The organism is Acetobacter sp. DsW_54 (assembly GCF_002153575.1).
GTDB classification, from domain to species: Bacteria; Pseudomonadota; Alphaproteobacteria; order Acetobacterales; family Acetobacteraceae; genus Acetobacter; species Acetobacter fabarum.
In genome coordinates, this window is the sequence record NZ_JOPD01000033.1 from 57,336 (window position 1) to 115,006 (window position 57,671).

Annotated in this window: 47 protein-coding genes (2 of these 47 cut by a window edge); 19 read left to right on the forward strand and 28 right to left on the reverse strand. The window is 60.3% G+C overall.

What is annotated here, in order from left to right; genetic code table 11:
- The 4 genes in view from HK20_RS11315 to HK20_RS11330 are tightly spaced (at most 4 nt apart) and all read right to left on the reverse strand, a layout consistent with a single transcriptional unit that may run on beyond the window.
- On the reverse strand, window positions 1-1,401 hold the 5' portion of the coding sequence (locus HK20_RS11315; protein ID WP_086647151.1) for a hypothetical protein. 750 nt of this gene lie to the left of the window's left edge; only the first 1,401 of its 2,151 coding nucleotides appear in the window; it begins with the start codon at window positions 1,399-1,401; its stop codon lies beyond the left edge, outside the window.
- Entirely contained in the window at window positions 1,398-4,148 is a 2,751-nt protein-coding gene (locus HK20_RS11320) for a DUF4159 domain-containing protein (RefSeq protein ID WP_086647152.1), read from the reverse strand. Before HK20_RS11320 ends, HK20_RS11315 begins: the two co-directional genes overlap by 4 nt.
- Window positions 4,145-5,143: a DUF58 domain-containing protein gene (locus HK20_RS11325; protein ID WP_233129192.1), complete on the reverse strand. Its 999-nt coding sequence runs from the start codon at window positions 5,141-5,143 to the stop codon at window positions 4,145-4,147. The genes HK20_RS11320 and HK20_RS11325 overlap by 4 nt, the downstream gene beginning before the upstream one ends.
- A gap of 4 nt (window positions 5,144-5,147) precedes the next feature.
- Entirely contained in the window at window positions 5,148-6,167 is a 1,020-nt protein-coding gene (locus HK20_RS11330) for a MoxR family ATPase (protein ID WP_086647154.1), read from the reverse strand.
- A gap of 191 nt (window positions 6,168-6,358) precedes the next feature.
- On the opposite strand from HK20_RS11330, the gene HK20_RS11335 reads away from it, so the two are divergent.
- From HK20_RS11335 to HK20_RS11355, 5 genes are all read left to right on the forward strand, one after another.
- Window positions 6,359-6,868 carry a DUF1285 domain-containing protein gene (locus HK20_RS11335; RefSeq protein WP_233129198.1) on the forward strand — a complete coding sequence of 170 codons (510 nt, stop codon included), beginning with the start codon at window positions 6,359-6,361 and terminating at the stop codon, window positions 6,866-6,868.
- A complete protein-coding gene (locus tag HK20_RS11340) occupies window positions 6,855-8,078 on the forward strand; it encodes a CCA tRNA nucleotidyltransferase (RefSeq protein WP_086647156.1) in 1,224 nt (407 codons plus the stop codon). Before HK20_RS11335 ends, HK20_RS11340 begins: the two co-directional genes overlap by 14 nt.
- 46 nt (window positions 8,079-8,124) lie before the next feature.
- Window positions 8,125-9,909, forward strand: coding sequence for an ABC transporter ATP-binding protein (locus HK20_RS11345; protein ID WP_086647157.1), 1,785 nt, complete (start codon window positions 8,125-8,127; stop codon window positions 9,907-9,909).
- 167 nt (window positions 9,910-10,076) lie between these two features.
- Window positions 10,077-11,285: an HlyD family secretion protein gene (locus tag HK20_RS11350; protein WP_086647158.1), complete on the forward strand. Its 1,209-nt coding sequence runs from the start codon at window positions 10,077-10,079 to the stop codon at window positions 11,283-11,285.
- On the forward strand, window positions 11,282-12,859 hold the full coding sequence (locus HK20_RS11355) for a DHA2 family efflux MFS transporter permease subunit (RefSeq protein ID WP_086647159.1): 1,578 nt from the start codon (window positions 11,282-11,284) through the stop codon (window positions 12,857-12,859). Before HK20_RS11350 ends, HK20_RS11355 begins: the two co-directional genes overlap by 4 nt.
- Before the next feature lie 129 nt (window positions 12,860-12,988).
- Here HK20_RS11355 and HK20_RS11360 read toward each other — a convergent pair whose 3' ends face one another.
- The 9 genes from HK20_RS11360 to carA all read right to left on the reverse strand — a co-directional run bounded on the left by HK20_RS11360 (window position 12,989) and on the right by carA (window position 25,915).
- Window positions 12,989-13,495, reverse strand: coding sequence for an RNA pyrophosphohydrolase (locus HK20_RS11360; RefSeq protein WP_086647160.1), 507 nt, complete (start codon window positions 13,493-13,495; stop codon window positions 12,989-12,991).
- Window positions 13,495-14,610, reverse strand: coding sequence for a divergent polysaccharide deacetylase family protein (locus tag HK20_RS11365; protein WP_086647211.1), 1,116 nt, complete (start codon window positions 14,608-14,610; stop codon window positions 13,495-13,497). The genes HK20_RS11360 and HK20_RS11365 overlap by 1 nt, the downstream gene beginning before the upstream one ends.
- A gap of 26 nt (window positions 14,611-14,636) precedes the next feature.
- Window positions 14,637-16,085, reverse strand: coding sequence for a S41 family peptidase (locus HK20_RS11370; RefSeq protein WP_086647161.1), 1,449 nt, complete (start codon window positions 16,083-16,085; stop codon window positions 14,637-14,639).
- 182 nt (window positions 16,086-16,267) lie between these two features.
- Window positions 16,268-17,713, reverse strand: coding sequence for a murein hydrolase activator EnvC (locus tag HK20_RS11375; protein WP_086647162.1), 1,446 nt, complete (start codon window positions 17,711-17,713; stop codon window positions 16,268-16,270).
- The gene (gpmI, locus tag HK20_RS11380; protein WP_198943923.1) at window positions 17,714-19,252 is read right to left on the reverse strand and encodes a 2,3-bisphosphoglycerate-independent phosphoglycerate mutase; all 1,539 of its coding nucleotides are present in this window, start codon (window positions 19,250-19,252) and stop codon (window positions 17,714-17,716) included.
- A 170-nt stretch (window positions 19,253-19,422) separates the two neighbouring features.
- Entirely contained in the window at window positions 19,423-20,619 is a 1,197-nt protein-coding gene (locus tag HK20_RS11385; protein ID WP_086647164.1) for a threonine ammonia-lyase, read from the reverse strand.
- Window position 20,620: 1 nt separating this feature from the next.
- Window positions 20,621-21,094 carry a transcription elongation factor GreA gene (greA, locus tag HK20_RS11390; protein WP_025827198.1) on the reverse strand — a complete coding sequence of 158 codons (474 nt, stop codon included), beginning with the start codon at window positions 21,092-21,094 and terminating at the stop codon, window positions 20,621-20,623.
- Window positions 21,095-21,237: 143 nt separating this feature from the next.
- Entirely contained in the window at window positions 21,238-24,492 is a 3,255-nt protein-coding gene (gene carB / locus HK20_RS11395) for a carbamoyl-phosphate synthase large subunit (RefSeq protein WP_086647165.1), read from the reverse strand.
- 16 nt (window positions 24,493-24,508) lie between these two features.
- Complete coding sequence (gene carA / locus HK20_RS11400; RefSeq protein ID WP_086647166.1) at window positions 24,509-25,915, reverse strand: glutamine-hydrolyzing carbamoyl-phosphate synthase small subunit; 1,407 nt, start codon at window positions 25,913-25,915, stop codon at window positions 24,509-24,511.
- 181 nt (window positions 25,916-26,096) lie between these two features.
- Here carA and HK20_RS11405 point away from each other — a divergent pair, with 181 nt between their 5' ends.
- The 8 genes from HK20_RS11405 (at window position 26,097) to HK20_RS11440 (ending at window position 33,965) form a co-directional block, all read left to right on the forward strand.
- Complete coding sequence (locus tag HK20_RS11405) at window positions 26,097-26,552, forward strand: GatB/YqeY domain-containing protein (RefSeq protein ID WP_086647167.1); 456 nt, start codon at window positions 26,097-26,099, stop codon at window positions 26,550-26,552.
- A 23-nt stretch (window positions 26,553-26,575) separates the two neighbouring features.
- Window positions 26,576-28,411: a DNA primase gene (dnaG, locus tag HK20_RS11410; RefSeq protein WP_086647168.1), complete on the forward strand. Its 1,836-nt coding sequence runs from the start codon at window positions 26,576-26,578 to the stop codon at window positions 28,409-28,411.
- Between the two features lie 155 nt (window positions 28,412-28,566).
- Entirely contained in the window at window positions 28,567-30,552 is a 1,986-nt protein-coding gene (gene rpoD, locus HK20_RS11415) for an RNA polymerase sigma factor RpoD (RefSeq protein ID WP_086647169.1), read from the forward strand.
- Entirely contained in the window at window positions 30,542-31,120 is a 579-nt protein-coding gene (locus HK20_RS11420; protein WP_086647170.1) for a GNAT family N-acetyltransferase, read from the forward strand. The genes rpoD and HK20_RS11420 overlap by 11 nt, the downstream gene beginning before the upstream one ends.
- Window positions 31,121-31,277: 157 nt before the next feature.
- The gene (gene rpsF, locus HK20_RS11425; protein WP_086647171.1) at window positions 31,278-31,733 is read left to right on the forward strand and encodes a 30S ribosomal protein S6; all 456 of its coding nucleotides are present in this window, start codon (window positions 31,278-31,280) and stop codon (window positions 31,731-31,733) included.
- Window positions 31,734-31,738: 5 nt separating this feature from the next.
- Complete coding sequence (gene rpsR, locus HK20_RS11430) at window positions 31,739-32,014, forward strand: 30S ribosomal protein S18 (protein ID WP_025827191.1); 276 nt, start codon at window positions 31,739-31,741, stop codon at window positions 32,012-32,014.
- A gap of 11 nt (window positions 32,015-32,025) precedes the next feature.
- Entirely contained in the window at window positions 32,026-32,616 is a 591-nt protein-coding gene (gene rplI / locus HK20_RS11435) for a 50S ribosomal protein L9 (RefSeq protein ID WP_086647172.1), read from the forward strand.
- Between the two features lie 122 nt (window positions 32,617-32,738).
- Window positions 32,739-33,965 carry a cyclopropane-fatty-acyl-phospholipid synthase family protein gene (locus HK20_RS11440; protein WP_086647173.1) on the forward strand — a complete coding sequence of 409 codons (1,227 nt, stop codon included), beginning with the start codon at window positions 32,739-32,741 and terminating at the stop codon, window positions 33,963-33,965.
- Here HK20_RS11440 and rsmA read toward each other — a convergent pair.
- From rsmA to HK20_RS11470, 6 genes are all read right to left on the reverse strand, one after another.
- Window positions 33,962-34,786, reverse strand: coding sequence for a 16S rRNA (adenine(1518)-N(6)/adenine(1519)-N(6))-dimethyltransferase RsmA (rsmA, locus tag HK20_RS11445; protein WP_086647174.1), 825 nt, complete (start codon window positions 34,784-34,786; stop codon window positions 33,962-33,964). The genes HK20_RS11440 and rsmA overlap by 4 nt on opposite strands.
- Before the next feature lie 2 nt (window positions 34,787-34,788).
- A complete protein-coding gene (locus HK20_RS11450; RefSeq protein ID WP_086647175.1) occupies window positions 34,789-36,159 on the reverse strand; it encodes a peptidylprolyl isomerase in 1,371 nt (456 codons plus the stop codon).
- A gap of 81 nt (window positions 36,160-36,240) precedes the next feature.
- Window positions 36,241-38,568 carry an LPS-assembly protein LptD gene (locus HK20_RS11455; RefSeq protein ID WP_086647212.1) on the reverse strand — a complete coding sequence of 776 codons (2,328 nt, stop codon included), beginning with the start codon at window positions 38,566-38,568 and terminating at the stop codon, window positions 36,241-36,243.
- A 6-nt stretch (window positions 38,569-38,574) separates the two neighbouring features.
- Entirely contained in the window at window positions 38,575-39,687 is a 1,113-nt protein-coding gene (gene lptG / locus HK20_RS11460; RefSeq protein WP_086647176.1) for an LPS export ABC transporter permease LptG, read from the reverse strand.
- A gap of 16 nt (window positions 39,688-39,703) precedes the next feature.
- A complete protein-coding gene (gene lptF / locus HK20_RS11465) occupies window positions 39,704-40,852 on the reverse strand; it encodes an LPS export ABC transporter permease LptF (protein ID WP_086647177.1) in 1,149 nt (382 codons plus the stop codon).
- A gap of 91 nt (window positions 40,853-40,943) precedes the next feature.
- The gene (locus tag HK20_RS11470; protein ID WP_086647178.1) at window positions 40,944-42,653 is read right to left on the reverse strand and encodes a hypothetical protein; all 1,710 of its coding nucleotides are present in this window, start codon (window positions 42,651-42,653) and stop codon (window positions 40,944-40,946) included.
- 492 nt (window positions 42,654-43,145) lie between these two features.
- Here HK20_RS11470 and HK20_RS11475 point away from each other — a divergent pair, with 492 nt between their 5' ends.
- Window positions 43,146-45,068 (forward strand): ABC transporter ATP-binding protein, encoded by a 1,923-nt coding sequence (locus HK20_RS11475; RefSeq protein WP_233129193.1) that lies wholly within the window; start codon window positions 43,146-43,148, stop codon window positions 45,066-45,068.
- Window positions 45,065-45,757, forward strand: coding sequence for a GntR family transcriptional regulator (locus HK20_RS11480; protein WP_086647180.1), 693 nt, complete (start codon window positions 45,065-45,067; stop codon window positions 45,755-45,757). The genes HK20_RS11475 and HK20_RS11480 overlap by 4 nt, the downstream gene beginning before the upstream one ends.
- 133 nt (window positions 45,758-45,890) lie before the next feature.
- Here HK20_RS11480 and minE read toward each other — a convergent pair whose 3' ends face one another.
- The 3 genes from minE to minC all read right to left on the reverse strand — a co-directional run bounded on the left by minE (window position 45,891) and on the right by minC (window position 47,832).
- On the reverse strand, window positions 45,891-46,175 hold the full coding sequence (gene minE / locus HK20_RS11485; RefSeq protein ID WP_086647181.1) for a cell division topological specificity factor MinE: 285 nt from the start codon (window positions 46,173-46,175) through the stop codon (window positions 45,891-45,893).
- Complete coding sequence (gene minD / locus HK20_RS11490; protein ID WP_086647182.1) at window positions 46,172-46,987, reverse strand: septum site-determining protein MinD; 816 nt, start codon at window positions 46,985-46,987, stop codon at window positions 46,172-46,174. Before minD ends, minE begins: the two co-directional genes overlap by 4 nt.
- A gap of 149 nt (window positions 46,988-47,136) precedes the next feature.
- Window positions 47,137-47,832: a septum site-determining protein MinC gene (minC, locus tag HK20_RS11495; RefSeq protein WP_086647183.1), complete on the reverse strand. Its 696-nt coding sequence runs from the start codon at window positions 47,830-47,832 to the stop codon at window positions 47,137-47,139.
- Between the two features lie 185 nt (window positions 47,833-48,017).
- Here minC and HK20_RS11500 point away from each other — a divergent pair, with 185 nt between their 5' ends.
- Both HK20_RS11500 and HK20_RS11505 read left to right on the forward strand, forming a co-directional pair.
- Window positions 48,018-48,686: a glutathione S-transferase family protein gene (locus HK20_RS11500; RefSeq protein ID WP_086647184.1), complete on the forward strand. Its 669-nt coding sequence runs from the start codon at window positions 48,018-48,020 to the stop codon at window positions 48,684-48,686.
- 28 nt (window positions 48,687-48,714) lie between these two features.
- Window positions 48,715-49,893, forward strand: a complete 1,179-nt coding sequence (locus HK20_RS11505) for an NAD(P)/FAD-dependent oxidoreductase (protein WP_086647185.1) — start codon at window positions 48,715-48,717, stop codon at window positions 49,891-49,893.
- A gap of 44 nt (window positions 49,894-49,937) precedes the next feature.
- Here HK20_RS11505 and rsmI read toward each other — a convergent pair whose 3' ends face one another.
- Window positions 49,938-50,903 carry a 16S rRNA (cytidine(1402)-2'-O)-methyltransferase gene (gene rsmI / locus HK20_RS11510; protein WP_086647186.1) on the reverse strand — a complete coding sequence of 322 codons (966 nt, stop codon included), beginning with the start codon at window positions 50,901-50,903 and terminating at the stop codon, window positions 49,938-49,940.
- Here rsmI and HK20_RS11515 point away from each other — a divergent pair.
- Window positions 50,891-52,348 (forward strand): penicillin-binding protein activator, encoded by a 1,458-nt coding sequence (locus HK20_RS11515; protein ID WP_086647187.1) that lies wholly within the window; start codon window positions 50,891-50,893, stop codon window positions 52,346-52,348. The genes rsmI and HK20_RS11515 overlap by 13 nt on opposite strands.
- Before the next feature lie 71 nt (window positions 52,349-52,419).
- Here the strand turns inward: HK20_RS11515 and HK20_RS11520 are convergent, their stop codons facing one another.
- From HK20_RS11520 to HK20_RS11530, 3 genes are all read right to left on the reverse strand, one after another.
- Complete coding sequence (locus HK20_RS11520) at window positions 52,420-54,018, reverse strand: tetratricopeptide repeat protein (RefSeq protein ID WP_086647213.1); 1,599 nt, start codon at window positions 54,016-54,018, stop codon at window positions 52,420-52,422.
- Between the two features lie 139 nt (window positions 54,019-54,157).
- Window positions 54,158-54,748 carry a CarD family transcriptional regulator gene (locus HK20_RS11525; protein ID WP_086647188.1) on the reverse strand — a complete coding sequence of 197 codons (591 nt, stop codon included), beginning with the start codon at window positions 54,746-54,748 and terminating at the stop codon, window positions 54,158-54,160.
- Window positions 54,749-54,814: 66 nt separating this feature from the next.
- Window positions 54,815-55,690 (reverse strand): bestrophin family protein, encoded by an 876-nt coding sequence (locus tag HK20_RS11530; RefSeq protein WP_086647189.1) that lies wholly within the window; start codon window positions 55,688-55,690, stop codon window positions 54,815-54,817.
- Between the two features lie 156 nt (window positions 55,691-55,846).
- Here HK20_RS11530 and fghA point away from each other — a divergent pair, with 156 nt between their 5' ends.
- Window positions 55,847-56,707, forward strand: coding sequence for an S-formylglutathione hydrolase (gene fghA, locus HK20_RS11535; protein ID WP_086647214.1), 861 nt, complete (start codon window positions 55,847-55,849; stop codon window positions 56,705-56,707).
- Window positions 56,708-56,725: 18 nt separating this feature from the next.
- On the opposite strand, the gene HK20_RS11540 is transcribed toward fghA, so the two are convergent.
- Window positions 56,726-57,334, reverse strand: coding sequence for a YdcF family protein (locus HK20_RS11540; protein WP_086647190.1), 609 nt, complete (start codon window positions 57,332-57,334; stop codon window positions 56,726-56,728).
- Window positions 57,334-57,671, reverse strand: the 3' end of a protein-coding gene (locus HK20_RS11545; RefSeq protein WP_086647191.1) for an ABC transporter permease. Its footprint extends 610 nt past the window's final position; the window shows 338 of its 948 coding nt (coding positions 611-948); its start codon lies off the right edge, out of view — the gene reads right to left on this strand; its stop codon occupies window positions 57,334-57,336. Before HK20_RS11545 ends, HK20_RS11540 begins: the two co-directional genes overlap by 1 nt.

Here is a 57,671-nt window from a genome sequence, read left to right on the forward strand (position 1 = left end):
GTACCACGGCCCCCACAGGCCCGGTACGGCTGTAGCACTGTTGACCTGCGCACCTGCTTTTGGCGCGCCGGGAAGTGATGCCGTAACAGGGTGCCTGCGTCCGGTATCGGTCAGGGTGGGGCGGAAGCGGCTGACGAGCATGCTGCTCTGGTCAGGGGTTACGTGGGCGGGCAGCACGTCCCCCACCGGAGTATCCTGCAAGGAGCCGGGGCCAATAAATTCGGGTCCGGCGGTCAGGAGCAGGCCACCCCCGCGGCGGACAAAGCCTGCAATGTTTTCCAGATAACTGTGCGGCAGAATATGCCGGTTTTCAAATCCATCAAGGATGATCAGGTCAAACTGGTTGATCTTGTCCTGAAACAGCTCGCGCACGGGGAATGCAATCAGCGCAAGGTCGGACAGGGGGGTGCCATCGTCCTTTTCGGGGGGGCGCAGAATGGTAAAGTGGATCAGATCAACCGAAGGGTCCGCCTTGAGCAGCCTGCGCCAGACCCGCTCCCCCTGATTGGGTGTGCCCGAGATCAGCAGCACCTTCAGCCGGTCCCGTATGCCGGTAATATGGGCTACGGTCTGGTTGTTCAGTTCCGAGACTTCCCCCGGTAGGGCCGAGGCGGACAGGCTGACCAGCAACGGCCCCGGCTGGGTTACGGGCACGGTAATATCCTGCGGCATCCCGCTCAGGACAGAAATGTGCTGTGGTTCCTCCCCATTCACCCGGACCGTCAGCTCCGCCGGTGTGCCTGCTTGCGTGCCCGGTCCCATGTCATCCACCTGCACGCGCAGTTTGGCGCTCTGGCCTGCAATGGCGTAGGGGGGAGCCTGAAGGATGCTCAGCTTGCGGTCTTTCTGCTCCGTGCTGGCGGTGAGCAGAACGTGCAGGGGCAGGGTTGTGCGGCTGCCATTGTCCTGCATGGGGCGCAGGCGCTCGGGCAGGGTGGCGGGAACATCGCTGACCTCCCCATCAGTAACCATCATGGCCCCGGCAAACTGGGCGGGGGGAATGTCGGCTGCGGCCTGATCCAGCGCGTCAAACAGTTTTGTGCCATCACGTGCTGCACCGCGTACGGTTACGGTGCGGAGGTTCAGCCCCTCCACCTTGGCCTGCGCCAGTGCGTCCGCCACCTGCCGGGCAATGGCGGCACGCTGGTCCAGCGCCATGGAGGGGGACTGGTCCACTACCAGAAGTGCAGTCTGAGGGAGCGCGCGCCGCTGCTCGTGGTAACGTTGTGGCCCGGCCAGCCACAGCAGCACCATACCTATGGCGCACAGGCGCAAAATGGCTCCCCCCGTGCGCTGGAACAGGCTCCACCCGCACAGGCCCAGTGCCGCAACGCCCAGTATGGCCAGCAGCCACAACGGCAGCAAAGGTGCAAACCCAAAGGAGGCCAGAAGAGTGCTCATGGTTTGTCCTCCAGCCGTTTGAGCAGCATGGGAACATGCACCTGATCAGCCTTGTAGCTGCCTGTTAAGGCGTAAATAACGGTGTTCAGCCCAAAGCGGTACGCCTGCAGGCGCTGGTCACTGCCACCGGGGATAACGGCAAACGGGGTATTGCCCGCACTGTCCACCGCCCAAGCGTGCGCCCAGTCTGCCGAGCCGATAATAACCGGGCTGACATCATCGTTCTCGGCGTCTCCTTCCTTGGCGACCCAGATGGGCAGGCCTGCATACCGGCCCGGAAAGTCGTGGAGCAGGTAAAAGGTATGTGCCAGCAGGTGGTGGTCGGTCATGACCACCAGCGGTGGCACCGCAAGGCCGGTTGTAACCCGGCGCAGGGCTGCGGCCGTGCCGGGGGCATCGGCGGTAAAGGTGGTGTCGGCTGTGCTGGAGCCTCCGTCCTGCCCCTGTGTGTCAATCAGAAGAATACCGCCGCGGGCCATAAAGGTGTTCAGCGCTGCCGTCATGGCCGGAGTGGTGGTGGCGTCTGCGGTAATCGGCCAGTAAAGCAGGGGGTAGTAGGTCAGGTCATCCGTGCCGGGGTGGACGGCATCGGGGTGCCCCATAACAGCGGAGGTGCGGGCGTTTACAAAGTCGGACAGGCCCTGCAACCCCTCGCGGGAGGCTGTGTCCACGTCCTCATGCCCGGTTACAATATACCCCAGTCGGGTTTCCAGCGCTGCGGCGGGGACTGCGGGTGGCGTGCTCAACTCCTGTGCATGCAGGGGGGATGTTAGCGCACCAAGGGTGGCCAGCAACGCAAGCAGGGTAAGGGGCCGTGGTGCAAACAGCCTGCCTGTGCGCATAAGGCCTACAACCACGCCATCGAGCAGTAAAAGCAGAATGGCGGCCAGCAGGCAGTAACGCCCAAGTGGCAGGTCCGGCGTCTGGCCCGAAGCATCCGTAATGGTGCCAACAGGGGGAGCTGGTCGCAGGCTTTGCACACCCGCTGCGGTATTGAGTGCCCGGCGTCCATCCGTGGGGCCATACAGGCCGGGCGGGTGGATGGGGGAGGCAGATGTGGTGGCAAACACATTGCCCTGTATGCCCCGTGCGGTTGGCGGTGGCGGGCCTGCAATGCCCTCACCGTCCAGTGTCAGGGCCGGGGCGAGCAGTATATTTTCGGCCGGAATGTTCAGCCCGTTGGCGTGTTCGGTCAGGCGTTGCAGCATGGCTACAAACAGGCCGGACAGCGGCAGGTTGGACCAGTCCGCCGTGCTGCTGACATGGAACAGGATCACCTCACCCTTGCCCAGTTCGGCATGGGTGACCAGCGGCGTGCCATCAGCCAGCCGCGCCCATACATGCGTGCCCAGATCGGCCGAAGGACTGGCCAGCACCTGACGGGAAACCGTTACATCGGCAGGAATATCCAGTCCCCGGAAAGGGGATTCCTGTTCAAAAGGTGCAAGTTTTTGCGGTGTGCCCCATGTCATGGACCCACCGAGCTGGCGGGCTCCATCCAGCAGGGGCACGGGCAGCAGGTTCCGTGCCGTGTCGGCCGGGTTGGAAGGGCTTGTATCCTGCTGGCTACCAGCAAGTGCCGGGCCTGCAAAGCGAATGAGCGTGCCGCCGTTTTTTATCCATTCCTGCACGGTTTTCTGGCTTTGCGCGCCAGCCAGTGTGCCATCGGGCGCGATCAGCACGGACAGGGGGCGGCTGAGCAAGGCGTCCAGTGTTCCTTCATGCAGGTCTGACAGGGGAGCCAGCGCACGGCGGAGGTAAAAGACAGAGCCAATCAGGGGGGTATCTGCCCCACCGCTGGAGAGCAGGCCAACAGGGTGCAGGCGTGTGTTTTCGTCCAGCAGAACGGTTGTGGCGGCACTCGCAATGCCCTGCACACTCAGCGTATCTATCCGGTTGCGTACGGTTATGGGCAGGTTGATGCGTACATCCGCCTGTGTGGCATTGGCCGCTACGGGCACAGGGATTACGGCCAGCGTTCCCCCATCTGTCGCGCGGGCCACAACATGAACAAGCCGGGGCTGCGCCGATGGAAGCATGATCAGGCGCGCCATGGTCCCATCCGACGTGGGGGCAACGGGGGCAAGCACCATGCCTGACTGGGAGGAAAAGCGGATTTCCTGCACGGCACCCCGTGCGCGCAGGGCTTGGGCAAAAGCGTTATCCCAGCTCTGGGCAACGCCATCAGCCAGATAGACAATGCGGGCAAAGGGGAGGGCTGGTAGTTGCCCGATCTGCCGGGCAGCCTGTGTCCGGTCCACACTCCATGGGCTGGGGTGCAGGCTGTTCAGCATCCGCCGCACAGTAGCGGCTGGCTGTGGCGCAGGCGGTATTGCGGAAGCCTCCGCCTGTGGGGCGGTGGTCAGGAGCAGCAGGCTGGATTTTGTGCGCTCCGCATCGTCCACAATGGTTTGTGCGGTGGTCAGGCGGTCGGTCCAGTCTGCGGCACTGAACATACCGTCATCCACCACCAGCAGAACCGGGCCGGGGGTTTGTGTGCTGTCCCTGCTGCCGGGAATAAACGGGCGGGCAAAGCCCGTAATCAGCAGGCCCACAGCCAGCAGACGCAAGAGCAAGACCCACGGGGGTGAGCGCGCGGCTTCGGTTTCCTTCGGGCGCAGGCGGGCGAGGAAAGCAATGGGGGGAAAAACCTGCTGGCGCGCGCGCGGGGGCGTGGCACGCAGCAGCCACCACACCAGCGGCAGGCAGAGCAGGGCAAACAGCAGGGCGGGGAACTGGAAAATCATACGCGTTGGCTCATCTGGGCATGGAGCGCCAGCAGCGTGGGGAGGGGGGACTGATCGGTCTGGTGGTGTGCCAGCGTGTGGCCGCAATGGCTTGTGGTTTGTTCAAGCCACTGGCTGCGCGCTGCGACAAGGGCTGCGTAGTCCGTGCGCAGGCTCTGCACATGGGGCAGCTCCAGCGGGGGTTCGTGCTCAAGTCCGCAAAACTCGGTGCGGCCGGTGTAAGGGAGCGTGCTTTCCGCCGGATCGCTAACATGGAGCACATAGGCCCGCGCCGGGTGTGCGGCCAGCTGGTGCAGGCAGTCATGGATATGGGTGTCAGGGCAGAGCAGGTCACTGGCCAGCAGCAGGCGTGCGCGCCGGGGCACAAGGGCGGGCGGAGGGAGTGCTGCATCCATAGGGCTGCTATTGGCTGCTAGTTCGCACAGCCCGAGTGCCAGCCGCTCCAGCACGTTGGGGGCAGGGGGCAGGGACACAATACCGGAAGGAGAAAGCAGCAGAACCCGCTCGCCATTGCGCAGCAGCAGGGCCGCCATGCTGAGCAGAAGCAGGATGGCGCGGTCCAGCTTGCCGGGCAGGGTATTACCGGAGCGCCATTGCATGGAACCGGAAAAATCGCACCATAGCAGGACTGTCTGCGCCGCTTCGGCTTCGGTTTCACGCACATGGGCGCGGGCTGTGCGGGCGGATTGCCGCCAGTCTATGCGGTTGACCGGTTCGCCGGGCTGTGCCGGACGGTACTGCCAGAATGTGTCCCCCCATCCTGCGCGGCGCTGGGGGTGCCTGCCTGCTGCCAGTGTGGTGGCAATGTGGCTGGCATGGAGCAGCAGGTCCGGCAGGCGGGTGGCCAGTGTTTGGGCTGCACAGGCCATGTCCGCCGTAGCGGAAACCGGGGGGCTGGGCGTGGTCGCCGGGCTGAATGGCGCACCCGCCGCAGGCTGGTCCCGGCCTAGAAACCGGCGCAGCAGGGTGGTTGGGATCGGTCGGAACCGGCTCACAGGGTCAACCCAAGGTCTTGAGCAGTCGGGTTATAATATCATCCGTGGTGACCCCCTCGGCCCGGGCGGCAAAGGTTAGTGCCATGCGGTGTGCCAGCACCGGGCGGGCCAGTGCGGCCACGTCATCCAGACCGGGGGAGAGCCTGCCATCCAGCAGCGCGCGCGCACGGCTGGCCAGCATAAGCGTTTGTGCTGCACGTGGGCCGGGGCCCCAGGCAATCTGCTCGCGCAATGTGGCATCGGACGTGCTCTGGGGGCGGGCTGCGCGGACAAGGTTTACAATGGCATCGAGCACTTTTTCACCCACAGGCATGCGCCGGACCAGTGCCTGCGCCTGCATAAGGCTTTGCGCGTCCATGACCTGCTGGGCCTGTTTGTTCTGTGCGCCGGTTGTGGCCAGCAGCATGGCGCGTTCGGCCGCAGCATCGGGGAAGGTCAGCCCGATCTGGAGCATAAAGCGGTCAAGCTGGGCTTCAGGCAGGGGGTAGGTGCCTTCCTGCTCCATGGGGTTCTGGGTTGCAAGTACATGAAAAGGCTCGGGCAGGGGGTATTCCACCCCGGCCACGCTCACGCGGTGTTCCTGCATGGCCTGCAACAGGGCAGACTGGGTACGTGGGCTGGCACGGTTGATTTCGTCCGCCATCAGCAACTGGGTAAAGACGGGGCCGTGCACAAAACGGAAGCTGCGGTGCCCGGTTGCATCCTCGTCCAGAATCTCACTGCCGGTAATGTCGGAGGGCATCAGGTCGGGGGTAAACTGCACGCGGCGGGCGTTCAGCCCCAGCACGGTGCCAAGGGTCGTAACCAGCAATGTCTTGCCCAGACCCGGTGCCCCGACCAGCAGGGCATGCCCGCCAGCCAGAACGGTGGTCAGTGTCTGGCGGATAATCTGGTCCTGCCCGAAAATGACGGTTGAAATTTCCTGCTGGACGGCGGCAAGCCGTTCACAGATACGATCTGCCTCCCGCACTTCTGGGGGGGAGGAAGGCTGTTGTGCCGGGAACGGTGCGTCTGATGTGGTCATGGATCCAGTCTGAATTACATGCAGGGCTTACATCAAGCGGGGTAAGCTCCCTATATCATTGTGCACAACACAAGGACACGTATTAACAGGATGGTGAGTCAGTGAAAGGTGAACAGGAAAGCGGCGCGCAGGCCCTTTCGTGCCACGATAAGCACGAGACCGATACCCCCGATACGGCGGAAAACAGGCGTTTGCCGTTTTTGGTCAGGCGGGATGGCGTGTGGCTGTACCGTGGGTCCGAGATCAAACGCAAGGCCATGTCCTGCCTGTTTGGCTCCCTGCTCACGCGGAATGCGCAGGGTGCCTACCTGCTGCGCACACCATTCGAAAGCGGGCTGATCGAGGTTGAGGACGTTCCTTTTCTGGCGGTGGAACTGGACTGGACCGGCATGGGCCGCATGCAGCGGCTGAGTTTTCGCACCAATATGGACGAGGTGGTGGTGGCCGATTCCGAACACCCGATTCGGACTGTGTGGGACATCCCGCCCGAAGCCTGCCCGGAGGGGTGCCCCCCGTACCTGAGCGTACGCGCAGGGGAGGGAGCCTACCCGCTGGAAGCCCGCCTGTCCCGCGCAGTGTGGTACGAGCTGGCTGCTCTGGCCGAGCCCGGAGCCTGCCAGGGAGTACCCTGCATGGGCGTGTGGAGCTGCGGCTGCTTTTTTCCTATAGCGCGGATGGCGGTGGACAATGGGGGAGCATGACACGCTCATAAACGGGCTGGACCCATCCCGGCAGGCCGCTCTGGCGCGGTTGTGGCAGGTTCTGCCTGCCATGCGCCTTGTGGGCGGGTGTGTGCGCGACCTGCTGGCGGACCGTCCGATTGCCGATATTGATCTGGCTACCCCCGAACCTCCCGAGCAGGTCATGGAGCGTTTGCGCGCATATGGGGCGCATGTTGTGGCGACCGGCCTGCAACACGGAACCGTAACCGCCGTGCTGGACGGCGCTCCGTACGAAATCACCACCCTCCGGCGTGATATGGAAACAGACGGGCGGCACGCCGTTGTCCGCTGGACGCAGGACTGGCGGGCGGATGCACAGCGGCGGGATTTTACAATAAATGCCATGTCGGTCGATCAGGCCGGGGTCCTGTACGATTATTTTGGCGGGCAGGCTGATCTGGCGGCTGGGCATGTGCGGTTTGTTGGCGCGCCCGCATTGCGGATTAAAGAAGATGCCCTGCGCATCCTGCGGTTTTTCCGGTTTTATGGGCGCTACGGGCACGGCGCGCCAGACCCGCAGGCCGTGCAGGCCATAACCTGCGGCGTTGCCCTGCTTGATGGCCTTTCTGTTGAGCGGATATGGATGGAACTGCGGCGGATTCTGGCTGGCCCCAATGTGGCAGCCATTCTGCGCCTTATGGACAGCACGGGCGTTCTGGCCCGCATTTTGCCAGAAGGGCATACGCTGGACCGGTGCGTACGCATGCTGGATGATGGTGCCCCGGCAAACGCATTGCTGCGGCTGGCAGGGCTGACAACGCACACCGCCGCTGTAGCCCGCCGCCTTAAACTCTCGCGCGCTGAGACCGGGGCACTTGCCGCCTTGAGCAGAGCAGCCCCCCTGCCTGACGTGAGCATGAGCGAGGTAGCACTGCGCCGCCTTGTGGCGGAAGAACCGGCGGATGTGCTGGCTGGGCGCATATGGCTGTATCAGGCCGCCCAGCCGCGTACGGCGGAGGAAAAAGCGGCATTTGCGCAGCTTAGGCACAGGGTGTGCGGGCTGGCTGTTCCGGCTTTTCCCGTTGCGGGGCGGGATGTTCTGGCCATGGGGGGGCAGGCCGGGCCGGAGGTCGGGCGTATTGTGGGCCTTGTCCGCCAATGGTGGCTGGATGGCGGCTGCCATGCGGATGCACAGGCATGCCGGGCACAGATCGCACTGTATCTGGGCACAAAAGCGGCACAAAGCTGAGTTCCGCCCCTTACATGCAGGGCCGGGAGGCTGGTAGAGACAGGGTATGACGTCCCAGCCCCATGCCACCCGGCCCGCACCCCGCCCGCATTTGCGCCCTGATGATACGCGCACCCTGCTCATGCGGCTGTGGCGAACCCAGATCAGCCGTTACCCCGCCCGGATAGTCACCGTTTTTGTATTTACGGTGCTTATGGCGGTGTTAACAGCGCTGTACCCGCTGGTTATCCAGCGTGCGCTGGATATGTTTGCCACGCGCGACCCGCGTATTCTGTCTCAGGTTCCGTTGCTGGTGGTGGCAATTACGCTGGCAAAGGCTCTTGCCCAGTACGGGCAGACACTGGCAACCCATGGGCTGGTGCTGCTGGTGATCCGTGGCCTGCAGGGGCAGATGTTTGACCACCTGATCCAGACCGACATCGCCCATGTGGAGCGGGAGGCCCCGGCCAAGCTGGCTGCACGGTTTACAACGGATGCCGTTATTATCCGCGATGCCATGATCCGCGCCGTAAGCGGCATAGGGGACGTGGTTACGGTTGTGGGGCTGATTATCTCCATGGTGTACATGGACTGGGAGCTCAGCCTGATAGCAGCTGTGCTGTACCCCATAGCGGCTGTTCCCCTCCAGCGGCTGGGTAAACGGGTACGCCGCGCCTCCAGCGGCATGCAGGAACGGGTGGGGGAAACGGCTGCCTTTTTAACCGAAAGTTTTGCGCAGGCGCGCACGGTGCGTGTTTACAGGCTGGAGGAAAGCGAGGGCGCGCGGGCGGCTCTGTCGTTCAACCATCTGTATCAGGCCATGCTGCGGATTACCCGTGGCCGCGCAAGGGTGGAACCCATGCTGGAAACGCTGGGTGGTGTGGCCGTGGCCGCAGTGCTGGGCTTTGCTGGCTGGCGGGCTACCATGGGTGGGGCCACGCTGGGGGATTTTTCCGGCTTTGTGGCGGCTTTGCTGCTGGCCTCGCGCCCGCTGCGTGCCCTTGGTTCGCTTAATGCCGCCTTGCAGGAAGGGCTGGCCGGGCTGGTGCGCATATTTGCCGTGGTGGATGACCCACCAGCCGTGACTGACAGCCCGCAGGCCCGCCCGCTCCCCGCTGGTGGTGGGCACCTTGTGTTTGAGAACGTCCGCTTTGTTTATGCCGATGGCCGCGTGGGCCTTGAGCATTTAAGCTTTGATGCCCGGCCGGGTAGCACGGTTGCGCTGGTCGGCTCCTCTGGGGCGGGTAAGTCCACAGCATTGTCCCTTGTGCCCCGCCTGCATGATGTTTCTGGCGGTCGTATCCTGCTGGATGGAATGGACCTGCGGGATGTGCAGCTGGAAAGCCTGCGGAACAGCATGGCGTATGTTAGCCAGGACCCGCTGCTGTTTGACCTGTCTGTGCGCGATAATATCCTCATTGGTCGGCCGGGAGCTTCTGATGCGGAGGTCGCTGCTGCCGCACAGGCTGCGGCGGCGGAGCAGTTTATTCAGGCTCTGCCCAACGGGTATAATACGGTGGTCGGCCCGGGTGGGCAGCGCCTGTCGGGCGGGCAGCGGCAGCGGGTGGCACTTGCACGGGCCTTGCTGCGCAACCCCCGCCTGCTTTTGCTGGATGAAGCCACGAGTGCTCTGGATAGTGAGAACGAAGCACTGGTGCAGGATGCACTGGCCACGCTGCGCAAGGGGCGGACAACACTTATTGTAGCCCATCGCCTGTCCACCGTGCGCTCGGCGGACATGGTGGTGGTCATGAAGGATGGGTGTGCCGTGGAGTGCGGCACGCATGATGAACTGATGCAGCAGGATGGGCTTTATGCCCGTCTGGTGAGAACGCAGGGGCTGGACCGCTAGAAAACTGCTGGCGGTTTTGCTGGTATAAACGCAAATTATGGGCATGGGGGCCTATGTGGCGCTTGATGCAGGGATATGAACGTGGCACATACTGACCGAACTGGTCGGTCAGAGCATCTGACCGCAAAAATGCCGCGCAGGATGTGTTAGAGAGGGCAAGGAACAGAATGGCCGACGACCATAACGAGCAGTCTTTATCATCCCCCCCTGCGCCGGAGCAGAATAGTGCTGCGGAACAGCCATCGGCCGATAAGCCGCAGGCCAAAAAGAGCAGTCGGGGCAAGGTTATTCTTTCCGGCGTTATTGGCTGTCTGGTTGTGGCAGGCGGGCTATACTGGTTCATGACCCGTAATGAGGTGGAAACGGATGATGCCTTTACCGCAGGGCGCTCCATTACCATTGCACCGCATGTGGGTGGCTACGTAACCGAACTGCTGGTGAACGATAACCAGTTTGTGCGCAAAGGCCAGATTCTGGCCCGCATTGACCCGCGTGACTGGGTGGCGGAAAAAGACAAGGCTGCCGCGCAGCTGGCCAATGCACAGGCCGCCGCACAGGCGAGTGACATGATGCACCGCGTGGCGCTGCTGGAATTCCCCGGTAAGCTGTTGCAGGCGCAGGGCCAACTGGCCGATGCCAAGGCGCAGCTTTTCAAGGCGGAAACAGACTACCGCCGCCAGCATGGTGTGGAACGTGCCGCAACGTCCCAGCAGGATATAGATTATGCCAAGGCTGCGCTGGAAGCAGCACAGGCACGGGTTATGGCATCCGAAGGTGCGGTGCAGATGGCCCAGCCCGTCCAGCCGAATATTGAAAACGCAGCCGTGCAGATTTCACAGCAGGAAGCGCAGGTCAAGGCCGCGCAGGCCAATCTGGTTTCTGCCGCGCTGAACGTGGAATGGACCGTTATCCGCGCCCCGCATGACGGCTGGATTTCCCAGCGTAACATCGAGCAGGGCAACTACGTCCGTCAGGGCCAGAGCCTGTTTGCCATTGTGGAGCCCGAAGTCTGGGTTGTCGCCAACTACAAGGAAACGCAGATCACCAGAATGCGCCCCGGCCAGAAGGTGGACATCCGGGTGGATGCTTACCCCAGCCTTAAGCTGCATGGGCATATTGATTCGCTGCAAAAAGGCACAGGGGCGACTTTTAGCGCCTTCCCGCCCGAAAATGCGACCGGCAACTACGTCAAGATCGTGCAGCGTGTGCCTGTTAAAATCCTGATTGATGATGGCCTGAACCCCGACCAGCCGCTGGCCCTTGGCCTGTCGGTTGAACCAACGGTGCACGTGGATACGCAGGGCCATTCCGATGCCCCTCCGTCCGATGCGCCTTCCAGCGCAGGCGTGGGTAACGGCGGGCAGACCGCTCCATGAGTGCACAGGCAGGGGCTGTGTCGGCCGGGTGGAAGCCAAAGCATAATCCATGGACCGTTGCGTTTGTGGTGACCATGGCAGCGTTCATGGAGATTCTGGACACCACCATTGTCAACGTGTCCCTGCCGCATATCGCGGGTAGTCTTTCCAGCACGTATGATGATTCAACGTGGACGCTCACCGCCTATCTGGTGGCCAATGGCATTGTGCTCACCATTTCGGGCTGGTTGGGAAAAGTGTTTGGCCGCAAACGCTATTTTCTTATCTGTATTGTCATGTTCACGGTCTCCTCCTTCCTGTGTGGTATGGCGACCAGTCTGGGTGAGCTGGTTGTGTTCCGGCTTATGCAAGGGTTTTTTGGTGGCGGGCTACAGCCCAACCAGCAATCCATTATTCTGGACAGCTTCCCCCCCGCCAAACGCGCGGCAGCCTTTGGGCTAACCGCCATTGCCGCGGTTGTGGGGCCGGTTATTGGCCCAACCCTTGGGGGCTGGATTACCGATAACTTCTCATGGCGATGGATCTTTTTCATCAACGTGCCATTCGGGTTTTTGACCACCGTAGGGGTCATGGCCGTGGTGGAAGACCCGCCATGGGCACAAAAGCAGAAAGCCCCGGTGGATGTTATTGGCATCAGCCTGATTACTCTGGGCTTTAGCTGCCTTGAGGTCATGGTGGACCGTGGGGAGGATGCAGACTGGTTTGGCTCCACCTTTATCCGCATTATGGGTGTGCTGGCTTTTCTGGGCCTGACAGGCGCTGTTTTCTGGCTGTTGCGTACCGATAAACCCGCTGTGGACCTGCGTGTTTTCAAGGACCGCAATTTTGCCGTGGGTACGGCCCTTATGGGGGCCATGGGGGCGTTGCTCTATGCTTCGGCCATTGTGGTGCCGCAGTTTGCCCAGCAGGTTATGGGGTACACGGCAACCTTGTCCGGTCTGCTGCTTTCCCCCGGTGGTATTGCCGTTATCGTGCTTATTCCCGTGGTGGGTAAGCTGATGACACTGACCAGCGTGCGCAACGTGATTGCCATAGGCTTTACGCTTATGGGGGTATCGTTGTTCTATTCAGCCCAGTTGCTGCCATTGCTGGATTTCAAACACCTCATGCTGTACCGCATGAGCCAGACGGCATGCCTGGCTTTTCTGTTTGTGCCGCTTTCCACCATTGCATATTCCACTATTCCCGAACGGCTGAACCCGGATGCTTCGGCCCTGTTCAGTATGGCGCGTAACGTGTTGGGGTCTTTGGCTATTTCCGGCGCAACAGCCATGCTGACCGAGCGCAAACAGGCGCATCAGTCCTATATGGTGCATTGGATGACGCCGTTTCATCAGCCGTTCAATGAGTATCAGGAACAGGTGCGGCAGGCCGCCATAGCGCGTGGCGCGCCAGAGGGGCTGGCCGATGCCGCGGCACAACATACCCTGTTTCAGGAATTTTCGCGTCAGGTGGCCATGTTGTCTTATAATGAGGTCTTCATGATTCTGGGTATTGGCGCATTTTTGTGTGTGCCACTCTGCTTTTTGCTTTCCCCCCTTCGGGGCGATGGAAAAGCCAAGGGTGCGCACTAACGCCCATAGCGTGTAAGACCAGCATTAAAAAAGCCATTGTTTGGGAATGTTTTATTCCAGACCAATGGCTTTTTTGTTTTTGGGGCGTTCAGCTCTGCTCAAAGGTGCAGAGAATGCAAAGCTTATGGTTCAGCCTGCCACGGCGTAGCGGGCAAAATCCCTGACCAGTTGTTCGTAAATCGGCTTTTTAAAACCGACTGAACAGTTGGGCAAAGTTTGCAGGTCAATCCACATCCATGCATCAAATTCGGCAGGCAGGTGGCTGTCCAGCTGAATGTCGGCTTCGGTGCCGGTAAAGCGCAGGGCAAACCACTTCTGGGTCTGGCCACGGTAGCGCCCGCCAAGGGTATGGCCAATGAGTGCGGCTGGCAGGTCGTAGGCAATCCATTCCGGGTGTTCGGCCAGAATATGGACGTGGCTTGTGCCTAGCTCTTCCCCGACTTCACGCAGGACAGCGGTGCGGGGGGCTTCCCCTTCATCTATCCCGCCTTGTGGGCATTGCCATGTTCCCTGCGAAAGCGGACCACCTGCACCGGGCATGTCGGTCCTGCGGGCAATAAGCACCTGACCTTCGGCATTAAAAATCAGTGCCCCGACATTGGGGCGGTAGGGCAGGGTGTTTGGGTCAACAGGCATTAGTGGCTGCCTCCCATCATGCGGGGGGCCGGGTTGGTCAGGTTGACGTGCATCTGGCCATTGCTGGCAGGCTGGGGCAGGCTGGCCGGGTCCGGGGGCTGGATCAGCTGGCTGACAGGTACCAGCGTTATGCCCACATCCTTGAGGTGGGGCAGCCATGCCCGCAGGCAGGCCAGAGCAACAGGGCGCAGGGGGCCAAGCACACCAATGGCACGCCCGTTCTGGCGGGCAAGCTGCTGGAGTTTAAGCAACTGGATGTCGATATTCACAATGTCTTCGTCGGTGTTGATGCTTACATCTGCCGTGCCGACTGCATTGCTGCTTTCAATACGGGTATCGGGGCTTGCGTTCAGGTAAAGCAGGCCGCGCTGGTCCAGAGCTGAGAGAATGGATTTGAACCCGCTGGAATTGGGGAACCCACCACCATTCTGCCCGTCAAAGGCATTGGTAACCCCGACATAGCCCGCCAGATGGGACAAAGACCAGTTCAGGTTTTCCATGTTCTGCTGGGCAGAAAGTAGAACACCCAATGCTTTGGGGCCTTCGCTGTCGGCCGCGGCATCCTTGCCTGCATCGGCTGTTTTTGCAGCATCCCCTTGCATGGGGAGCGAGAGCAGCAGTTCATGCTGGTGCTGGCGGGCTGCCTCCATAATGGCATCCGGGTCCGCCACATAAGGGGAGACGGCAAGGGATACCTGACCGGGCAGGGCGGCAATGGCTTCTTTTGTCAGGTCTTCAGACTGGCCAACACCATCTACCAGCAGGGCCACCATTGGGGTGCCGGGGGGCACGTCCACTGTGGGGGCTGCGTAAACCTGCCGTGGCAGGGCACCATGTGGCCCCCGCTTGGGCAGGGGAAAGCCGCCCGGTCCAGCGCTCTTGTCCAGCAGCCCGGCCTGCGGAGGAGGAATGTTGACAAGGTGGGCACCAGTGCCGGTTTTGTTGCTCGGTTCTGCCACGGTATCAATATCGTCCCCACCGGCAATCAGGTGGGGTGGTCCCATCATCTGGAGGGCCAGAGCCAGGACAGCCGTCGTAGCAAAAGCCCCCCCCCAAAAGCGGATGAACAACCGGCCATTGGCCGGCAGTTGCTGCCATAAGGGGGGTGTCTGCATGACCACTGCCTTGTACCTGCTACGCGTTAGTTATGGGCTGAACAGTCGGTTTTGGCCGCTGGCTTGACCGGGGGCAGGGATGCCGTGGGGTCGGGGGCTGGCAGGCCAGCCATGGAGCGTACAACACGCAGGCCTTCCTGTAGCTGGAAGTCTGTGTTGGGCTTGTTGTATTCAAACTCCGGCCAGTTGGCGGGTGGCTGGTCGGGAATGATCTTGGCAATGGCGGGCAGGTCCGTACGGGGCTGCGCCTTGGTCTGGTTGCCACCCTGATTTTTAAGGATATGCTCAAGATCCGCTTCGCGCAGGCTGAAGGCGGGGTCTTCTCGCGTTTCCTTGACCACAATATCAGGCGTAATGCCCAGTGCCTGAATGGAGCGGCCCGAAGGCGTGTAGTAACGCGCGGTGGTCAGGCGCACGGCCCCGTTGCCGGGAATGGGAATAATGGACTGCACGGAGCCCTTGCCAAAGGTGCGTGTGCCAATAAGCACGGCGCGGTGGTGGTCTTGCAGTGCGCCGGACACAATTTCCGATGCGGAGGCCGAGCCACCGTTGATCAACACCACCATGGGCAGGCCGTCCGTAATATCCGTACCATGCGCATCCCAGCGCTGGCTGTCCTTGGCGTGGCGCGCACGGGTGGAAACAATCTCGCCCGAGCGGATAAAGCTGGAGGAAACCTCTACCGCCTGATCAAGCAGGCCGCCGGGGTCGTTCCGCAGGTCCAGCACCAGACCGCCAAGCTTGCCACCGGCCTGCTGCTTGAGGGTGTTGTAGCCCTTGAGCAGCTCTTTTTCCGTGGTTTCATTAAACTGGGCGATGCGCAGGTAGCCAATCCGGTCGTACAGAGCGGATTTAACCACGTCGATATGAATGATCTCGCGCGTCAGGGTAACCGTAATGGGCTTGGGTGTTTTTTCACGCACAAGGGTCAGGGTGATTTTGGTATTGGCCTTGCCGCGCATTTTTTTAACCGCTTCATCCAGCGGTGTGCCGTCTATGGTGTGGCCATCTACGGCAATAATGTAGTCGCCCGGTTTGATCCCGGCGCGAAAGCCCGGTGTGCCATCAATGGGGGATACAACGCGGATGTGGCCGTCCTGCTGCTGGAGTTCCAGCCCAAGGCCGCCAAACTCGCCCTTCATCTGCACCATCATGTCATCATACTGCTTCTGGGTCATGTATGAGCTATGGGGGTCCAGACCGCTGAGCATGCCGTTCAGGGCGTTGGTGATCAGGTCCCGGTCGGAAACAGGCTCAACATAATCCGCCCGCACAAGGTCCAGCACCGTGCCAAACAGGGTCAGCAGGCGGTAGGTTTCCGCATGGTTGGTGGTGGGGGAGGCGTCCGGGGTGGTGCTTTCCGCCTGAGCAGGTGTGCTCAGGAACCCAGCGCCATTGTGGTATCCGGGGTGAAAAGTCAGGGCAAGGCCGGTCATGGCTGCGGCGCCGAGCATCAGACCTGTGCGGAACTTCATGCGATCTTGTCTCCTGTCGCAGGGCTTTGCCCGTGCGCTTGTTCTTCCTGTCTTTTCAAATGCGCGCACCAACCATGGTCGGGTGCGTTGCGCGCCGTGCCGGAGCATGGCGGCATATTGCGCAAGACTAGCGTGTTCCGCAACAGAGGGAAACAGCCTGAGCGTGCAACCCGCCTCTCTCTTTACAGAAACGGAGCGGGGTTGACGGTTTTTTGTCCGTTACGCAGCTGAATGAAAAGTGTGGCGGAACTGCCTGCGGCACTCATGTGTCCCACGGGTGCGCCTTTTGTCAAACTCTGTGCCGTGTCCACACTCAGCTCGGAAAGTCCTGCCAGAACAAAGCGGTAATGCCGTCCGCAGTTTAAAATAACCATCTGCCCGTAGCTGCGGAATGCCCCGGCAAAGTCCACGCTGCCAGAACAGGGGGCCCGTACACTTGCCCCCGGTGGGGTGCGGTACGTCATGCCGGTTGTGGGGCCGGAATCGCTGGCAACCCCCCAGCCCGAAACCAGTTTGCCTGCCACAGGTTGTGAGCCCGTGCCTGTGCTGTGTTCAGCCAGACCCGGCCCCTGGTTCTGGCTGAGTGTAGCCTCCTGCTGGCGGGCGGCCCGTACCCGCTCGGCCTGATGTGCCTGCTCGGCGGCGGCAATTTCGCGCTGTAGGGCGGCGCGGGCGGTATCTTCCAGCGCGTCCAGCCGGGCAATCGCATCCTGCAGGCTGGAGGCGCGCTGGGTTGCAGCAAGCAGTTGCTGTGCGGTGTTTTGCGCCAGTTTGCTGGCCTGTTGCTGGGTGATGCGGGCACGGGCAGCCTGCTGGCGTACGGTATCACGCTGCTGGCGCTGGTTCTGCTTTAGCCCCGCAAGGGTTGCGTACTGGGCGGAAAGGTCCGCATCCACAGCACTCAGGCGCGCCTGCTGGGTGCGCATGCCCTGTGCCTGCACCTCCATCTGACGAGATAACCCCCGCAGGATCAAGAACCCGGTTACGGCCTCCCCCTGTGGTACAGGGGCTGCGAGCAGGGTATCGGATGGGTAAAGGGATAAGCGTTCAGCCAATGGCAGAATGGGGGCAAGGGCCTGTGCGCTGGTGCGCAGGGCGTTTTGCAGGTTCCGTTGTTCATCCCGGATTGCGTTAATGCGCTCGCTCAGGTCGGAGATCTGCTGTTCCGTATCATGCAACTGGCTGGTTGCGGCCACGGTTGCCGCAGACAGGGCGAGTGCCTGATTTCTGGCCTGCATGGCCGCTGCCTGTGCGGCTTCGTTTTTAAGGCGTGACGCCTCTATGGCTTCTGCCTGTCGTTTTTTTTCCTGCTCCATGGCCAGATGCTGCGCGCGGGCGGCTTCTACCGCCGCCTGTGCCTGCAAAACGGAATGTCCCACCTTGCCGTGGGCTGGGGGGCGCGTATTGGGCAGCGTATCCGGGGTTGGTGTGCCCTGTTGGCTGGCATGCTTTTTTTTGTGCGCGCTGGTGGCGCCGGCCTGCCGGGCATGGTGTGTGTGCTCGGCCCCCCAGACTGCCTGTAGGGGGCAGAGCAGGCCCACCCCCAGCAGCAATGCTGCCCCGACCAGTGTACCACCTGTTTTGGTAGAGGGGCCTGTGGCGTAAAAAAATGGCCGGGGGGTGCTCATTCAGTGCGCAAGCAGGGACTGGCCTGTCATTTCGGCGGGTTTGGGCAGGTTGAGGGCATCAAGCAGGGTCGGGGCCAGATCAGCCAGTTTGCCGCCATCATGCAGTTTTGTTGCGCTGGCACCAGCAACAATAAAGGGCACAAGGTTAAGCGTATGGGCTGTGTGCGGGCCGCCTGTCTGCGGGTCTTTCATGGTTTCGCAGTTCCCGTGGTCGGCTGTTACCAGCAGGATTCCGTGTTCTTCCTCCAGCGCGCGGGCAATGCGGCCCAGACCGGTATCCACGGCTTCCACGGCGGTAATGGCCGCGGCCAGCACCCCGGTATGGCCCACCATGTCCGGGTTGGCAAAGTTGAGCACGATCAGGTCGTATTCCCGGCTTTTAATGGCGGCTACGGCCTTGTCGGTCAGTTCTGGTGCTGACATTTCGGGTTGCAGGTCGTAGGTGGCCACTTTGGGGGAAGGCAGCAGAATACGGTCCTCGCCTTCAAACAGTTTTTCGCGGCCACCATTCATGAAGTAGGTGACGTGGGGGTATTTTTCCGTCTCCGCCATACGGAGCTGGCGGAGCCCTGCCTGCGCGACTACTTCGCCCAGCAGGTTGGTCAGTTCTTCCGGCGGGAATAGGACGGTCATGCGCCCCGCCAGTGCATCGCTGTAGTGGGTCATGGCCAGAGCTGCGGCAAAATGCACCGTTTTGCTGCGGGCAAAGCCTGCAAAATCCGGCTCCAGCAACGTATCCATCAACTGGCGGATACGGTCTGCCCGGAAGTTGAAGGACAGAATACCATCCCCATCCTGCATGCCCGCATAGCCAGCCAGCACGGTGGGGAGAATGAATTCGTCCGACACATCCTGCGCATAGGCTGCATCTACAACGTCTTCTGGCGTATTGGCCTGCAGGCCGGTGGCGCTGACCAGAGCGTTGTAGGCTTTTTCCACCCGGTCCCAGCGTTTGTCGCGGTCCATGGCGTAATAGCGGCCCGATATGGTGGCAAGCTGCACACTGGCAGGCAAAGCCGCGCGGAGCTGTTGCAGGTAGGTGTGTGCCGAGCGGGGGGCTGTATCGCGGCCATCGGTAAACAGGTGCAGGGCTACGGGTACGCCTGCGTCACTGACAATACGGGCAAGGGCTGCGGCGTGGTCCTGATGGGAATGGACCCCACCGTTGGAAATCAGCCCCATAAGGTGGCAGGTGCCACCGGTTTTTTTGAGCGTGGCAATAAAATCAGTCAAAACCGGGCTGTGCGCCAAGGACCCGTCTTCAATGGCGGTAAAAATACGCGGCAGTTCCTGCATGACCACCCGGCCTGCGCCAATATTGAGGTGCCCGACTTCCGAATTGCCCATCTGCCCCGCAGGTAGGCCTACGTCCTCCCCGCTTGTGCGCAGGAAGCTGTGCGGGTTGGCCTGCCACAACTGGTCAAAGTTGGGTGTTCTGGCCAGTTGCACCGCATTGTCTGACGAGTCTTCGCGCCAGCCAAATCCGTCAAGAATGACCAGCATGGCAGTGCGCTTGGGGGGCTGCGGGGTGGATGGCATGGTGTGGGACCTCATTTTTATGTTTTTTTTGGTTCTGCATGAATAATGCCACCAAAACGCGGGGAAGATAAAGAGGTCGCGCACAGGGTAGGCGGGTGGATACAAAAACGGGGTGGTGGAACTGCTTCCACCACCCCGTTCAGGCTTTATTCCAAAGTGCAATAAAGCCTTCAGGCCCTGCGTACGATGTAGGTGCGTTCCAGCGCCTTGGTAATAAGGGCTGCGTGTTCGGGATCACGCGCTTCTATCATCACCTCAAGCTGGGCAGCCTGCACAGAGGGGGCGGCAAAAAGCCTCTGGTGCGAGACTTCTATAATATTGCCACCAGCTTCCCCGATGGTTTTGGAAATATCGGCCAGCACGCCCGGGCGGTCGGGAATTTCCATAACCAGCCGCAGGATGCGCCCGTCGCGCAGCATGGCGCGCAGGAGGGTGTTGGCCAGAATGCGGCTGTCAATGTTCCCGCCAGAGATGGGAAGAGCCACCTTTTTACCCCGGAACAGGTCGGGGTAGGTCAGCACGGCGGCAAGAGCAGCGGCTCCGGCCCCTTCGCTCACCTGTTTTGCACCTTCGGCCAGCAGGGTAATGGCGTTTTCAATCGCACATTCGGAAACAACCAGAACCTTGTCCACCTGCTTGCGAATGACCACATCCGTCTGCTTGCCAATCTGGAGTACGGCAATGCCTTCGGCAATGGTGGAACCACCATTGGGGTGTGTGGCCGGGCCGGGGAAAGCCGCAAGGGAATCGTACGATTCAACCTGCACGCCAATCAGCTCCATGTTCGGGCGCAGTGCGCGCGCGGCAATGGAGCAGCCCGCCAGCAGGCCGCCACCCCCAATGGGGGCTACCAGCATGTCCAGCTCGCCCGCATCTTCCAGCAGTTCCAGTGCGCAGGTGCCCTGACCTGCCATAACGGCGGCATCATCATACGGGTGCACAAAGGTCCGGCCTTCGCGCGCCTGCATGTCCTGTGCAAACATCAGGGCTTCGGCAAAGGTTTCACCTTCCAGTATCACGCGCGCACCCCAGTTGCGGGTGCGTACCACTTTGCCGGTGGGCGTGAACTTGGGCATGACAATAACTGCGTCAATGCCCAGCAGGCTGGCATGGCGGGCCACACCCTGTGCGTGGTTGCCAGCAGATACGGCAATAACACCGCGTGCGCGTTCCTCCGGGGTCAGCAGAGCCAGCTTGTTGGCGGCCCCGCGTTCCTTGAAGGAGCCAACGGCCTGAAGGTTTTCCAGCTTGAGCGTAATATCCGCCCCCGTTGCGCGGGAGAGCGCGTGGGAGGGCAGTGTTGGCGTGCGGATAACCTTGCCACGAATGCGCTCGGCCGCGGCGGTGACATCTTCGAGGGAGATCATGTCAGATAAATTTGACGGACAGGATTTCGTAAGTCCGGTCCCCGCCGGGAGCGGGCACGGAAACGGTGTCACCTTCCTGCTTGCCAATCAGGGATTTGGCGAGCGGGGAGGAAATGGAAATCTTGCTCTGTTTGATGTCCGCCTCGTGCAGGCCCACGATCTGGTAGGTGATTTCCTTGTCCGTATCTTCGTCAACAAGGCACACGGTCGCACCGAACTTGATATGACTGCCAGACAGGGAGGAAGGCTCGATCACCTCGGCGGTGGAGATCAGTTCTTCCAGTTCCTGAATACGCCCTTCAATAAAGGACTGGCGCTCGCGCGCGGCATGGTATTCAGCGTTTTCCGAAAGGTCGCCATGGCTGCGGGCTTCCGCAATGGCGCGGATAACAGCTGGGCGTTCTTCTGATCTCAGCTTGCGCAGCTCGTCTTCAAGCTGAAGCAGACCCTTGCCCGTCATTGGAGTTTTCTGCAAGACGTGTCCCCAGAATAAAAGCTGCCGGGCCTGCTGGCCCGGCGCAGTAGTTACACAATAATCGCGTCGGGTGACGCCTCACACTCGTGGGGTTTGGCCCGGCATGGAACGGATGGGGCAGCCCTAAAGGCTACCCCGTGCGCTCAGAACGAACCGCTAAAGTATGACTGAAGTGGCGCAACATCAAGCGGTCCTTCACGCATTGCCGCAATCGCATGGATTGCCGCACGCGCGCCCGCCATGGTGGTGTAGTGCGGAATGCCCAGTACAAGGGCCGAGCGGCGGATGTCAAAGCTGTCTGCCACCGACTGCGCACCCTGTGCGGTGTTGATGACCATCTGCACCTCACCGGAGCGAATGGCATCCACGCAGTGCGGGCGGCCTTCAAGCACCTTGTTGACCACGCTGACCTCGATCCCGGATTCACGCAGCTTGCGTGCCGTGCCCCGTGTGGCCACGATCTTGAAGCCCATGGAAGCCAGCAGGCGGCCAAGTGGCGGCAGCTGGGGCTTGTCGCTTTCCCGCACGGACAGGAACACCGTGCCGCTCATGGGCAGGCGCACGCCAGCCCCAAGCTGGGATTTGGCAAAAGCCCGCTCGAACGAGGTATCCAGCCCCATGACTTCACCCGTGGAGCGCATTTCCGGCCCAAGGATGGTGTCCACTTCCGCAAAGCGGTTGAAGGGGAACACCGCTTCCTTGACGGCCACATGCGGCACCACGGCGCGGTCGTCCAGATTAAAGGTGTTCAGTTTGCTGCCTGCCATAACCCGTGCGCCAATCTTGGCGACCGGCACACCCGTTGCCTTGGCTACAAACGGCACAGTGCGCGATGCGCGAGGATTGACCTCGAGCACAAAGATCTCCTGATCCTTGATGGCGTACTGGACGTTCATCAGCCCCACAATGCCAAGCTCGCGGGCCATGGCTTCGGTCTGGGCCTTGAGCTCGGTCACAATGGCGGGGGAGAGGGTATAGGGCGGCAGGGCGCAGGCACTGTCACCCGAGTGAATGCCCGCTTCTTCAATGTGTTCCATAACGCCGGCCACGTACACATCCGTGCCATCGGCAATGCAGTCCACGTCTGCTTCAATCGCTTCGTTCAGGTAGCGGTCGAGCAGGATCGGGCCGGAGGAAATCTCATGCCCGGCAACCCGCAGCACGTCACGCATGTAACGCTGGAGGGAGGCGCGGTCATACACGATTTCCATCGCCCGGCCGCCTAGCACGTAAGATGGGCGGACAACCACGGGGTAGCCTACGCGCTCGGCTACGCTTTCGGCTTCTTCGGGGCTGCGGGCAATGCCGTTTTCGGGCTGGCGCAGGCCAAGCTTGTGCAGCATGGCCTGGAAGCGCTCGCGGTCTTCCGCACGGTCAATGGCATCTGCCGGTGTGCCCAGCAGCGGAATGCCAGCGGCTTCCAGCGCGCGGGAGAGCTTGAGCGGGGTTTGGCCGCCATACTGCACAATGCAGCCCTTGACCGTGCCGTTACGCTGTTCGCAACGGATCAGGGCAATTACGTCCTCGGCGGTCAGGGGTTCAAAATACAGGCGGTCGGAGGTGTCGTAATCGGTGGAGACCGTCTCGGGGTTGCAGTTGACCATAATGGTCTCATACCCGGCCTCACGCAGGGCGTAGGCGGCATGCACACAGCAGTAGTCGAACTCGATACCCTGACCGATACGGTTGGGGCCACCGCCGAGAATAATGATCTTTTCGCGGTCCGTCGGGTTGGATTCACAGGTCGGGGGGGCAAAATGCCCTTCGTAGCTGGAATACATGTACGGCGTTGCGGAGGCGAACTCACCCGCGCAGGTATCAATCCGGCGGTAAACGGGGGTAACACCCGCTTTTGTGCGGAGCTGGTCCACTTCTTCAGGCTGCGTGCCCGACAGGCGGGAGAGCTGCACATCGGAAAAGCCAAGGGCTTTCAGGCGGCGCAGGCTCTGCGCATCCTTGGGCAGGCCGTGGTGTTCGACTTCCCGTTCCGCGCGGATGATTTTTTCCATCTCACGCAGGAACCACGGTTCAAACTTGCAGGCTTCGTGAATGGCTTCAACCGACAGGCCAGCCCGCAGCGCCTGAGCTGCCATGAGAATACGCTCCGGCCGCGGCTGGGAGAGCGCTGCACGGAAGGCATCTTCCCCACCATCGCCGGGGGCTTCCACGGGGTCCAGCCCATGCAGCCCGGTTTCCATCGAACGCAGGCCCTTCTGGAGCGCTTCGGGGAAGGAGCGGCCAATGGCCATGGCTTCCCCAACCGACTTCATGGAGGTGGAGAGCAGGGCCGGTGCGCCGGGGAATTTTTCAAACGTAAAGCGCGGGATCTTGACCACAACGTAGTCAATGGTCGGCTCGAAGGAGGCCGGGGTTGTGCGCGTGATGTCGTTTTTCAGTTCATCAAGCGTGTAACCCACAGCCAGCTTGGCCGCGACCTTGGCAATGGGGAACCCCGTAGCCTTGGAAGCAAGAGCCGAGGAGCGCGAGACACGGGGGTTCATCTCGATCACCACCATACGGCCGTCGGCGGGGTTTACGCCAAACTGCACGTTGGAGCCGCCCGTTTCCACCCCAATGGCGCGCAGGCAGGCCAGGGAGGCATCGCGCATACGCTGGTATTCCTTGTCGGTCAGCGTAAGGGCGGGGGCTACGGTAATGGAGTCACCCGTGTGGATGCCCATGGGGTCGATGTTTTCGATCGAGCAGATGATAATGCAGTTGTCCGCGGTGTCGCGCACAACTTCCATTTCGTACTCTTTCCAGCCCAGAACGGACTCTTCAACCAGCACTTCCGTGGTGGGGGACGCATCCAGCCCCGAGAGGATGATCCGCTCGAACTCCTCCCGGTTATAGGCGATGCCACCGCCGGAGCCGCCCATGGTAAAGGAAGGGCGGATAATGGTGGGGAAGCCAATCTGCTTGAGCGCTTCGTGCGCTTCGGCCAGCGTATGGGCAATAAAGCTGCGCGGGCTTTCAATGCCAATGGCATCCATGGCTTCGCGGAACTTCTGGCGGTCTTCTGCACGGTCGATCACGTCGGCCTTGGCGCCGATCAGCTCAACATTGTGCTTTTCCAGAAAGCCCGAGGCATGCAGCGCCATGGCCGTGTTCAGGGCCGTCTGCCCGCCCATGGTGGGCAGGACTGCGTCTGGCTTTTCCTTGAGGATAATGCGCTCGACCACTTCTGGCGTAATGGGCTCCACATAGGTGGCATCCGCAAGGCCGGGGTCGGTCATGATGGTGGCGGGGTTGGAGTTGACCAGAATAACCCGGTACCCTTCTTCCCGCAGGGCCTTGCAGGCCTGTGCGCCGGAATAGTCGAATTCGCACGCCTGACCGATAACAATGGGACCGGCGCCGATGATGAGGATGGAGCGGATGTCTGTCCGTTTGGGCATGATGCGTTCGGTCCTGTTAGTGCTTGACGCCGTTGGTGTCGATCAGGGTGACAAACCGTTCAAACAGATAAAAGCTGTCTGACGGGCCGGGGCTTGCCTCGGGGTGATACTGGACGGAAAAAGCTGCGTATTTGTCGGATGCCAGCCCTTCGTTCGAGCCGTCAAACAGGCTGACATGGGTCACATGCGCGTCGTCGGGCAGGGTTTTGGCATCTACGGCAAAGCCGTGGTTCTGGCTGGTAATTTCCACCTTGCCGGTTGCAAGGTCCTGCACGGGCTGGTTGGCGCCCCGGTGGCCGCGTTCCATCTTGTAGGTCTTGGCCCCAAGAGCCTGTGCCAGAAGCTGGTGCCCAAGGCAGATGCCAAACAGCGGTATGCCCGCTTCCAGCACGGTGCGGATGGCAGGAACGGCGTAGGTGGCCGTGGCTGCCGGGTCCCCCGGACCGTTGGACAGGAACACACCTTCGGGCTTGAGGGCGAGGATCTGCTCACCCGTGGTGGTGGCGGGGACTACGGTCACATCACAGCCAGCACTTACAAGGCAGCGCAGAATGTTGCGTTTTGCCCCGTAGTCCACCGCAACAACCTTGCGGCGCTTGCCGGTGGGGGCTGCGGTGTTGTCTGGCCATGACCACACACCTTCGGACCAGTCATAGGGCGCTGCACAGGTGACTTCCTTGGCAAGGTCCATACCTTCCAGCCCCGGCCATGCGGCAACTTCTGCGGCAATGGCGTCCAGATCGAACTTGCCATCGGCAGGGAAGACAAGGGCTGCGGTCTGTGCACCGCCGTCACGGATTTTCAGGGTCAGGCTGCGGGTGTCCACGCCGGCAATGCCGGGGGTGCCGTGCTGCTTGAGCCACGCATCCAGGCTGCTGGTTGCGCGCCAGTTGGCCTGCTCGGTCGGGTCTTCCTTGACCACAAGCCCAAGGGCTGCGGGGCGTACGGCCTCATCATCCAGCGCGTTCGTGCCAACATTGCCGATATGCGGGAAGGTAAAGGTAATGATCTGCCCGGCAAAAGAGGGATCGGTCAGGGTTTCCTGATACCCGGTCATGCTGGTGGAAAAGCAGATTTCCCCAATGGCGGGCTTGGGTGTGAAGGCGCCAAAGCCTTTCCCCCACAATACGCTGCCATCTGCGAGAACAAGAGCGGCGGTCGCGCCATCCGGGCGGGCTTGAGGCATGGATGATCCTGTCTGGCTGCCTCCCGCAAGGGGGGAGGGTCTGTCTGTAACTGCGGGTGTGGGCTGGAGGTCCTGAAGGGAAAGACCCGTGGCCTGCGCAATGGCTGGCCAATGGCGGGAGGGAATGGCCTGCGCCTGCCGCCATTTGCGAATGGCCTCGGTGCCAACGCCGGTCAGCCGCGCTGTGGCATCTGCGCCGCCAATGCGGGCTATAATGGAGTCGATTGACATGGGCATGTGCAAAATGGTTCCTCCCGGAGCGCTCTTCTAGCAGCATGTCAGCGAGGTGGGAAGAAATTTCCCACCCGGAGAAAGCGAACGCGCGGGATGCTGGGAAGTTTTTTCCCGTAAAGCTTTTTCCCGTGCCGGGTGGTATGGTGCGGGGCGATTGTAAACACATATGGAGCGTAGAAGAAGCATGACCCTTCGTGAAAGCCTGATGGCAGACCTGAAAACCGCAATGAAGGCAGGCGAAAGCGCACGCGTTGCAACCATTCGCATGGTTACGGCCAAGCTCAAGGATGTGGAAATCGCAGGCCGTGCAAAGGGGAATGAAGGGCTGAGCGAGGAAGAAGGTATTTCCGCCCTGCGCGGCATGATCAAGTCCCGCACGGAATCCGCTACCCTGTACCGCGAAGCCGGGCGCCCCGAACTGGCAGACAAGGAAGAGGCTGAAATTGCCGTAATCCGTGGCTACCTGCCGCCTGAACTGGATGAAGCAACGCTGAATGCCGCTGTGGCCGAGGCTGTGGCTTCTACCGGTGCCGCGTCCATGAAGGATATGGGCAAGGTCATGGGTGTGCTAAAGGGCAAGTTTGGCGCTGCGCTGGATATGAGCCGCGCAAGTGCCGCCGTAAAGGCCCTGCTGGGCTAAGCACGGAGCAGCATACGCACCCCATGGCCATTGATTCCAACTTTCTGGATGAACTGCGCGCCCGTACGCCCATAACGTCTGTTATCGGGCGTAGGGTCAAACTCGCGCGTTCGGGGCGGAACTGGAAAGGGTGCTGCCCCTTCCATGGGGAAAAAACGCCGTCGTTCTATGTGTATGATGACCACTTCCATTGCTTCGGCTGTGGTGTGCATGGGGATGTCATCTCCTTTGTCATGCAGATGGAGGGCAAAAACTTCCCTGAAGCGGTGGAGGAACTGTCCACCGCCGCAGGGATGGAAGTGCCAAGGGACACCCGCGCCACGCGTGAGGAGGTGGCCCATGTCCGCTCGCTGGAAGATGTTCTGGAGGCCGCTCAGGCCGTGTGGTCTGCCGCCCTGTACAAGCCCGAAGGGCGTGCAGGGCTGGACTACCTGCTCGGCCGTGGCCTGACGCGTGAGACCATAACGGCTTTTGGGCTGGGCTGGGCCAGTGCGGGGCGTGGGCATCTGGTGGAGGCACTTGCCCCACAGGGCATAACCCCCGAGCAGATGGCGCAGGCCGGGCTCATGCGAGTGGATGAGGATGGTCGGCCAAAGGGCGAGCTGTTCTGGGGGCGTGTGACATTCCCCATCCGTGACCGCAAGGGGCGGCTTGTTTCCTTCGGGGGGCGTATTCTGGGGGATGGGCAGCCCAAATACCTGAACGGGCCGGAAACGCCACTTTTTTCCAAGCGCAGGCTGCTGTTCGGGCTGGACCGTGCCCGTGCGGCAGTGCGGGCGCCAAGGCCCAAAGGTGTGGTGGCCCCGGACCTGATTGTGGTGGAAGGGTATATGGATGTCATAGCCCTGCATCAGGCGGGCTTTACCGGGGCTGTGGCCCCCTTGGGCACCGCCCTGACACCTGAGCAGATGGAAGTGCTGTGGCAGGTCGATCGGGCACCCATATTGTGTTTTGATGGCGATGGTGCAGGCAGGCGGGCTGCCGTAAAAGCGGCGGAAACCGGCTTGCCCCTGCTTGCCCCCGAGCACACGCTGCGCATCTGCCTGCTGCCTGATGGGGAGGACCCCGATAGTCTGGTCCGCCAGCGGGGAGCCGCCTTTGTGGCGGAGTTTTTTGCCGGGGCTTCCCCCTTGTCCAGCGTGCTGTTTGATCTGCTGGCCGCCGGGGTTACCAACCCGGGGCCGGAGGAGCGTGCCGCCCTGCGGCGCAGGCTGACCGATGTTGCCGCCCTTATTCCGGACAAGGCTCTGGCGTCGGAATACCGCGCGACATTGCTGGACCGGTTTTTTGCCACTTTCCGCCAGCAGGGGCGGGGGAAGGCAAAGTCCGGGGGAGGGAAGTCTGCTTTTGCCAGCCCCGGTGCCGTGCAGGATTCGCACACGGTCAATCTGGACCAGACGCAGGAGCTGCAACGCCTGATGCTGCTCCTGCTGGTGGAGCACCCCCAACTGGTGGCAGAAATGGAAGAAGCCCTGTGCCGCCTTGACTTACCAGTGGATTTTGCGCCATTGCGTGGTGTGCTGCTGGATCTGTCGGCCGATGGTTGTCTGCCCCAAACGGAGGATGACCTGCGGGCATGGCTGAAGGCACACGGGCAGGAGGCAACTCTGGCGCCGCTCATGCGTGTTGATGGCGCAGGCCTGAGCCATGGCGACGTAGAGATTGTTGCTGCCAGAACACGATGGTGGCATTTTTACGGCTTGTTGTACCGTGACCATTTCATACGCGAGGTTATGGACGACGCGGCCCGTTTTTGTTTGGAAAAAACGGGAGATACCAGCCAATGGCAGAGATTACAGGCGCGGCTGGAGGCCATGGAGCGCCTGCGTCGTGGTGGACTGGATGAGGCAGATATCTGAGTAGTGGCTGAATGTTCCTGAGGGTGTTCCTCTTGACTTCGCGCTCAGTATATCCCACGTCCTGCCCGCCCCGAATAACGTGAACAGTGTAGTGTGGTAAACTGGTCGTTCTGTATCCTGTCCGGGATACAGATGGGGGGAGGAGCAGGTCTGGCATGGCGACAAAAACGGCATCAACGAACGCAGCGCAGGAACAGGATGGTGATTCCAGCCTGTTGGATACTCAGTCATCCGCGGTCAAAAAGCTGATCGCAAAAGGGCGCGAGCGGGGATGCATCACGTTTGATGAGCTGAATGCCGTTCTGCCGCAGGATAAAATGTCCTCCGAACAGATCGAGGACATTATGGCCGTCCTGTCCGAAATGGGCATTCAGGTGGTCGAAAGCGAAGAGAGCGAAGAAGGCGAAGCCCAGAAGCCTGCCGAAGACGATGAAGAATCGGATGAGGAAGAGCCCGAAGCCGAGGCCGATGCAGAAGGCCCGGCGGCCGGGAATGTGAACGAAAGCGCAGGCCGCACGGATGACCCCGTCCGGATGTACCTGCGTGAAATGGGCACGGTTGAACTGCTCTCCCGCGAAGGCGAAATCGCCATCGCAAAGCGGATCGAAGCAGGCCGTGATGAAATGATCGGCGGCCTGTGCGAAAGCCCGCTGACCTTCCGCGCCATTATCTCCTGGCACGAGAAAATCCTGAACAATGAAATGCTGCTGCGTGACATTGTGGATCTTGAAGCCATGCAGAGCGGCGGGCCGATGGAGGAAGGGGCTGAGGGTGCCGAAGGCGGAGCCTTTGCCGAATCCGAGTCCGAAACCGAAGAGGCTGAAGAGTCCGACAGCGAATCCGAAGGCGATATTGAAGGTGAAGGCAGCGGCCTGTCACTTTCCGCGCTGGAAGAAAAACTCAAGCCAGAGATTCTGGCCCATTTTGCTGAAATCGAACCCCTGTACGAGGCCCTGCGCAAATTGCAGGTGCACCGGATTGAAGCCCTGACATCCGGTGAGGATGTGGATGGCGAGTTCGAGGACAACTACATCGCATTGCGCGACCAGCTTGTGAGCAAGGTTGAGCAGGTTCACCTGCACAACAACCGGATTGAAGATCTGGTGGCCCAGCTCAAGCAGATGTTCCAGCGCCTGAACGTGCTGGAAGGGCGCATGCTGCGTCTGGCTGAAAGCTGCCGTGTCTCCCGCGATGATTTCTTGTTGAAATACCGTGGCCGCGAGCTGGATCCGGGCTGGATGGATATGGCCTCCGCCCTGCCGGGCCGCTCATGGAAAAACTTTGTGGCCAAGCACGCAGCAACGGTTATTGACCTGCGGAACAACGTGGCAGGGCTGGCGCAGGAAACCGGTCTGCCAATTGGTGAGTTCCGGCGCGTGTATGCAACGGTCGCCCGTGGCGAGCGTGATTCCGCCCGCGCCAAAAAGGAAATGATCGAAGCCAACCTGCGGCTGGTTATTTCCATTGCTAAAAAATACACCAACCGTGGTCTTCAGTTCCTTGATCTGATTCAGGAAGGCAATATCGGCCTGATGAAGGCGGTGGACAAATTTGAATACCGCCGTGGCTACAAGTTCTCCACCTATGCCACGTGGTGGATCAGGCAGGCGATCACCCGCTCTATTGCGGATCAGGCGCGGACAATCCGTATTCCTGTGCACATGATCGAGACCATCAACAAGCTGGTGCGCACCTCGCGCCAGATGCTGCATGAAATCGGGCGCGAACCCGCCCCCGAAGAGCTGGCCGAAAAGCTGGGTATGCCGCTGGAAAAAGTGCGCAAGGTGCTCAAGATCGCCAAGGAGCCTATCTCCCTCGAAACCCCGATCGGGGATGAGGAAGACAGCCATCTTGGGGACTTCATCGAAGATAAGTCGGCTGTTATTCCGCTTGATGCGGCTATCCAGACCAACCTGCGCGAGGCAACAACCCGCGTTCTGGCCTCCCTCACTCCGCGTGAGGAACGCGTGCTGCGCATGCGCTTTGGTATTGGCATGAACACCGACCATACGCTTGAAGAAGTCGGTCAGCAGTTCAACGTTACACGTGAGCGTATTCGCCAGATTGAAGCCAAGGCGCTGCGCAAGCTCAAACACCCCAGCCGGAGCCGCAAGCTGCGTTCCTTCCTGGATGATAACTGATCTAGGCTTGTTGGAACCGGTCACACGCATGCAGGTGCAGGTCACCTTCATGCGTATGGACCGGCCCCCGGCAACGCCTGCTCTGGCCTTGCCGCCGGGCTGGGTGCTTGATGATGATGTACACCTGTCTGTCAGCCAGTACCGGACCCTGCATTTTGGTGTCGGGCGCAACTGCTGCTGGTGGATGCGGCAGGTTCTGTCAGACAAGGCTTTGGCCCATCTGCTGGCGACAGCTCCCATAAAAGTTGGCCTGCTGCGTGAGCATGAGCATATTCGCGGCTTTTATGAACTCAATCTGGGTGACCCGCAAAACATCAATCTGGCCTATTTCGGGCTGCTGCCCGAAGCCATAGGGCTTGGTGTTGGCCGGGCTTTTCTGGATGGAGTGCTGCGCCGGGCATGGGCTTATGGCCCGCAGAGCGTGCGGGTCAATACCTGCACGGCAGACCACCCCCGCGCCCTGCCGCTCTACCGGCAGATGGGGTTTGAGGTGATCCGCCGTGTGGATGAGGAATGGGACGTGCCAGACCGCCTTGGGCTGGATATTCCTGCGCATCTGCGCTGCTAAATATCTTGCATTTTTGGGCTGGGTGTGGTTGACACTCCCTTTCCCTGCCGGGCTCAGGCATTGGTCCGGCTATACCCTCGCTTTCTGGCCAGTTCAGAGGCTCCGCTGCCGAAAGGGTTCGGCGTGGATGGGTTGATTGTATCCGAAGGGAGCAAACATGCCACTTTACGAAAGCGTGCTTATTGCACGTAATGATATTTCTCAGCAGCAGGTAGACGCTATTCTGGACGGCATTGCCGCTCAGATCGAAGCAGACGGCGGTGCCGTTCGCAAGCGTGAATACTGGGGCCTGCGCAGCCTTGCATACCGCATCAAAAAGAACCGTAAGGGCCATTACGCTCTTCTGGGTCTGGAAGTGCGCTCTGAGCTGCTCAAGGAAATTGAACGCCAGCTGTCCCTCAATGAAGACATCCTGCGTCTGCTGACGCTGCGGGTGGAAGAAATTGACGAAGCACCGTCCCCCGTTCTGTCCCGCAAGGGCGAAGATCGTGGCGAACGCGGCAGCTTCCGTGGCGGCGCCAAGCCGGCCGGTGGTCGTTTTGAAAGCGGCCGTGGTGGCCGTCGCGGTGGCGACGACCGGGTTGCTGACCAGCCTGAAAACGCAGCGGAGTAATTCAGATGTCTGAAACAACAGAAATCAACCCCGCCGCCCGTCGTCCGGCTGTTGGCGCTCGCCGTCCGTTCTACCGTCGTCGCAAGTCCTGCCCGTTCTCCGGCCCCAACGCGCCGAAGATCGACTACAAGGACGTGCGTCTGCTCAGCCGCTTCCTTTCCGAACGTGGAAAGATCGTGCCGAGCCGTATTACGGCGGTTTCCGCAAAAAAGCAGCGTGAGCTGGCACAGGCTATCAAGCGTGCCCGCTTCCTGGCTCTGCTTCCTTACGTTGTGAGCTGAGGGGAACAACCATGGCTGCTACAGAAGTAATCCTGCTCCAGCGCGTAGCGCATCTGGGTCAGATGGGTGATGCGGTAAAGGTTCGTCCGGGTTATGCCCGTAACTACCTGCTGCCGCAGGGCATGGCTATTCGTGCGAACGAAGCCAACCGCGCCCGTTTTGACCGTGAACGTGCACAGCTTGAAGCACAGAACATCAAAAACCGCGAAGAAGCAGAACGTCTGTCCGAACGGATGGAAGGTCTGGCGGTTGTTCTGATCCGTCAGGCTGGTGACAGCGGCAGCCTGTATGGCTCCGTGAGCACCCGCGACGTGGCACAGTCCGTAACGGAAGCTGGTTTTACCATCTCCCGCCAGCAGGTCTCCCTTGCTCACCCCATCAAGTCCCTCGGGCTTTATGAGGTCAAGGTTGCTCTGCACCCGGAAGTTGTCGTGTCTGTTATCGTTAACGTTGCCCGTTCGCAGGAAGAAGCTGAACGTCAGGCACGTGGCGAAGCGACCTCCGTGGAAGAAGAAGCCACTCTGGCCGGTGACGAAGCCTTTGTTGAAGGCGAAATCGTTGCTGACGCTGAAGAAGTTGAAGCTCAGGACGCAACGGCCTGATTTTTCGCTTTTGCGAGAGTGTGAAAAGAGGATCGGCTTAGGCCGGTCCTTTTTTTTTGTCGGTTTGTCCGTTTCGTTCTATGTATTTGCTTAATTATTTTTAAGCATAGGGAAACGTGGACATGAAGCGCGTTCTGGGGCCGATCTTGCGGCATTTTGTGGAATCTGGCTCCCTGCGCGTGTTATGGCCAGACGCGACCACCACTGTTTACCAGGGTGCTAAACCCGGCCCGCAGGTTGGCGTGCATTTAAAGAATGCTGCTGCCGTTAAATCCCTTGTGCTCAACCCCGGTCTGGCCTTTGGCGAAGCCTATATGGATGGCTTTCTGGAGCCGCTGGACTGCACCCTGTACGACCTGCTGCACCTGCTTATGCTGAATGCCATGAACCCCTCTGGCCATATTGCAGAGCAGCTTTCCGCAGCATTACGCTATGTGCGGCGCGGCTGGATCCAGTTTAATTCCACCTCGCGCTCCAAGCAGAATGTGGCCCATCATTATGACTTGGGGAACAGCCTGTATGCGCTGTTTCTGGATAAGGACTGGCAGTATTCCTGCGCCTACTTCCCCACTGGGGAAGAAACGCTGGATGAAGCACAGGAAGCCAAAAAACACCACATTGCCGCCAAGCTCAAACTCGACCGGCCCGGGCTGGAAGTGCTGGATATAGGCTGTGGCTGGGGTGGCATGGCCCTGACACTAGCCAAGGATTACGGTGCCCGTGTTACGGGGATTACCCTCTCGGAAGAACAGCTGGCTTTTGCACGCCAGCGTGCGCAGGATGCGGGGCTTGCCGGGCAGGTACGTTTTGAGTTGCTGGATTACCGCCACCTCAAGCGCAAGTTTGATCGGATTGTCTCGGTTGGCATGTTCGAGCACGTTGGGGTCGGGCATTACAAGGCGTTTTTTGAAACCATCCGCAATGCTCTTACCCCCGATGGCATAGCGCTGCTTCACTCCATAGGCCGGAGTGATGAGCCGGGTACAACCAACCCGTGGATGAACAAATACATCTTCCCCGGTGGGTATTCCCCTGCATTGAGCGAGGTTTTTTCTGCCGTGCAGCAGACGGGCCTATGGGTAACGGATTGTGAAATCCTGCGCCTGCACTACGCCAGAACCATTGCCATCTGGCGCGAGCGTTTTGCCGCACGCCGCCCCGAAGCCGTAGCCATGTATGACGAACGCTTTGCCAGAATGTTCGAGTTCTATCTGGCTGCAGCCGAGCTGGCTTTCCGTGTACAGGGGCACATGAACTTCCAGTTGCAGCTCTCCCCCTCCATAAGCGCTGTGCCTTATACCCGCGACTATATGGTGGATGCAGAGCGGAGCAAAACTGGCGCGAACTAACCCAGCGCCAGATGGGCGCGGGCCAACTGGTCGAACTCTGCAATGCTCAGGGTTTCAGCCCGGCGGGTGCCGTCTATATTGGCGGCATCCAGCAGTTTTGCACCGTTCAGGCTTTTGAGCGAGCCACGCAGCATTTTACGCCTTTGGCCAAAAGCCGCAGCAGTAACGCGCTCCATGGCTTTGAACAGGGCAGGGGCAGGCTGCTCGCGGTGGGGTGTAATGCTGGCCACAGCGGACCAGACCGCCGGGGGAGGCGTAAAGGCCCCCGGTGGCAGCTTCATCACCACAGCGCAATCCGCGCACCACTGGCTTAGCACGGCAAGGCGGCCGTAATGTTCGCTATCGGGTACGGCACAGATCCGCTCTGCCACTTCCAGCTGGAACATAAGGGTCAGCCGCCCCCATGCCGTACCCTGCCGCAACCAGCCCACAAGCAGGGGAGTGGCCACATTGTAGGGCAGATTGGCGATAATCTGCCGGGGAGCAGGGCAGAGGGCTGTCAGGTCCTGTTTAAGGGCGTCAGCCTCGACCACGCTCAGGCGGTCGGGGTAGAACTGGGCCAGCTCCTGAATAACTGCCACAGCGCGGCTATCCAGTTCCACTGCGGTAACGCTGGTAGCCCCAGCTGCCAGCAGAGAGCGTGTTAGCCCACCCGGGCCGGGGCCAACCTCCACAACATGTTGCCCGTCCAGCGCGCCTGCAAGGGCTGCAATGTGGTCGGTAATGCCGGGGTCGAGCAAAAAGTGCTGGCCCAGCGCCTTGCGGGCGTCCAGTTCATGCCGGCGAATAACGTCGCGCAGGCTTTCCAGTTCGGAAGGCAGGGTTACGCCCCTTTCAGTTTAACGTGCAGGTCGATCATGGCGCGGCGGTGCAGGTCGCTATCCAGCTGGCGTGCAGCCTGTTCCACGCGCTCGTTCATCAGCTGGTCAGCAATTTCGCTCGGGGAGCGGTTGGAAAAGTTCTTTTCCGTTTTGGAGCAGACCATCAGCAGATCAATCCCCTCGCGCGAGACCATGGGGCGCGAAACCTGACCAATGGGAAGTTCCGCCAGCACAGACTGCATTTGCGGGTTCAGGCGTTCCAGCGGCAGTTCACCGGGGTTGCTGGGGCGTTTTTCCCCTTCGCCCTTGTTGGCAGCTTCCATTTCCGTGCAGCTATGGGTTGTCTGGGCAATGTGCATGGCTTTCTGGAGAGCAGCTTCCTGCTGGGGGGTCACATGCTGTGGGTCGAGCGGTGTGTCAAACCCGACAAAAACCTGACGGACATCAACCATATGCCCCATTTCCTTGCCCACAACCCGCTTGCCGTTCAGTGTGACAATCAGGAACCCGCCGGGCACGGTAATGGGGTTGGAAACAGCGCCGATGCCCACAGGCATCCGGCGGACAATATCGACCACGCTGGGGTCCAGCTCATCCTCCTGCACCCAGCCCATGGAGCCACCGTCAAGCGCTGTCTGGCTCTGGGAGAACTGGGCTGCAACAATGGGGAAGGGCGCGCCTTTGTGCAGTTCGTCAATAACCGTATTGGTAAAGGCGAGTTCTTCCTCCGCATGGCGGGGGTCGTCCACCTTGACAAAAATTTCGCTGATTTCGTATTCCGTCCGGCCTTCTTCACGCTTTAGCGCGGCCTGTCGCTGGGCAATATCACCAGCGGATACGCGCGAGCGTGGCCCAAGCTCCTGCCGCAGGACCTGAATCCAGCCGATCTGGACGCGCAACTGGTCGATCAGCGTGGTCAGGGAGACACCATCCTTTGCAAGATGGTTGCGCAGGGTGCCTTCGGGCATGCCATTGCGTTTTTCAATATTGCCAATGGCGGCGGCAATCTGTTCAGGCGCAATATTGATGTGGCGGCTCAGGATTTCCTGTGTGCGCAGCTTTTCATCAATCATCTGGCGGATAATCTGCGGGCGCAGGCGGGCCATCAGGTCATCGGACACAGGCAGGCCGGTGGAAAGGGCAAACAGCTTGCCGCGGTTGTCCACGTCTCTCTTGGTGAGGGGAATGCTGTTGACGACCGCAACGATCATGTCATCCGGTTCGGGCTGTGCCTCGGCAGCAGGCGCCTGCGCGGATTTGGCGGCAGATGAGTGGTGGTGGGTGGCCGCTGCCGCATGGGGAGCCGCCGCACAGACCGGAAGAGCCAGCGCGGTAAGAGAACAACAAGCCAGTGTTAAGGAGCGCAGACGCATACGGAACGGTCTTTCAGCTTTCTGCCATATCAGAACGATCTGTTTGTGATACCGGAGATGGCACTATTTTTGAAGCGGTTCTTACTTGAGCCCGAAAGCCCCCAGGGTTTTAAGGCTTACCGTGACCAGATAGGTCGAGTTACGCTGCTGCCCACCAATGGTGGTGTATTGCTTCAGATACATGAAGTCGATAGCGAAGCAGTCATTATCATACCCAAGATCCCCGCCGAGAGAGACGAAGTTCTTGCGTGAGAGGCTGCGCCGCGAAAAGCCAGAAGCGTGCCAGTTCTGCCAGTCCACGGAGACCCCGCCACTGAGTTCGCTGGTCTGTGTCGTGTAAAGCTGGTTGGGGGAGTAGGCGCGGTAGTTGGTGGCAAAGTAGTAGTAGGGCGTTACGGGCTCGTAAATATAACCGCCACGAATGCGGAAGTGCGGCACACCTGCGCTGAAAAGCGCATCACCAAAGTTGATTTTGGTCTTGTGCGGGTCCAGACGCATGCGGGCCGTGAAGTCAAAATACTGGCTGGGAATAACGCGTGCGCGTGCCACCACATCCGACGCATGGTGATCCAGCCCGGAGTAGGGGATCATGTCATGTGTAATGTGCTGCTGAAAACTTTCGCCTGCCAGCAGGTCCACAATATGCCCGTCCCATGTCCAGTTGGCATGCACACCCACGTTGCCGCGTAGCCCGCCGTCCAGCCTGTCCGTGCCCTGATACCGGTTGAGGGCAAACAGCGTGCTATCGGTAAACTCGTAGCTCATGCTGTCTTCGTTGGGGATCATGTCGTTGCCGTTGTTGCCGGTATTGGGGGCGTAAATGCCCTGCACAATCGGCTCGATCAGCTGCGTGCCCCGGCCGTGCTCAAAAGTCCGCACAAACGGCCAGTTGGTTTTAAGGGCTATGGTTGGCAGAACCTGCCCGGTTACGGAGGTATGGGACGTATTATAATAGGTTGGCTGCTGGTACAGTTTGCGGGCGCGATAGACCATTGAATCCAGCCGCAGGGTCAGCAGGAACTGCTGGCCCATTTTGGTGTGGAACGGGCGGTTCCAGTTCAGCTGCAACTCGCCACGCTGGTCGGAAACCCCGTTATCACGCTTTACATTGAAGTCTGTTGTGTTGACGCTCAGACGCCCACCCAGCATGTCGGGCTGGCCGGTAAAGCTGTAGGTGTAGCGGGGCAGCACAAGAGGCAGGTCCCTGTTGTGAATGATCCCCTGGTTCAGCCCTTCATAGTACTGCCCGTCCAGCCGGTTGTAGGAGCCGGTGCCAAACCCTTCCAGGTAAGCGTTGGAGTTCAGGGTATCTGCCCCATAACCCTGCACACGGTAGTCACGCATGTAGTTGGCGGAGCTGGTGTAGTTGATGTTCGCACCCGCGCGCCAGTATTTGTTGATGGAGAAGTTGCCGCTGATGAACACATGGCCTTGCAAGCCATGGTTGCCGCCGCTTTTTTCCTGATGGCCGAAGTTGTTGGTGTACATCTCGGCTCTGTGCGTATCGTAGGCTACGCCTGCACGTACGCTCAACTGGCCAAAGTTCAGGCGGTTGCGGTAAAGTCCGCTTAGCTGCGGCCCCGTTTTGGTGGCAAACAACCCCTGTATGTTCATGTCTGACTGCTGGTTGATCACCCAGTAGTAGGGAATGGTAACATAGGTGCCCAGATAACGGTCATGCGGGGTAAGCCCGGGCATAAGAAAACCGCTGCGCCGCTTGGCCGAGGGGTCGGTCATGGAAAAATAGGGCAGGTAGACAACTGGTACGCCCAGAATATCCAGATAGGCATCACGGAAGTCTATTTTCTGGTGTTCAAGGTCCTGCGTCGCGTTAAAGGCGCGGAACTGCCAGAAGGGCGGGCGGGTTTTGTCTTTTTCACAGATTTCGCAGGCCGTGTATACGGCGCGGCTCATATCGTTGATCTTGCCGCCTGTGCGCCGCATGCCGTTAGCGGCCAGTTTGGCGTTATCTGGCATGGTGGAGTTCACATGCAGCATGATCCCGTCCTTCATGCCGCCTGTCAGCTCGGCATAATGGGCGTATATGACCGAGCCATTGGGCTGGATGGTGGCCACATTCCCGCGCGCGGCCATAAGGCCTGAATCCCGGTCGTACACGATCTTGTCCGCACGCAGGACGCGGTCGCCCTGCCATACCTGCACGTTGCCGGTCCAGGTTACGGTGTGTTCCACATCGTTGTAATCGACCTTGTCCGCCTGAAAGGTGGCCGGGTCGTTGGGGGATGTCCGCTGCTGGGAGTTGACGTGCATGGACCGGGGCTTGAACTGCGCAAAAGCCGCTTTGGGCTGGCTGATCACCAGACACGCGGCAACGCTGCCCAGCGCTGTTGCAGCACTCAGGGTGGAGCGGCGGCGCAGCAGAGCGCAGCAAAAGGGCCGGAGCGCCACGATCAATCAGCCATCCTCCAGATGAAGAAGTAGTGCAACAGCCAGACAAAGCCCGGCAAGGGTAGGTGCCCATGCAGCCAGAACGGGGGGAAGCGCTCCTGACTTTCCTAACTGCTCAGCGACTTTGGATATGGTGAAAAGCAGAAAACCCGCCGCAACACCAGACCCAACCATTTTGGCAACGCCCCCCCGCCGTGACGGACGCATGGAAAAACCGGCGGAAACCAGTGCCATGGTGCCAGCCAGTATAGGTAATGCCAGAAGAGACTGGAAATGAATACGGTGGCGTATGGATGAAAAACCTGAATGATCCAGCAAGGTTATAAAACCCGGCAGCGCCCAGACGGAAAGCGTGTCGGGCGAGGCAAAGCTTTCCTGCACCCGATCAAGGGTCAGGCTTGTGGGGAGGACGATGACGCCAACAGGCGTTAGAATGTTGTTGGGCCGGACCACAGATGCCTCGGTAAGCTCCCACCCTGCGTTTTTCAAAGCCCCTCTGGGGGATTCGATTCGCATGATCAGCTTGTCTTCATGGTCGAGCCGAAACACGCTGATATCGCGAATATGCAGTTGCCCCTGAGTTACCTGTACGTCCCCCGCATGCAGCATGGTTACGCCGTGCGGGTCGTATTGTGTGTCTGCCTGACGCAGCCACAGTGAACCGCCAGAAAGGCTGAGAGGCCCTCCGTCGGAGCGGAGGTACTGCTGGTCCAGATCCGCAGCGCGGCGGTACATGACGGAGGAAAGGGGGGAGATCACGCATGTGGCCGTAATGCCAAGCAGAATGGCGCAGGCCAGAGGTGCTGCCAGAAACTGCCAGACCGAAAGCCCCGCCGCACGCGCGACTATGAGCTCGGATGAGCGCGTCAGCCGCCAGAAACACACAATGCCGCCCAGCAGAATGCCAAACGGCAGAATTTCCATGGCAAAATAAGGTACGTGCAGCCCGGCAATTTCCGTCACGATGTTGGAGGAAACTTCAGGGCGGGAGGAAACCCGGCGGAACAGGTCAATCAGGTCAAACAGGCAGATAATACCCGTCAGGGCCGCAATCATGGTCAGCACGCACAGCAGGAACTGCCGCGCAATATAACGCGAGAGGGTGACGGCAACGATCATGCGTTCGGGCGTCCTCTCATGCCTGCTGGGGCTGGCGGCGGTTGGCTTTTATTTCCGGCATGAATAGCAGATAGGCACAGACCAGCCCGGGCAGCGTGGCAAAGAGCGGAATAAGGGGAATAAGCCGCATGTTGCGCCCGGCCAGATTTTGCAAAAGCATGGTTACGGCCAGCAACCCGACAACACACAGCACCGCTACAAGCGGGCGCGTTACGCTGCCATGGCGCGAGAACGCGCCCCGGAGCATGGCAAACATGCCGATCATGGCAAAGGAAAAACAGGTTAGCGGGGAGGTCAGGCGCCGCCAGCCTTCCACCTTGAACTTGCCCGTATCCCGTGCCGAAACAGCGCTGGGGTCGGGGGAGAGCAGCTCGGAGAGGGACATCTCGGCTGAATCACGCAGATGCTGGCTTGATGGGTGTGCGGTAGAAAAATCCATGGTGTCCTGTTTGAAAACCAGCATGTTCAACCGGCCGGTTTTGCGGTCGAGAACCTGACGGGACCCATCATAAAGCACAACGCGCGGCACGTCATTGACCATGACCATATTGCCGTGGCTGGCCAGAATTGTGGCATGGTTGTCGGGTTGCCGGTCATCTTCCACCAGAATACCCCACAAAACCCCGTTCTGGTCGCGCGAGCGGATATAGACGGTCATGGTGTTTGATACTTTTGTAAAAACACCATCCTGCAGCATAAAAGCCGCCATCTTGTTCCTGATCTGGAGCTCGTACTGGCGGAACGCATGGTAGGAGGAGGGGACAATCCACACGTTGAGTACAAACACGATCAGGGTGGAAAGTGCCGCGCAGATCAGCCCCGGCCGCGCCAGAGAGAAGGGGGAAAGCCCCGCAGCCTGCATGACCGTAAGCTCACGGTCGCTGGCCAGACGCTGGTAAACAAACAGGCTGACAATAAAGGTGGTAATGGGCATGACCACCGCCACAAAGGACGGCAGCAAAAGACTGGTCAGTTCTATGAACACACGCAGGGACAGGCCCCTGTCCACAACCAGCGACACAAAATGCAGGGACTGCATAAGCCAGATCAGTGCCGCCAGCCCGCCCGTAGTGGCTGCCAGCGCCACCAGCAACTGGCGCAGCACGTAGCGGTCCAGCGTTAAAAAATGGTGTTGGAGCCACAGAAGAAGGGAGCGGACAGTCATGCTCTCGGTTATCTACCTCCGTGGTGTCAGAGGCAACAGCCCGGGCTGTAATCGGTCTATAAAATAGAGACGGCAGAACCCCTTGACCGGACTAGAACATCAGCATGACACCGCCAGATGCGGTGTTGTCGCTCTCCTTGCTGCCCCCATGTGCGGAGGAGGACGTGTGCGAATATTCGCCAACCACGGTCAGCCAGTCGGTCATCTGGTAATAGGCGGCCCCGACCTCGGACTGGTTGCGGCGCACAAGCCCCGCGGAACCCGCCTGACTTTCCAGAGCCGTATTTTCCCCACCAGCCAGATACAGGTTGCTTACGCCATAACTGCCAACCAGACGGAATTTTTTGGTAATATGGTAGGCGCCCTGCACGTAATACCCTTCCGAGTCACGTTTGCGGCCACTGGCATCCACACCATCAAAGAACAGGCCGGTCGTGCCCAGCCCGCTGCCACGGTAGTAGTAGGCAACGCCTTCAAGCGGACCATAGGTGACCTTGGTGCCAATATCCCCCGCTTCCACCATCGCGCTGTGGTGCTGGTCGGAGCTGAGCAGGGGTGTTTTGCCATCTGCCTGCAGGCTGCTGAGCCCCTGCATGTGCTGGATCAGGAAGCTGGCCCAGATGTGGAACTGCACATCGGAGACGGAAAAATCATACACGGCGCGGCCCTGCACCATGGGGGAGGAATGCTGGGTGGACCCGGCCGAATACTGGCTGGCAGCGGAGGCCGCGGTGGGGTTTGTGGCATCGGCGTAGCCAAATTCATCCAGCGGCTGGAAGATACCCACTGACCCCTGAAAACCACCCAGCTTGGGGGAGGTATAGGAGATCTGGGGGATCCAGTCCGCGTACACATAACCCACGCCAATACGGCCCAGCGATGTATTGGCAGGGGAGGTATTGCTGCCTGTGGAACCAACACTGAGCAGGGTTGCATCGTTCATGATCGCATCGCTGGCGAACAGGGCCAGATCACGACCGATCTTGAAGGTCCCCATGTCCTTGTTGCCAAAGGTCATGTACACCTGACGAAGGTCGATGCCTGCGGTGCCCAGCCCAACGGGGCTACCGCCGGAGTTGGCGTTAAAGGCGGCAGGTTTGGCGTTGTCCAGCCCCGGATACATGCCCAGAACAGCGGAAATATCCATACCCTGCTGCACGGTGTTCATTTTGAGAATAAACCCGGCAGGCAGCAGCCCGTTCCTGACCGCGGAGGAATCAAAGCCCGAAGACCCGGAGGAAACACCACCGGCAACAGGGCGGCCACCCGCAGGGCTGTTATAGGTGTAAAAACCGTTCACAAAGCCTGAAAGGTTGATGTCTATGGGGCCGGCTTTAAAGGTCAGCCCCTTGCCCGGCACATATTTGGCAACACGTACAAAATTGCCGCTATCCAGCGCTTTGGCGGCTTCCTGTGCGGAGCGCGCGCTGGCTTCTGCCCGGGTGGCGGCATCTTCTGCTCGCAGGGATATGTCGTTTTCACCCGCGCCGGGGTCAAAGCGGATACCTGGCTCATAGCCCGATTGCGCACCACGGGCTGCATGCGCCATGGCCGTGCGCGTGCCGCCGGAAGCTACATGGGCCGGGCGTGCTGCACGGGGTTCAGCCGCAAGGGCGGCGTGGTGGACATGCTTGGCCAGAAGTGTGTCATATTCATGTCTGGTCAGGCTGCCCTTGGCACGCAGAACATCCAGCAGGTCTGCGTAGTCATCCGCGTAGGCAAGCGTGGGGAGCATATAAGGCACCCCGGCAACTGATGCAGCCATGACAGTAGCCAACAGTGCCTTTTTTCGCGATGCCATGAACTGTGTACTCCCTTGAATTCTCATGTTCTCTGTGGAAGCCAAGGCTTGCTGTCGTCAATATGTGGATAATGGGCGGCAAGGCTGCGCAGGCAGTGCGGTTGCCCCCCGTTTTTGGGCGTTCTGATATGCGCGCATTGGGTGGCGTGTGCCCCGGTTGTGTGTGGGGCCTGCTGGATGCTGCGTTATTTCAGTTAAAATAGTGTAATATTTTCAGGGATTTATATAATTTTTAGCATATGTGGGCCGGGAAAAATTCTGTTTGGAGATGAGCCAGTAGCGGATAGCCCGTGCCACAGAACAGGGTGGAAAAGTTGAAAAACAGGTGAAGGATGGTTGCCTCGGGTCGTGGCTCATCACGCAATGTTTATCGTTATAACAAGGGGTTCTGGCGCTTCCGGTTGGTTCGGAATCATAACGGGCATGGCGTGGGCCGCGTGTTGGTATGCGTTAAAACCTGTTTGGGATAAGCCGGAAAGACACGTAATGTGGATGCAATACCCGACTGCGGCAGGCAGGATGGGTGCTGTTCCGGTCTGGCTGTTGGGTCAGGCGTATTCTGCCAGGGAAGAAAACCAGAGCGTGTTGGTGGACGACAAAAACAACAAGACCGACGGGGCCAACCCCGTATCCGCCCATGTAACCGTACCCGATGAAGCCTTGCCCGCCTATGCCGGCCGGCCGGTACGCTTTTTGCTGCGCTACATGCGCGCAAGGCCAGTGGGGCATACACTGGTTTTTGGGGCCGTGGGTGGGGCCATAAGCTGCATTGTGCTCTCCTCCTACGGTATCCGCCATCTGGTGGACCTGATGACCAGCCACTCCGGCGCGGCTGCGGTTACGGGCGTATGGGCCGCCGTGGGGGTGCTGATCGGGCTGATCGTGGCGGACAACATATGCTGGCGTATTGCAGGCTGGTTTGCCGCCCGGACATTTGTGGCGGTTACGGGGGATATACGGCAGGACCTGTTCCGGTTTTTAACGGGCCACTCTCCAGCTTATTTTGCTGATCGTATGCCCGCATCCCTTGCCGCGCGTATTGCAACGGCGGGGAATGTCAGCTTCACCATTGAGAATATGCTGGCATGGAACGTGCTCCCGCCCAGCCTGAATGTGCTGCTCTCTGTGGTGCTCATGCTCTCGGTCAGCCTGACCATGGGTGGGGCGACTGTTCTGCTGGCTGGCGGTTTGTGCCTGATCATGTTCCGTTTAGCACTCAAGGGGCGCAGGCTGCATGGGCATTACGCGGTGGCCGCCGCCGGGCTGGAGGGCGAGACACTGGATGTTATGGGCAATATTGCCCTTGTCCGTGCCTTTGGTATGCGCAACCGCGAACGCCAGCGCTTTAATGCCCTGACCGAGCGGGAAATGGGCGAGCGGCTCAAATCCCTGCGCTATATGGAACAGCTCCGTATGATTCATGCGGGCATGACCGCAGTGCTCACGACGGGCCTGCTGGTCTGGGCCGTGCTGCTGTGGCAGTGGCAACAGGCCAGTGTGGGGCAGGTGGTTATGGTGATCACGCTGGGTTTTGCCATTCTGCACGGCACGCGCGATCTGGCTCTGGCACTGGTGGAAACCATTCAGCACAATGCGCGCCTGTCCGAGGTGCTGTCCTCCCTGCTGGTACCGCATGACATGCCCGACCCGCAGGTTGCCGCCGACCTGCCCAGCCCCGTGCGGGGTGATGTCCGCTTTGGCGATGTAACCTTTGCCTACCCCGGAGGGGAGCCGGTTCTGGCGCATTTTAACCTGCACATTGCCGCAGGGAGCCGTGTGGGGCTGGTGGGGCGTTCAGGCTCGGGCAAAAGTACGGTGCTGGCCCTGTTGCAGCGCATGCGCTTTGTGCAGTCCGGCTCCATACTGATCGACGGGCAGGACATCCGTGAACTGACAGATGACGCCCTGCGGGCCTGCCTGTCTGTTGTACCGCAGGATGTCTCGCTTCTGCATCGCAGCGTGATGGAAAACATCCGCTACGGCCGGCCCGATGCGAGTGACGAGGCGGTGCGCGCCGCTGCTGCTGCTGCCGGATGCGCCACGTTTATTGATGCCCTGTCCGAAGGGTTTGAGACAATTGTGGGGGATCGAGGGGTCAAGCTCTCGGGCGGGCAGCGCCAGCGCATTGCCATTGCACGGGCTTTTTTGCGCAATGCTCCTATTCTGATCCTGGACGAAGCAACCAGCGCGCTGGATACGGAAAGCGAGGAGCACGTCCAGCGCGCACTGGACCGGCTTATGGTGGGGCGCACGGTTATTGCCGTGGCGCATCGCTTGTCCACCCTGCGAAACTTTGACAGAATCGTTGTTATGCAGGATGGCAGAATTGCAGAGGACGGCTCTCCTGCGCAACTTGAGCAGCAGAATGGTCTCTACAGTCAGTTTCTGAACAGGCAAATGGCACATGCGCAATGACATTTAACACCATCACCATTCCAGCGCAGGGTGAGAGCAGGCCCGAAGGGCGGGGCGCTCTGGCGGCGTATGCCTACCAGCAGATCCGTGACCAGTTGATTTATTGCCGGTATCAGGGTGGGGAGCGGCTGGTGCTGCGCCCACTGGCTGCATCGCTGGGCTTAAGCCCAACCCCTGTGCGTGAGGCATTGCTGCGCCTTGTATCCGAGCAGGCACTGGTGCTGGATGAGCGCAATACGGCGTGTGTCCCGCTGACTTCCCGCCCTGTTTTTCTGGATATTCATGGGGTGCGCGAAGTGCTGGAAGAGCGCGTAACCCGCGATCTGGCCGCCCATATCACGCCCGAGCAGATTGCCGTGCTTGAAGAAAAGCACGCGGCGTTTATTGCCGCGTATGAGGCGGGTGAGCCGCATGCAACGGCCATAACCAATGTGTATTTCCATAGCACCGGGGCTGGTTTTTCAAGGCTGTCGGTTACTGTGGGGCTGATCCGGGGGCTATGGACCCGCATGGGACCAATTTATGCCGCCGCCAATGGCCTGCCTACCATAAGCCCTGCCAACCCCGACCACCCACACCTGCAACTGCTTCAGGCCTTCCGGGCGGGGGATGCGGATGCTGCGGTAAAAGCCCTTAAGCGGGACTTCATGCAGGCTAAGGAATGGCTGGAGCCTCTTCTGCCCGGCTAAGGCGCTTTTATGGCCTATGTATGAAAAACGCCCTGTTCGCACCATACCAGAGATATGGCGCGAGCAGGGCGTTTGCGTACTGGCAGCATAACAGACCGCTTGGGCCTGCTATGCTGGGGCATAATAGGTGCTGTCAGTCTTTTTTGGCGTTTTCGGCCCTGTCGGTCAGGCCGGGAACTTCCACATCAATTTCCAGCACCGAACATTGCGCGCCACGGTCCATTTTAATCTGAACCTTGTCCTGATCGACCGCGACATGCCGCTTGATCACTTCCATGATCTCACGGTGCAGTTTGGCAAGCAGGTCATCCTTGCCATCACCAACAGCAATACGTTCGTGCGCCAGCAAAATCTGTAGCCGATCGCGCGCAACCGGCGCCGAGGAGCGGCGCTTGAAAATGCTGGAGAGGAATGTCATGCGACTCTCCGTTTGAACAGCCAGTCAAACAGGCCCTTGCGTTCTGTGGGAATGGTGACTTCCACCTTCTCTCCCATCAGGCGGCGAGCGGCTTCGGTATAAGCGCGGGCTGGCGCGCTATCCGGTTCTGCAATGGTTACGGGCGCACCCACGTTGGATGCCTTGAGCACATCTGCGCTTTCGGGGATAATGCCCAGCAGCGGGATGGACAGAATTTCCAGCACATCGTCCGTGCCCAGCATGTCGCCACGGGCGGCACGCTGCGGGTCGTAGCGGGTGATCAGGAGGAACTTCTCCATTTTCTCACCGGCTTTGGCTTTTTCCGTTGTGCTGTCCAGCATGCCGATAATGCGGTCACTGTCACGCACGGAGGAGACTTCGGGGTTGGTCACGATCACGGCCATGTCGGCGTGGTGCATGGCCATTTGTGCGCCGCGCTCAATCCCTGCGGGGCTGTCACAGATCACCCAGTCAAACTTTTTGCTCAGGTCGGCAATAACCTTGGCCACACCTTCTGGCGTCAGGGCGTCCTTGTCGCGCGTCTGGGACGCGGGGAGGAGGGAGAGCGTATCAACCCGCTTGTCCTTGATCAGGGCCTGAGCAAGGTTGGCGTCCCCCTGAATAACGTTGATCAGGTCAAACACCACGCGGCGTTCGGCCCCCATGACAAGGTCGAGGTTACGCAGACCAACGTCAAAATCCACCAGAACCACGCTCTGGCCAGCCTTGGCCAATGCTGCCCCAAGAGCTGCGGTGGTGGTGGTCTTGCCGACACCCCCTTTGCCTGACGTGACGACCAGAACCTTTGCCATCAGTCTTCCTCTTCCTTATGCAAGCCAGTAAAGGCGCGCGCTTTATGCCACGGCCCAATCTGGGTGAGACATTACAATCTGTGCGCGAAAATGAAACGTATAATGTGACATTAATACGGCTTTTGTAGCATGTTTTATTCAAACCCGCATCAGGGTAGGGGTTTGAATACCAGAGTTTCCCCCGCAAGCATGACCTGTGTGGGTTTGCCGGTGCATTTTGCGTCCATTTCTTCCGCCGTGGCGTAGAATCCGTCTATGGCAACAAGCTCGGCGGCAAGGTTGCGGGTAAAAATCCGAGAGTCCGCATTGCCGCCAATGCCAGCAATGGCGCGGCCCCGCAGTGCGCCATAAATATGCACGGACCCACCAGCCGTGACTTCCGCCCCCGAGGACACGGCCCCCAGAATAACCACATCTCCATCAGGCCAGATAATGTGCTGGCCGGAGCGCACGCTTTCTTCCACCACAAGGGTAGGGGCCAGTGTTGGGGTTTTTTCCCCTTCCGGGATGCTGACCGGGCCGGAGGCGCGCCCACCCATCGGGCTTTCCGGCCATGCCCAGTCGGCTACGGCAGGCCAGGACCTGTCTCCCCCTTCTATGCCCAGCACGCGTATGCCGCGTTCTTGCAGGGCGGGTAGGAGGTGGGGCAAGTCGGGTGTGTCTGCCTGCATGAGGCTGAGGTCCAGAATAACAGGCTTGCCCGCAAAAAAGCCCACTGCGCGCTGGATCTGGTGGTCCAGTGCGGCCAGCCAGTCCACCAGCGGTGTTTCCGGTGTGAGGGTCAGGGCCAGAAAGGAGCGCCCAGACATACGGATGCGGGAGGAATTGGAATGTGTGCCGGACAACGAACAGATGCTCTCTCAAAAACAGGAACGCCAGTTAGCGTGTAGAATAACAGGGTTGTATTGCAACAGAGAAGTTTGTGTTGCGGGTTAGTTTTTGCCGCACAAAAGGAATATGTGGAAATTGATGGGCTTTGCCCGGTTTTCCCTCTGGCGTGGCTGCATGCAATGGCATAAAGCACTAGGGTATGCGTACCCTGTTCCATTTCCCCCTTTCTCCAGCCAGCCGCACGGTGCGCCTTGTGCTGGGTGAAAAACGCCTGCCGTTTGAAGCCATTGTTGAACGCCCGTGGGAAAAACGCCCCGAATTTCTGGCGCTCAGCCCCGCGGGTGATGTGCCCGTTCTGGTGGAAGATAACGGATTGATCGTACCCGATGTGTACGTGATCAGCGAATATCTGGAAGAGGCGTATGCCGATATTCCTCTGCTGGGCCGCACACTGGCCGAGCGGGTGGAAGTGCGCCGTGTTGTCGCGTGGTTTGAAACGCTGTTCGCCCGTGAAGTCTCAGGCCGGTTTATTGATGAACGGGTGATGAAGCGCCTGAGCGGGCGCGGCAACCCCGATGGCGGTGCCCTGCGTGAGGCCTATGCCTCCATGCGTCCGCTCATGAAATACGTGAACGACCTGGCCGAAAACAGGAGCTGGCTGGGGGGGCACTTTTTATCCCTTGCCGATTTTACGGCGGCTGCACACCTGTCCTGCCTCGATTTTATTGGCGACATAGACTGGGCCAAGGTGCCCGCCGTGCGTGACTGGTACGCCAAAATGAAGTCCCGCCCGTGCTTTCGCCCACTGCTGAACGACCGGGTTTCCGGCATTACGCCGCCTGATTACTATACCAATCTGGATTTCTGATATTTTGACACAAAAAAACGTAACGCCGATGTTTGATGTTCTTGTCATCGGTGGGGGAGCGGCCGGGTTAATGGCCGCCCTGACGGCAGGCCAGCATGGCCGCAGCGTAGCAGTGCTGGAGCATGGGCCGGAAGTGGGGCGGAAAATCCTTATTTCTGGTGGTGGGCGGTGTAACTTTACCAACCAGACCATGCGGGCCGACCGGTTTTTGTCTGCTAACCCGCATTTTGTAAAATCGGCCATCAGCCGGTATCAGCCCAGCCATTTTCTGGACCTGCTGGCCAAACATCGCATTGCCTGGCACGAGAAAAAACTCGGCCAGCTTTTTTGCGATAATTCCGCACATGATATTGTGCAGATGCTCCTCAACGAGTGTGCCGCAGCCCGTGTGCGGATCCTGACTGATGTGCGGGTTTATGATGTCAGCAAATCCGATGTGTTCCGGGTCCAGACCTCCCGGGGGGATATGACCGCCCGTTCCGTGGTGCTGGCAACGGGTGGGCTGTCCATTCCCAAACTGGGGGCCAGCCGCTTTGCGTATGAAATGGCGCGGCAGTTTGGCCTTGCGGTTATTCAGCCCGAACCCGCTCTTGTTCCGCTGACCTTTGGTGGGGAGAGCGAGGAATGGGTGCGCTCACTGGCCGGGCTTTCGCTCCCCGTGCGGGTCACATGTGGCAAAACCACGTTTGAGGAAGCCCTGCTGTTCACGCATCGAGGCATGTCTGGCCCGGCCTTGTTGCAGATTTCCTCCTACTGGTCTGCGGGGCAGCCCCTGTTTGTGGACTTTCTGCCGGGGCAGGATATTGCCGCCCTGCTCATGAAGCTGAAAAAGGAAGGCTCCAAAGCCAGGGGCGCCGGGGCACTGGCACGCTGGCTGCCGCAACGTCTGGCCCACGCCATGGTGGAACTGGGCGCGCCCGAGCGTACACTGGCGGAATGGGCCGACCGGGACATCCGGCTTATGGCGCAGCGGGTCCACAGCATGGAGCTTAAACCGCAGGGGACGGAAGGCTTTGCCAAGGCCGAGGTCACGCGCGGAGGGGTAGATACCAAAGCCCTGTCTTCTCGCACCATGGAGGCGCAATCCGTGCCGGGGCTGTATGTGGTGGGCGAAGCCGTGGACGTAACGGGCTGGCTGGGGGGCTACAACTTCCATTGGGCATGGGCCAGCGGCCATGCCGCAGGCGAGGTTGCGGGCGCGCTCTAGCCTGCCGCGGCACCCCGGCCCGCAAGGGAGCCGGGGTGTTTTTTTTATGCTTCTTTTGCTTCTGCCGCCAGTTCCAGCGCGCGCGCATAGACCGTGCGTTTGGGCAGGCCCGCTGCTGCGGCTGCCAGTGCTGCGGCATCCTTGACCGAATGCGTGCCCAGCAGGGCGCGTAATGTGGTGTCCAGATCATCAGCGGAAGTTTCAACTTCCGGGGCCGGGCCGAGCAGTACGGTAATTTCGCCCCGTGGTGGGGTCTGGGCATAAAACGTGGCCAGCTCTTCTGCCGTGCCGCGCTTGACCTCCTCAAACCGTTTGGTCAACTCCCGCGCTACGGCACAGGGGCGGTCGGGGCCGAATACGCTGGCCATGTCTGCCAGTGTTTCCGCCAGACGGTGGGGGGCTTCATGCCAGATCAGTGTTGCACTCAGCCCGGCGCGTTCGGCTGCGTGCAGCCGGGCGAATGTTTCTTTCCGCGCGGCGGAGCGGGGGGGCGGAAAGCCCACAAACATATACGGGTGGGGCGGCAGGCCGGACAGGACAAGGGCCGTCAGTGCCGCGTTGGGGCCGGGGACAACGGTTACGGGAATATCGGCATCAATGGCGGCGCGCGTCAGCCTGAAACCGGGGTCCGAGAGCAGGGGCATGCCTGCGTCGGATACAAGGGCAATCTGCGCCCCTTCGCTTAAGCGGCGGATCAGGTTGGGTACGCGCTGGCGCTCATTATGTTCATGCAGGGCTTCTGTCCGGACAGAAATCCCCCGATCCGCCAGCAGGCGGGCTGTCATGCGGGTATCTTCACACAAAACCAGATCGGCCCGGGCCAGTGCCTCCGCCCCTCTGGGGCTGAAATCCCCCAGATTGCCAATAGGGGTCGCAACCAGCACAAGCCCACCTGAAAAACGCGCATGACTTGGCGCATGTCCTTCGGTATGCAAAGGTTCGATCCCATTGGAAGACGGTGCCTCGGACGGGGTGTTGGTAGAGGATGATCTGGATGATGACGCGTGCATACTCGCTCCTGTCAGGGCTTTCCCGTCAAGGTCTGGCGGCAAACCGGGCATTGTGCAAGACCGGAGTGGCTGCCCTTGGCGTAACAGGGCTGATCCTTGCCGGATGTGCCGACCAGTCCGGAACATCGGGTATGGGTGCGGTGAGCGCGCCAGCCACGCAGGCCACCAGCCACAAGGTTGGGGTGCTGCTGCCGTTGAGTGGCAACAATGCAGCCCTTGGGCACGAACTGCTTGCCGGTGTGCAACTCGCCCTTGGGGGGGAAGGACTGCCCCCCGATATGCAGATGGATGTGCATGATACGGCAGCCATAGGGGGCGCTGCTTCGGCCACGTCCGCCGCCTTGCAGGCCGGGGATGGTATTCTGCTTGGCCCGCTGACCAGTGGAGACACCGCAGTAGCGGCCCCCGCAGCACAGGCGGCAGGTATTCCCGTGCTGGCCTTTACCAGCGACATTACGCAGGGGCGGCCCGGTGTGTGGGTTATGGGCATTACCCCCGAGGAGCAGGTGCAGCAGCTTGTTGCGCAGGCCAAGCGGGACGGGCGGCAGCATTTTGCGGCCCTGCTGCCCGATAATGCTCTGGGCCACGCTATGGGGAATGGTCTTGTCAGCGCCTGCCGTGATCAGGGTCTGGCAGCACCCACCATAGCCTACCATAACGGCACGGCAGACGGGATTACCCAGACGCTGCGCCAGCTATCGGGCTATGATGCGCGCGTTGCCGCAGTCAAGCAGGCCATGCCTTCAAACCCCGTACCCGGTGCCACCACAACAAGCGGTAACCCCAGTGAAGTATCCGGCCTGACCGAACTGCCAAAGGTTGCGCAGTTGCCTGCCAGTCTGGCAGCAGCCCTTGGGCAGGACCCCAACCAGCCTGCGGCCCCCATTGCCCAGCCGGGGCAGGCACCCAATGGTGCGGCAACCCTTGTAGCCCCGGCAGCCCCGCAGGTTACACTGGGCGCTCCGCCGTTTGATGCCCTGTTGCTGGCCGATATTGGGCTGGGGCTGAAAAACGTGCTGGATGCGCTGGTTGTTACGCAGGTTAATATGCCTGATGTCCGCATTATGGGGCCGGGGTTGTGGGCATCTTTTGCCTCCAAGCTCGGGGCGATCAAGGGGGCGTGGTATGCGGCACCTGACCCCACCTCCCGTCAGGCTTTTGTCACGCGCTTCATGGCGCGTAATCACCACATGCCCAAGCCACTGGCTGATATGTCTTACGATGCGGCAACCGCAGCGCTGACCGTGGCCCGCAGCGGCGTGCCCGGCTACCCCGCTGAATCCCTGACGCGTCCGGGTGGTTTTGCCGGGGTGGATGGCACGTTTACCCTGCTGCCGGATGGGCGCGTACGCCGCGCACTTGGGGTGTTTGAGGTTATCGGGAACGGGAGCGACGCCCGTATGATTTCAACCCCGGTGCAGGCACGGACCGGAACATCCGGCTAAACCGTTCCAGCCAGAACAGACAAAAAAAGGCGGCCCGGCATATGTGCGGGCCGCCTTTTTTATTGGATGGCTCAACGCCGCTGTGCGGCCATGTCTGCCAGCGCCTGCGCAACGCGTACCATAACATTATCCCACTGGCGGGGTGTGGTCTGGCGGATAATGCGCAGGGTTGGGTACCATGGGGTATCTTCTCGCCCATGCAGCCAGCGCCAGCAGTTATCGTAACGGTCCATCAGCAGGACGGGTTTGCCCAGCGCCCCGGCTAGATGAACAACAGAGGTATCGACCGTTACCACCACGTCCAGCCCCATGATCAGGGCTGCCGTGTTATCCAGAGTGTGCAGGCTGTCCGTCGGGTCGTAGAGCATCATACCTTCTGGTGGGTCCATCATCTGTTCAGCGTAAGGGCCTTTTTGCAGGCTGATCAGATTAATGCCCGGGATGGCCCCTAATGGAGCAAGGGTGTGCAGGCTCATGGAGCGCTTGCGGTCAATCATATGGGCAAAGTGGGAGGTCGGGCGTGGCGCACCTCCCCAGACCAGCCCTACATTCAGTTTGCCATTCATGGGCAAAAGCGGGGCCAGTGCAGCAACCTTGTGGCTGTTGGCCCGGATATACGGCACGGGGGCACCCCATGGCTGCGATGTTGCGGCAAAAACCCGCGGCAGGCTGATAAAGGGGCAATGCCAGTCATAGGCCGGGGTCGTGCCGCCAACCTGCACTGTGTGTACCCCCGGCATGTTGCGGCACAGGTCCGCCAGTGCTTCTGGCACCCACAGGTGGGTTATGGCGCCACGTTCGGCCAGTGGGCGAACATAGCGCGCAAACATGAGCGTATCCCCCAGCCCTTCCTCATGCGTGATCAGGATACGCTGGCCGCTCAGGTCGGTGTTGGGGCCAAGGGTTGGCAAAAGGCGTTCCATGGGCAGGCTGGTGTGCCCGGGGAGCTGGAAGCGCCATTCATGCTCGCGCCAGCCCTGAGCGTACTGGCCAGCCTTGAGCAAGGCAACGGAGTGGTTGACCCTGATCCGGGCATCCTGCGGGCGCAGGGCCAGTGCTTGGGCAAAATAGCCAAAAGACTGCTCCATCTGCCCCTGTGCTGCCAGAACGGAGGCAATATTGGCCAGAGTGGGTACATCTTTGGGGGTATGGGGCAGGCATGCCGTGAGGCATTGCAGGGCGGTGTCCAGCGCCCCGCTTTCGGTATACGCCATGGAGAGCAGGTTATGGGCAAGCATATCCTGCGGGTGCTTGGAGGTTGCTTCTGTTAGCGTGGTTATGGCGGCTTCGAACTGGCCTGTCTGGACCAGCAGATCGCCCAGAGCCGTGTGTATGCGTGTGTCTGCCGGAGCAAGCCGGGTTGCCGCGCGGCATACGGCAATGGCGGCAGGGCGCTGGTCCAGAGCAGCCATGGTCTCGCTCAGATCCTGCAAGGGGTGCTGGCTGCTGGGGTTGCGCAAGCCAATGTCCGCCAGAATCTGGGCGGCTGCATGGCTGTCTCCCTCCCCACACAGGCAGAAGGCGTGCAGGATCAGGGCCTGTTCGTTCTGTTGCGCCACAAGGGGGGCCAGCAGGGCACGGGGCTGGCTGAACTGGCCAGCCTGAATGGCCTGCATGGCGTGGCGCAGTGTTGTAAGTTCCGTGCCGGGTGTTGTGGAGGGCGGGCGCATGGTTGTGTTCCGCATGGTTATGGGGCGGGCTGTAAAAACACACGGTTTCTGGCGGGGTATAAAAAACCCGGCAGGGCTGTGTGCCATGCCGGGTCAGGGTAAACTGGACCAGAAGAAAAACGCGCTTTGGCCAAAAAGCTCAGGCGGCTTTCATGACCGCGGTCAGCTCTTCCAGAACCGCGTTGGGTTCTTTCTTTTCCAGCACGGCAACTTCCGCCACAAAACGCTCCTGTGCGGCTTCGAACAGTTTGCGTTCGCTAAAGCTGCCATCCAGACTATCCACGTTGCGGCGCAGGTCACGCAGAACTTCGGCAATCTGTACCAGATCACCGGAGTTGATTTTTTCCTGATACGCAACAGCCCGGCGGGCCCACATGCCTTTGCTGACATGCGGCTTGCCTTTGATGATGGACATGGCTTTGTCCACAATCTCGCGCGAGACAATCTTGCGCAGGCCAGACTTGCGGGCCTTGGAAAGCGGGATACGCAAGGTCATCTGGTTGCCGGGGAAGGAAATCTGGATCACTTCCAGCTTTGTCCCGGCAATTTCGTCAATCCCGATCCGGTCTACACGCCCGACGCCGTGAGCGGCATAGACAATGGAATCCCCTTCCTGAAAAGGGTCTTCGTCTTTCACCTTGGTTTTGGCCTGGGCCGCAGTGGTGGCGGCAGCGGTGCGTGCCATTGCATCTGTCACGCCGCCTTTTGGAGGTGTTCTAAACGTGTTCATGGTCAAGACCTGTAGCATAAAATGCGCTGTTTGTCTGCAATATAAAGAATAGGGGCGGCAATGCTCTTATTGCTGGACGCCGTTTTGTGTCTGCAGGGGTGGTGCGGTCTGGTCACCCGTGGGCTGGACCACATCAATTTCAATATTACGGGCCATGGTTGCCATGGGCAGTGCGTGCGGAGTGCCCGAAAAAGGGTTTTGCAGGTCGTCTGCACTCTTGTCCAGAATAAGGAATAGGCACCCCACAAGCGATGACCCAAGGGGGGTAATCCATTCCAGCGTCTGCACCATGGAAAGGGGCAGAACAATACAGAAAATATTGACCAGCGCGCGCGGCAGGGCGGAAAACTGCATGGGCAGGGGGGTGTTGCGAATACGCTCCAGCCCGCCCTGTGCGTTGGCAATGTCGGACAGGATGCGGTCAATCTGGCCATGAACGGCGCCATCTATGCCCTTGCGGGTGACTTCCTCCGTCACGCCCAGACCAATCTGGTAGAGAATGGCGTTGGGTTTGTTGCGGTATGGCTCAATGGCTTTGAGCATGTGGGGGGGCAGCAGGCGCTCCACATCCGCGCTGGCATCAACCGGGCCAAGCGCCATGCGCAGGGCGTGGGGGTAGGCGGCAATGGCGTACATCAGGTCATGCCGGTCGCCCAGCAATGTGCCGGCCTGCCGGCCAAAGGAGCGGCAGTTATTGGTAATGGCGCCCCATAATGTGCGCCCCTCCCACCACCGCGCATACGCACTGTTGGAGCGAAAGCCCATGAACAGCGCCAGTGCCGAACCAATAAGGGAGACGGGCAGGCTGGGCTGTTCCATCCATTCCTGATGGAAAATCTGAAAAAGAATGACAACAACCAGATCCCACGCAGCCATAAGCAGGATGACCATAAGGATTTCCCGCGTGATAATGCGTAAGCCGACCTTCTGGTCAACGATCATTCAAAAATCTCCGGTTTCTGTGTCACTGGGCGGAATGCCCGGTGCCATTTTAACACACAATACATCGCAGGGTTGCCAGTGCGATTATGGTTTGTGCATGCTGGGTAATGGTAAGCATGAGCACGTATGGCTGACCAGATGAAAAGGGTCGTGGGGATGACGGAAACAACAGGGCTGACACTGCTGGAAGAACACCGGGCGCATGGTGGGCGCGTGATGTTTTACGAACATGCCTCCAGCGTGCTGGGGTTGCCCGCGCGTTTTGGCGTGTTTTTGCCACCAGCGGCAGAACAGGGTGGCAAAGTGCCGGTTGTGTATGCTCTGGCCGGGCTGACCTGCACACAGGAGACTTTTCTGATCAAGGCAACCGCACTGGCCGAAGCCGCCCGGCTGGGCGTGGCTCTGGTTACGCCAGATACCTCCCCCCGTGGTGCAGGTATTGAAGGTGAGAACACGGACTGGGATCTGGGAACAGGTGCGGGCTTTTACCTGGATGCAACCCGGCAGCCATGGGCACAGCATTACCGTATGGGCAGTTACATAGCACAGGAACTGCCTTTGCTGGTGGAAGCCGCCCTGCCACTGGATGGTGCAAGGCGGGGGATCATGGGGCATTCCATGGGTGGGCATGGTGCGCTGGTGCATGGTTTGCAGGCCCCCCTGTTCTGGAAGTCCATTTCCGCCTTTGCGCCGGTTGTGCACCCTTCTGTTGTGCCATGGGGCAAAAAGGCGCTCTCCACCTATCTGGGGCCAGACCACGCGGCATGGCGCGCGCATGATGCCGTGTGCCTGCTGGAGGATGGCTATACCCATCCCGCTCCCATTCTGGTGGATACAGGGCTGGCCGACCAGTTCCTGCAACGCGAGCTCCAGCCGTGGCACCTAGTAACCGCAGCAGAAAAGGCCGGGCAGGCCCTGATCTGCCGCGAGCATGAAGGGTATGACCATTCCTACTGGTTTGTGCAGAGCTTTGTGGCCGACCACCTGCGCCACCATGCGGGGTTGCTGGGGGCATAAGCTCCCGGCTCTGCCCCTTTAAACCTGAAGTGAGGGGTTGTGCTTCATGCCCGCCAGTGCGCCCAGCCACTTCATGTATTCCATGCCCATCAGCCGCAGGGTGGACAGCCGCCACGGGTGGTCCATGGCAGGGGGCATGACCGGGTAAGGTGTTAAGGCAACATCGGGCAATGTGCGCCCGAGTTCGAGCATGGCGCGGCGCATATGGTAGCCTGCGGTAACAATAATCAGGCTGTTGATATGGTGATCCGCAACCCACGCGGCAGTTTCGGTTGCGTTGCCAATGGTCGAGCGTGCCTGATAGCCCAGTGTAATACGGGCGGCCATGTCTGGCGGGGTAGAGGCTGGCAGTAATGCGCGCACCGATGTCTGAAGGTCCACGCCGGAAATAAGCAGGCGAGCATCAGGGTTGCTGGCCAGCAGGCGGAGGGATGTTTCCACCCGCCCTGTGCCCCCGGTCAGGGCCACAATACCATCGGCATGCATGGTGGAGGCCGGGGGCTGGCGCGCATCATGGACAAACCAGACAAACCCGGCCAGCCAGAACCCGGCGGCCAGCAGGCAGGTTTTTTGCACCAGAGGCAGGAACCGCCGGCTCAGGCGGGGCAGGGGCGTGGCGTTGCGCATTATGGGAGGCGGAGCAGCCACAGGCGTACCATGACCTGAGTTGTAAACCAGCAGATAAATGCCGCGGCAAAAGGCAGAAGTGCCAGTGCGCACAGCATGTCTGACGGTATGGTGTTTGCCAGTGCCTGCCAGTTCTGGGGCAATAGCCGGTCAGGCGTGGTGAGCGGCGCACTGGCAAAAGGGGCTGCCATCTGCAGGAGCAGCAACAGGGGCAGGCAGGCCATAAGGGTGCCGCTTAACCCACCACCAAAGCCAAGGGTTGCGGTCCGCCATGCAAAGCGACCGGCAATATAACTGTCCGAGGCGCCAAGCCCGTGCAGGGTTTTGATAATATCCT

Coding starts and splice junctions, on each gene's coding strand:
- HK20_RS11470 (WP_086647178.1), bottom strand. CDS start 42,653: ATGGCATCGCGAAAAAAGGCACTGTTGGCTACTGTCATGGCTGCATCA.
- rpoD (WP_086647169.1), top strand. CDS start 28,567: ATGGCGACAAAAACGGCATCAACGAACGCAGCGCAGGAACAGGATGGT.
- HK20_RS11420 (WP_086647170.1), top strand. CDS start 30,542: ATGATAACTGATCTAGGCTTGTTGGAACCGGTCACACGCATGCAGGTG.
- HK20_RS11540 (WP_086647190.1), bottom strand. CDS start 57,334: ATGCGCAACGCCACGCCCCTGCCCCGCCTGAGCCGGCGGTTCCTGCCT.
- lptF (WP_086647177.1), bottom strand. CDS start 40,852: ATGACTGTCCGCTCCCTTCTTCTGTGGCTCCAACACCATTTTTTAACG.
- HK20_RS11330 (WP_086647154.1), bottom strand. CDS start 6,167: ATGACCACATCAGACGCACCGTTCCCGGCACAACAGCCTTCCTCCCCC.
- HK20_RS11475 (WP_233129193.1), top strand. CDS start 43,146: ATGCAATACCCGACTGCGGCAGGCAGGATGGGTGCTGTTCCGGTCTGG.
- rpsF (WP_086647171.1), top strand. CDS start 31,278: ATGCCACTTTACGAAAGCGTGCTTATTGCACGTAATGATATTTCTCAG.
- minE (WP_086647181.1), bottom strand. CDS start 46,175: ATGACATTCCTCTCCAGCATTTTCAAGCGCCGCTCCTCGGCGCCGGTT.
- HK20_RS11350 (WP_086647158.1), top strand. CDS start 10,077: ATGGCCGACGACCATAACGAGCAGTCTTTATCATCCCCCCCTGCGCCG.
- dnaG (WP_086647168.1), top strand. CDS start 26,576: ATGGCCATTGATTCCAACTTTCTGGATGAACTGCGCGCCCGTACGCCC.
- minD (WP_086647182.1), bottom strand. CDS start 46,987: ATGGCAAAGGTTCTGGTCGTCACGTCAGGCAAAGGGGGTGTCGGCAAG.
- HK20_RS11505 (WP_086647185.1), top strand. CDS start 48,715: ATGTTTGATGTTCTTGTCATCGGTGGGGGAGCGGCCGGGTTAATGGCC.
- HK20_RS11345 (WP_086647157.1), top strand. CDS start 8,125: ATGACGTCCCAGCCCCATGCCACCCGGCCCGCACCCCGCCCGCATTTG.
- rsmI (WP_086647186.1), bottom strand. CDS start 50,903: ATGCACGCGTCATCATCCAGATCATCCTCTACCAACACCCCGTCCGAG.
- gpmI (WP_198943923.1), bottom strand. CDS start 19,252: ATGCCATCCACCCCGCAGCCCCCCAAGCGCACTGCCATGCTGGTCATT.
- HK20_RS11320 (WP_086647152.1), bottom strand. CDS start 4,148: ATGATTTTCCAGTTCCCCGCCCTGCTGTTTGCCCTGCTCTGCCTGCCG.
- HK20_RS11525 (WP_086647188.1), bottom strand. CDS start 54,748: ATGAACACGTTTAGAACACCTCCAAAAGGCGGCGTGACAGATGCAATG.
- HK20_RS11530 (WP_086647189.1), bottom strand. CDS start 55,690: ATGATCGTTGACCAGAAGGTCGGCTTACGCATTATCACGCGGGAAATC.
- HK20_RS11440 (WP_086647173.1), top strand. CDS start 32,739: ATGAAGCGCGTTCTGGGGCCGATCTTGCGGCATTTTGTGGAATCTGGC.
- HK20_RS11480 (WP_086647180.1), top strand. CDS start 45,065: ATGACATTTAACACCATCACCATTCCAGCGCAGGGTGAGAGCAGGCCC.
- carA (WP_086647166.1), bottom strand. CDS start 25,915: ATGCCCATGTCAATCGACTCCATTATAGCCCGCATTGGCGGCGCAGAT.
- HK20_RS11385 (WP_086647164.1), bottom strand. CDS start 20,619: ATGATCTCCCTCGAAGATGTCACCGCCGCGGCCGAGCGCATTCGTGGC.
- HK20_RS11340 (WP_086647156.1), top strand. CDS start 6,855: ATGGGGGAGCATGACACGCTCATAAACGGGCTGGACCCATCCCGGCAG.
- HK20_RS11515 (WP_086647187.1), top strand. CDS start 50,891: ATGACGCGTGCATACTCGCTCCTGTCAGGGCTTTCCCGTCAAGGTCTG.
- HK20_RS11360 (WP_086647160.1), bottom strand. CDS start 13,495: ATGCCTGTTGACCCAAACACCCTGCCCTACCGCCCCAATGTCGGGGCA.
- carB (WP_086647165.1), bottom strand. CDS start 24,492: ATGCCCAAACGGACAGACATCCGCTCCATCCTCATCATCGGCGCCGGT.
- HK20_RS11450 (WP_086647175.1), bottom strand. CDS start 36,159: ATGCGTCTGCGCTCCTTAACACTGGCTTGTTGTTCTCTTACCGCGCTG.
- HK20_RS11355 (WP_086647159.1), top strand. CDS start 11,282: ATGAGTGCACAGGCAGGGGCTGTGTCGGCCGGGTGGAAGCCAAAGCAT.
- HK20_RS11520 (WP_086647213.1), bottom strand. CDS start 54,018: ATGCGCCCGCCCTCCACAACACCCGGCACGGAACTTACAACACTGCGC.
- HK20_RS11375 (WP_086647162.1), bottom strand. CDS start 17,713: ATGAGCACCCCCCGGCCATTTTTTTACGCCACAGGCCCCTCTACCAAA.
- rplI (WP_086647172.1), top strand. CDS start 32,026: ATGGCTGCTACAGAAGTAATCCTGCTCCAGCGCGTAGCGCATCTGGGT.
- HK20_RS11365 (WP_086647211.1), bottom strand. CDS start 14,610: ATGCAGACACCCCCCTTATGGCAGCAACTGCCGGCCAATGGCCGGTTG.
- rpsR (WP_025827191.1), top strand. CDS start 31,739: ATGTCTGAAACAACAGAAATCAACCCCGCCGCCCGTCGTCCGGCTGTT.
- fghA (WP_086647214.1), top strand. CDS start 55,847: ATGACGGAAACAACAGGGCTGACACTGCTGGAAGAACACCGGGCGCAT.
- lptG (WP_086647176.1), bottom strand. CDS start 39,687: ATGATCGTTGCCGTCACCCTCTCGCGTTATATTGCGCGGCAGTTCCTG.
- HK20_RS11500 (WP_086647184.1), top strand. CDS start 48,018: ATGCGTACCCTGTTCCATTTCCCCCTTTCTCCAGCCAGCCGCACGGTG.
- HK20_RS11405 (WP_086647167.1), top strand. CDS start 26,097: ATGACCCTTCGTGAAAGCCTGATGGCAGACCTGAAAACCGCAATGAAG.
- HK20_RS11370 (WP_086647161.1), bottom strand. CDS start 16,085: ATGAAGTTCCGCACAGGTCTGATGCTCGGCGCCGCAGCCATGACCGGC.